We start from the raw sequence: 55,486 nt of genomic DNA, 5'->3' as shown, positions 1-55,486 counted from the left end.
CTGGTTTTGTAAAAATGGTAAATACTTTATACTAATTAAATATGGAAATAAAAAGGTGGCTTCGGCCTTTTGAAACGGTTGACAGGAAGCAGCAATTATTGATTGGTGGACTGTGGTTTTTCTTGTGTTTGGCTATTGGTTCTTGTCTTCGGCGGGGAACAAACATTTGTTCCCCACGCCGGGGCAGGTGGGAGGGATTCAGTTCTTTGTATAAGGAAGGGCTGGTGGTACATGTGGCCAGCTCGCTGAGTCTTTGTTTGCAAGCAACGTTACTCTCCATCGTTGTATCGTTTGTGATGGTTTATTTATCACCACTGCCAGCCTTAAAGCCACTGGCTCAAACGTTCAGTAAGCTGCGCTACCTGCCACTGACGGGTATTACTTTTTACCTGGCTATCCTGGTGAAAGACGCACGTGCGATGCAGGTAAGTGTATTGTTTGTATTTATGAGTTTGTATTTTATTACCTCTTTAATGGCGGTATTGAAAGATATACCCATGGAAGAAATTGATCATGCGCGTTCTTTGAAGTGTAGCCGGTGGGTAGTATTGTGGGAGGTAGTGATCAAGGGGCGATTGGATTATGTGGTGGACGTATTGCGGCAAAACCTGTCAATTACCTGGATGATGTTGGTAACGGTAGAGTCGATCCTGGTAGCAGCGGGTGGGTTGGGTGTGTTGATCAAGAACAGTGATAAGTTCATGAATCATGGCCGTATTGTGGCGCTGCAATTGGTAATTCTATTAGTAGGCTTATTGCTTGATAAAGTGTTGCAGGTAGGGCGGAAATCATTTTTAAGTATTCAACTTTCTAATCAATATGTCTAACTCATACGAACAAAAGATACGATACTGCGTGTAGATAACCTGACGGTGGCTTATGGAGATAAGGTGATCCTGCAAGCGGTGAATATTGTAGAAAAAGACACCGTGCGGGAGGGCAAATCGCAGGGACAGGTGATTGCTGTATTGGGTCGTTCGGGCCGGGGTAAATCGACTCTTTTAGGGCTTTAACGGGCCTGGAGCAACCAACATCGGGTAAGGTGCTTATTCCTGATTATTCCAAACCAGCCAGTAATGGAAAACAAGCTGCCAAGCTGGTACAGGAGGGGATGTGGGTTTTGTGAATCAGAAATATACGTTGTTCCGTCATAAAACAGTTTACCAGGCTTTGTGGTTTGCCTTGCGAAAAAGTGATTTGACAAAAGCAGAAAAAAAGAGGAGGTCATGCATTATCTGCAGGAGTGGGGGTTGGAAAAAGTGAAGGACCAGTATCCAAATTTTCTTTCGGGTGGGCAACGGCAGCGTACGGCGATCCTTGAGCAGTTGCTGAGTTCGGGTTACTATATGGTGTTGGATGAGCCATTTTCGGGCCTGGATATTGGCAATATCGTGAGTGTAAAGAAAGCCTTTGAGTTGATCAGTCAGCGGCATGATTTGAATACCATCATCTTTAGTACGCATGATATTGAATTGGCGGTAGAATTGGCGGATTCAATTTATATCATCGGTTATCCGCAGGATGAGCAAGGAAATGTGGTCAATGTGGGTACGGTATTGAAGCATTTTGACCTGAAGCAGATGGGATTGGCCTGGCATGAAGGGATGTCGCCGGAACATTTTGCTTGTGTTCAGGGTATCAAGGAGATTATGCTGAAGGGCTAATGGGGCGCTTGCTTCGTTGGGACGGCAATCGGCAATTGGCAATGCCCCTGTGGGATGAGGCAAGTTTTACTTAGGGAATTTAACTACGGATGATTAAGTTTCACGCAGAGGCACGGTGTGGGCAGGGTCTTTGATTTACGCCTTTCTATCTGCCAACCTGGAGCTTCTGCGTGAAAGTATTTTACTTTTTTATAACAAGTCCCAGGTTGGGTACCCACTTATCGTATTCCATGTAAGTGGCTACCCTGCGGGCGGTTTCTTCTCCACGTATTTTGGCCACCAGGTGCAATGCGCCATCGATCCCAGCGGATATGCCGGCTGTGGTGATCACCTTACCATTATCTACAAAACGTACATTGGATAATACTTTGGCTGATGGTACTGCGGTTTGCAGATTGTCAATGCTTTCGTGGAAGGTAGTAACGGTGAGACCATTTAAAAGACCTGCCTTGCCCAATATAAAAGCGCCGGTACAAACGGAGAAATAGTAATCGGGATTGGATTGGCGTTTTAACCAGGCAATTACCTGGGGATCGTTGGTTGCTCTACTGGCATTGCCACCAAAAAAGGCAATGATATCGGCCTTTGGGGCATCTTCAATACTGTAATCGGGGATTATAGTAAGGATGCCCTGGGATTTGATAGGGTCTTTGGTTTTGGAAACAACAAATACTTCAAACTGGGCGTAGGAGAAAACTTCCATGGGACCTGCAAAGTCGAGTACTTCCACACCATTTTGGAGGTAGAAGGCGATGGTCATTTTTTTGTGTTCATGGCTTTACGGTGTTCTTCGGGTGTTTGCTGTAGCAGTTCCATACCGCAATGAGGGCATCTGCCTGGGGCATTGAAAACAAGGCTGTCGCAGGAGTTATTGCAGGGCGGGCAGTACCAGGCTTTGGGTTGTTGGGCTGTTGAGGGTAGAACGGCTGTTAGTGATAAAAGAGGATAAGGAAATGGTGCATGTATTTTTTCATGGCTATATCTTTTTACAAAAATAGGTGGGGTGGTTGGGTGGGACCAGGACAGGATAGCGCAGTATTGGGACAAGTTGATGTGAGTACAAGCTTTGAGCTACGAGCTGCGAGCTATGAGCGAAATGTCCCTGCTTTTAAGCGTGTATTTGGGGCATGGGAGGCTGGCTATGTTTTGTTGAGGAGTTGGCGCAGGCGATTGGTGCTTTTGAGGCCACAGGAGGTTGCTATGGATTGCATGGTATGGCCTTCGCGGATTAGTTGGCGGGCGCGTTCGGTGCGAAGCTGATCGAGGTATTGGTTAATGGTGATATGGGTTGTTTTTCTAAACAGGCGAGTAAGGTTACGCCCACTCATGTGTACCTGTTCGGCCAGTTGTTCAATATTCAGTTTTTATCGAGTGATTGGGACAGGATATCCTGTGCTTTATGGATCCGATCGTCTAAATGGTTGCGGTATTGCATAAATACGCTAAGCTGGGGATCGGTGGAAGATCTGCGGAGGTATACAACTACTTCTTTGGCTATTTGGGCGGCAAAGCGGGAGCCAAATAATTGTTCTAAAAGATATAAGGAAAGGTCTATGCCGGCTGCTACTCCGGCGCTGGTATACAGGTTGCCGGACTGTACAAAGAGGCGGTTTTGCTGTACCTGTGCCTGGGGATAACGCTGGGTAAAGCGTTCGAGGTACTTCAATGGGTGGTGCATGGTTTTTGGTTAAGTAAGCCTGCCTGTGCCAGCAGGTAAGAGCCAGTACATACTGAGCAAACGGTTACTTCCTGCTGGTATTGATGGATGAGCCACTGTTGAAAGGGGCGGGAGGAAACGGTGAGAAAATGATGGTCTAATAAAAGATTCGCTTCGAGTCCGGGAACAAATATGAGATCTCCTTTATGCAAGGTGAGGGTATTAAAATCAACCAGGCCTGCTAATGAGAGCTGGCTGCTGCTTTCAATGGAGGGTTGGTTCGTATGGACATTGGTGAAATACAATTGCACAGGTGCACCATAGCTTAATGCTTCGTAGAAGATATGGGCGGGGCCGGTAATATCCAGCAGGTGTACCTGGGGTGGGATTACAAAAACAATTTGTACGGTTTCTTTATTGACCTGTTGGAGCATGTGTCATAAAGGTATACAAGAAATTTATATGATGGTGAGGCCGGCTGCGCGATAGGGGTTCAGCAGTTCATTGCTTTCGTCGAGTTCTGTAATGAGGCCGTGGAGATGGGTGAGGGGACAAAGTTGAACAGGCTTTACCATATTGATCCTTTCTGCTTTACATAAGCCAATGACCTTCTGTGAGCTTTCGATCATGGCTTTTTTATCTGTGCTATTTCCCAATCAATTTCACTGATGCCATTTTGAACGTCAATAGCTTGTATGTCTAACAGGCAAATGTCGGCTTTGATCTGTTTTATTTTAGAAATGGCTTCACTGCCCACGGTAAGTTTTCCATTTTTAGATACTTTATCTCCTATAATGATCACATCAATGGTGGGGTGGCGGGTAAATTCAACGATGGCTTGTATGCTTCCTGAAATAAAGGTGGCTTTGAGGTCTTCGGGCAAGGTCCGCGCCAGTTGGGCGGTAGTACTGCCGCCGCTTGTCATGACGAACATGCCCCGGTGAATGAGGTGGGCTACCTTCTGGGCGATGATCTTTTCGGGAAGGGGTAGGGAATGGTCGGGGACTGTTTTTTTTCCTGTTGGGGAAGTTGGACCTTTTCTTCGGTATAATCCAGGGATAAAGCGCCGCCATGTACTTTGATGAGTTTGCCTTTATTGGCCAGTTCCTGTAGGTCGCGGCGGATGGTATCTTCAGAAACATTCATTTGTTGGGAAATATCGGCAGAGATCACCCGTTGGTGTTCTGTGATCTGTTTTAAGATATAAGCTTGTCTTTCTTTTTTTTTTGAACATGCTGCCTGATTATATGGTATTAAAACTGAAGCTAGGAGGGGTTTATTGTTAAGTCCAGCCAGATTGAGTAATTTACGGGCTGGATTGAGTAATCCGGGTTATGGACCTGCCATTAGTATTTCCTGGGCTGTAGTTTTTTAATAGTTGTTCTTTTTTGCTGCGGGAAACATCCACGGAAGACCCGTCGCTCATGATAAGATTTCCTCCTTCGCCTTTGATGTATTTACGGATCTCATTCAGGTTCACGAGATAAGAGTGATGCACGCGCATGAACATAAAATCTTCCAGCATTTCCTCTATTTCTTTGAGTGTACGAGAAACGGTGATCTTTAGTTTGTCTTTCAGGGAAATAATGGTGTAATTGCTGCTGGATGCACAACTGATGATGGAATCGAGGGGGACCAATTGGAGGCCTTCCATGGTGGGCAGGGCTACCTGGTTTACCTGGTGAGATGGTTGATGTAGTTTTGCAATAGGATCTGTAACTGCTGGGGCAGGGGCCTTGCAAGCGATTGATGGCTTTTCTTACGGCTACCTGTAGCTCACCCCGATCAATAGGCTTCAGTAAATAATCAAGGGCACTGAATTTGATGGCCTTGAGTGCATACTGATCATAGCTGGTGGTAAAAATGAGATCAAAATCAATATTGGGTAATTGCTCCAGGAGTTGAAAGCCGTTCATGTGGGGCATTTCAATATCGAGGAATACCAGTTGTACCGGGTGGTTGGCAATGGCTGTAAGCGCCTCTGCTGCGGAATGGCAAACGGCTTCTATTTTTACCTCAGGCAAATGTCTTTCCAATAAAGTGCTGAGTACTTCACAACAATAGGGTTCATCGTCTACAATGATGGCTTTGATCATGATCTTATTATCAAACTGTTTCCTGCAAAAATTCTTTGTACCTGATCTCTACAGTTACTTTAGTGCCGGTGGTATTGCCCAGTTCGTCGGTAATGTCTTCTATTCTATAAAAATGTTGCACGGATCTGTCTTCATTGAATAAGGCAAGGCGATCTGCTGTTAGTTTGATGCCAAGCGATTTTATTTTTTCTGCCGACTTGGTTTTAATTTCAGCGGCACGTGCCCGGCCTATCCCATTATCTGTGATGATGCAATTTAGAATATTATTGCGCATACTAAATGCTACTGATAGCTGACCATGGCCATCTTTGTGCATTAATCCATGCCAGATCGCATTTTCACAGAAGGGCTGTAGCAATAATGGGGAAGTAATATATTGGATGGTTCAATATCGTTGTTGAAGATAATGCTGTAGTCAAAGGCATTTTTGAAGCGCAGTTGTTCCATTTCGAGGTAGAGGCGCAGCATTTCTATTTCATCTTCAAGTACGATGAGGGGTTTTTGTGAATTGATGAGAACGAGGCGGATAAGGCGGGAAAAGCGGGTGAGGTAATCGGAGGCTTTGTCGGGCTCATTTTTTAGGATAAACCGGTTGATGGAGCTAAGGCAGTTAAAAATAAAGTGGGGGTTCATTTGTGCGCGTAAGGCTTGCATTTCCAGTTCGGTGGTGCGGTGTTCAAGATCTTTTGAATGCGTTCATTGCGGAGTTTTTCATTTTTCCTTTTCAGGGAGATATTGCCCAATACCATGAGGCTAAGGAAGGCGATCAATACCAGGCCTCCCATCAGGATATTTCTTAATAGCTGATTACCGCGTAGTTTTTCCTGGGTGATCATTTTTTCCTGTTCGAGCAATTTTATTTGGGCTTTCTGTTTATCATCTTCTGCAATGCGTCTGAACTCATATAGCTTTCCTTTAAGTTGGTCGTTCAATACGGCATCTTTCATCTGTACATATTGCTTATAATATTGGTAGGCGAGGGCGGGTTGGTGTAATGCTTCATAAATTGAAGCCAGGAGCTCACAGGCATTGCGGATATTGAGCCTGGCGTTTTTTTTCCTCTGCCAGGGCCAATGCTTCGTGGGCATATTTTTGAGCATTGAGGAAATCCTTTTGGCCAGGTATATTTTGGCTAAGCCCAGTATTGAATACAAGAACAGGTGTTTCTCGCCACCTGGTTTTAAGGTGTCGTAAAGGTAGGTGAAGAGGGCTTTAGCAGAATCATACTGCTGTCTGAGAAAATGATATTCGGCCAGTCTTAATTGAGTCGACTTGCTGCCTGGATTGCCATTAAAGCTTTGTTGGTAAAACGCCCTGGCGGAGTCGAATTGTTGGAGATCGCAATATAGATCACCCATAGATTGCATCAGATGGCGATGGCACCAATAGCTTTTTCCGGGATTGCAGTCATTGGCTTTCTTATAGTACTCCAAAGCGCTGGCATAATCACCAATATTCCGGTAGGACTTACCTATTTCTGTGAGGGATAAAACTTTGTTGGCTACATCGTGTAGTTTTTCGCTGAGTACGAGGGCCTGTTGGGCAATTTCAAATGCTTTTTCGTAATTACCCTGGTTGCCATAAATGGTGCTGATGGTCATGGTAGCATCTGATATCTCCCGGTCCAGCTTAAGTTTTTTGAAATAGATAATAGAGAGGCCAATGGTATCAATGGCCTGTTGGAAATTGCCTTCGTACCAGAGGGCTTGTCCGATGCCGCGATAGCCGGATGCTGCCAGGGTATCATTCCCGATTTCCACGGCCAACCGGGTAGACAGGCGGTACCAGGACAATCCTTCACTGGGCTTTGAAAGTTGAAGCAGGGTATTGGCGTATAGGTTGGCAGCGAGACAAAGTCCTTGCTTATAGCCTATTCTCTCTGCCTCCTTAATGGCTAATGGGCCATATACCAGTGCTGAATCGGCTTTAATAGTCACGCTATGCACATACCTGTTGGTAATTTGATTGAGGCAGTCTACCCGGCTGGTACCGGTGGTGAAGGGAAGTTGCGTTTTGAGTTGTATTATCCGGTTACTCTCTATTTGCCGGGCTTGGGCACAGATAGTAAAAAAGATATGAGTAAAACAATAAGTAGCAGTCTTTGCATAAATAAGTCGCCAGGTTTTAAAGCTAAATATTTCCTGCCGAAAATGGGGAGCAGAATGAGCCATTAACAAGGTGAGGTGATGGTTGGTATGGCTGGTTGAGCAGGGTAGGTGGTCGGGGGCTGGGGTGGCGGGGTATAGGGATATGATAATGCAATAATGTTGCAAATAAAGCAAGGTCCTTATTTTTGCTTTATGGAAACAAAGAATACTATCAATAAAGGGGACTATGAGGTAATCATAGTTGGGGGTAGTTATGCCGGGCTATCGGCTGCGATGGCTTTGGGAAGGGCCTTGCGCAAGGTATTAATTGTGGACAGTGGGCTGCCCTGTAATCGACAGACGCCGCACTCGCATAACTTCATTACGCAGGATGGCGAACAGCCTGCTGTTATTGCCAGGAAAGGGGGAGCAGGTGTTGGCCTATCCTACGGTTCAGTTTCAGGAGGGGAAGGTTATTGCTGCACAAAAAAACGGGGATCATTTTACGATACGAACGGAGGCCGGCGAGGAATATACAGGGGCCAGGTTGCTATTTGCTACGGGGGTTACGGATATCATGCCTGATCTGCCGGGGTTGGCCGATTGCTGGGGTATTTCGGTATTACATTGTCCTTATTGTCATGGGTATGAGGTAAAGGGAAAAAGACTGGGGTTGTTGGCCAATGGGGATCTGGGTTTTGAATTTACGCGATTGTTGTATCAGTGGAGCAAGAATCTGATCTTATTTACCAATGGCCCCAGCAGCTTAAATGCGGTTCAACGGGAGAAAATAGCGCAATACAATATCCCGATCATTGAAGCACGGCTTGGCCGTATCATGCATCGGGATGGCTATATAAGCGGGGTTGAATTGACGGGTAGTGAAGTGGTGGGGGTGGATGCATTATTCGCTAAACTGGCATTTCGCCAGCATTGTGAATTGCCGGCGGTGTTGGGGTGTACTTTAACGGAGGCTGGTTATTTGCAGGCTGATGAAATGGGTAAAACAGATGTGCCGGGAGTATTTGTGGCTGGCGATAATACGAGTTTTATGCGCTCTGTAGCTTCTGCGGTAGCAGCGGGAAATAAAGCAGGCGCCTGGATCAATAAGGACCTTGCAGAGGCAAGTTTCTAAGGGTATGGACATGAATAAAAAAAAAAGGGACGGCCTGCCATCCCCTTTTTATAGACAATAGGTTGTATTATCTTCTATCGGACAATTTAGCCAGGAGGCGGAGGATCTCGAGGTACAACCAAACGATGGTTACCAGCAAGCCAAAGGCGCCGAACCACTCCATATATTTGGGGGCGCCGCGTTGAGCACCTTGCTCGATCATATCAAAATCGAGGATGAGGTTAAGTGCGGCGATACCTACCACTACCAGGGAGAATATGATACCAATGGTGCTGCCTTCATGAATGAAAGGGATGGTAACGCCGAACATGCGCAGTATCCATGAAATAAGGTAAAATATAGCAATACCTGCTGTGGCCGTTATTACTACTGATTTGAATCTTTCGGTAGCCTGGATAACGCGGAAATAATATAGTGCAAACATGGCTAGTACGACACCGAAGGTGAGACCCACGGCCTGTATAATAATATTCGGCGCAATTTTAGCGAATGCAAAATTGTAGTAGGAGGAAATGGCTCCTAAAAAGAATCCTTCAAACAAGGCATAGATAGGCGCTGCCCAGCCTGCCCATTGTGGCTTAAAGATGGTGATGAGGGCAAGGATGAGGCCACCAATAAGTGAACCCCACATATAGGGAACTATGTTTACGCCATCCGCTGCCATTTTCCAGGCCAGGCCTGCTGTGGCCATTACGAGGATGAAGAGGATACCAAATTTGTTGAGGGTGCCACGCACAGTCATTACATCTGTGTGCTGTGTTCCGATGGCTTTATCGAAGATCTTTTCGCTTAATGCCGGATTACCGGATTTAAAAAGGGCCATAGTGGTTCTATTTTATTTGATCAAGATACAAATTTAGTTAAAACAAACGAAGATGCAAATGTGGAGGGGCTTTTGGTGGATGGGAAAGGTTGATTGACAGGATTTAACAAATCCTTTTTTACAAGTATGTGGCTGTAAGTCCATGAAATGAGGCCTAAGTATGTATAATTATAACCCTTGTGGCAGATAGTTGTATTACCAGTAAGCTGGGACAAGGGTTAGGAGTTATTTGATCAGCATAATGGTGCCTTTCAATGGAAGGATCTTATTCTCATTGCACACTACTTCAGCAACATATACATAGGCGCCTGCTGCAGGGATCTGCCCTTTGACCTTTCCATCCCAACCGGCATTTTTATCGTTGGGGGAAATGTTTTCTCTGCTGAATACGATCTGACCCCAGCGATTGAAGATGCGGAGGCTTTTTACTTTTGTATACCGTATCCTTTAATATAAAACACATCATTTTGCCCATCTCCGTTAGGCGTGAAGGCATTGGGAATGTACACTGCGCCTTTGCCGCACACGACGGTGTTCCTGATCTCATCGGAGGCAGTACAATTGTATTGTGTACGAACGGTAAGTCTAAACGCTGCATCTTTATCGGCAATCAGGCGGGGATTGCTGCAAGTAGTGCAGTTAAGGCCGGTAGCGGGTTGCCATTGATAGGATACCACATCGCTGCTAATAACAGGTTTGAAGTCGATCGGTTGACCAGCATCTACTGTAAGATCGGGGCCCAGATCAACGGTAGGTATGCTGCCTACTTTTACTTTCACCAAGCCGGTATCATTGGGGCAAGTATTGGTGCTGTATGCCACTACCTGGTAGGTGGTGGTTTGTACAGGTGATGCCCATGGGGAAGCGATAAAACTATCGTTGAGCCTGAGGGCGGGTGTCCAGGCAAATTGTTGGGTATTGCCACTGGCCGATAGGCGGGTGCGTTCGCCCCGGCAAATGATGGCATCATTGCTGTGTTGCAGCTGTACTTTTTGATCTACATGGATCATCACGCTATCCTGTTGTATACAACCAAAACGGTTAGTGACCTGTACGTAATAACGGGTATTTGCCCATGCAGTGGCAATGGGATTGGCAGTGCCGGTATTTTGCAAATTGGTTTGGGGCCACCAACTGTAATCAGTGCCATCATAAGCGTGTAAGGGTACCATACTGCCGATACAAACAGTAGTGTCTAATGGAGAAGTGGCAGGAATAGGCAGTGGGCGTATGGTAATAGCTGTATCGACGGTTTCTTCACAACCATATTTTGTTTTAACAGTAAATGCCAGGTCATAAGTTCCTGCATTCGCAAAATAGTGTCTTACGCTATTATTATGGCCAATGGTATTGTTGTTGAGTTGCCAGGTGTAATAGGAAATGCTGTCTTCGGATTGAATATTGGCGGTATAATCGATGGCTGTTTGTGCGCATTTCTCGATCTCTCCCACAATATTGAAAACGGGTTTAGTATAGATTTTTACTGGTTGCGCCAGTTTGAAAGTATCAGTGCAACCTGTATTGCCATACAGGATGAGGGATGTGTTGTAGGCGCCGGGTGCTGGATATTGGTGTACCGGGGATGGCTCGGTTGAATTGGTATGATCGCCCAAATCCCATTTCCAGTTGGCTACGCCAAAGAAGGCGGTAGACAGGTTATTGAAGGCAATGGTTCTGTCGTCGCCACATCGAATGGGTTTATCAATGGCATAATCGGCTACGAGTGAATCGGCGAGAATACGGTGGTTGGCAGAATCTTTACAACCATTGATGGTGGTGGCAGCCAAGGCAATGGTGTGGGTACCAGCCGTGAGGGGATGGATAAGGTGGGTAGAATTACCAGCAAAAGCACCATCTACATACCAGGACACCCGATCAATGGGGTCGACACTGCGCACCTGGTTGGCAAATGTTTTGATGCCTGGATGGCAATAAATACTATCGGCTTTGAAAAGCGCTGCGGGTTGCTGGCGAATGCTTACGGCCTTGGGTTGTGTAAGGGTATCGATACAGCCAAAACGACTTTGCACGATTAGGGCTACTTCATAGTCGCCATCGGTGGTATAGGTATGTGAAGGATTCTCTGTAAGGGCGGTTTGATTATCGCCAAACAGCCATTTATAGGATACTGCACCAAAGGCTGCTTCGGACAGGTTGGTAAACTGAACGGTTCTATCGGTGAGGCAACGTAAGGGCCTGTCGACAGAAAAGCGAGCGCGGGCAGAATCGACTATGATAGTATCCTTTGCTTTCAAGGTATACGGGCAACCTTCAGGACTGGTTAATATTACATTGGGCAGGAATTTACCTGCGAGGGGATAGACATGGTTTACCACCGCATCGGTGGAAGGCTGTACAGGTGTGCCATCGGCATAATCCCAGGCATAGGAGCTGATATTGGAGCCGGTAACCCGCATGGGCAGGGTATAAGGGGTACATCCTACAGCAGGCCCCACAGACAATTGGCCTATAGGCCCCTTGACGCGAATGATCTTAGTGATGGAGTCAATACAACCGCTTACTCCTGTAATTATGAGTTTTACAGGGTAGTAACCTGGCACGGCATAGATATGTGGCGCCGGATCTTTATCGGTAGAACCGGTACCTCCATCACCAAAATCCCATACATACTGCTTGGCATAGGTTGAGCTATCGTAGAAATTGATGGCTATGGGGGCGCATTTGCTGGTATCGCCGATCTTATAATTGGCTTTGGGTTTTACCAGTTTGATGTAGGCGGGTGTAGTAACGCTATCCATGCAGCCGTTCTCGTCTTTACGACCAACTTCATATCATACTCGCCATTGATGCTGTAGGTATGAGACGCGTGGTAGCTGTTGGTGGTAGTGCCATCACCCAGGTACCAGGTATAGGTGGCGTTGTAGGCTGAAGATTGGTTGTACAGAAACACATTGGTGCTACCGCACTTGAGGGTATCATAACTAAAGAAGGCAGCTTTGGGCCTATAGCTTTTGATGTAGTTGTAGGTGATGACCTGGGCTTCGCAACCTGCTGCATCTTTAATGTTGAGGGTAACATGCCAGAAGCGATAGTAATTGTTGTTGGTATAGGTATGGCTGATGGCGGTATCCTGAGTGGTAGTATAGGACGGGGTGCCATCGCCAAAATTCCAGGTCCATTCAACAATGGGGGTAGCTCCATTTTGTATGGAAGTGTCTTTAAACACGGTAATGAGTTCTTTCTCACAGGTGGTAAGGGGGTGGCTTCAAAGCCTGGTACGGGCCCTTTTACCACAATGGGGATGGCATATTGAAAGGAGTCCAGGCATCCCAATTTGTCTTCAATGATGAGCTTTACAAAATAGGTGCCGGCATCGGTGTAGGTATGGGAGGTATTGCCATTGAGGTATTTGCCGTAATTGAGAAAATAATTCCGGTTGTTGATGGTATAACGTGGTGTACCATCGCCATAATCCCAGGTGTATTTATTGATGTTGGAGGAGTCAATGCCAATGGTAGCAAAGTTGACTGTTTTATTACGACAGATATCGGTGATGGACGGGATAAACTTAGCTTTTTCATCAATAATGACTACGCGCATCTGTGCGGAGGAGATGATATTGGTAATTGTATTGCGCCGTGTAACTGTAACTACATATTTTTGGCAGTAGTGGGAAAGGTATGGGTTACCGGGCTTACCGGTGGAGTAGTATACAGGGGGATCCATCACCAAAGTCCCAGCTTAGTGTTTGGGAGTTGCTGACGGTATTGGTGAATGTAATGATATATTTTTCTTTACAGGTCTTGCCCAGAGTAAAGCCTGCGCCTCCGCCGCCACCTCCACCCCCGCCAGAGCCGTCGTCATCGCAGAGATCCTTAACGGCCACGGGTTTCAGAATAGAGCTGTCGGTACAGCCCTGTTGGGTAATAATTTTCAGCCGGATATTGTAGTTGCCGGCGGTGGTATAGGTATGGGTTGCATTGTCGACGGTGGTGATAACTGGTGGCCCATCGCCGAAATCCCATATATAGCTGACTACCGGATCAACTATGTTGCTAAGGCGTGCGGTGGCTTTTACAGGTAAGGGCCTACAACCATCGGGTGGCGTATAGGTAAAGTCAACGATGGGCTTTACGATGCGGATGGTATCTCTTTTGAACATGGTTGCCACACAGCCGGTGAGTGGATCGGTAGCGGCGAGGGTAATGGAATAGTAGCCGGGCAATTTATAGGTGTGTATTGGATTTGGGTCAGTTGGGTGTGGGGTAGCATCACCAAAGTTCCAATCATAAGTAAGGCCGGTAGCCGGCCGGCTGGTATTGGTAAATCGCACAACGAAAAGGGTATCACAGCCAATTGCTTTGTCGACGGTGAAGTTGGGTTGTGGGCCTGGTCTAACTGTGATGGTATGCAAGGCGGTATCATTGCACCCTGCATAGTTGAATGCTACCATCTTTACCTCATAGGTGCCGGGAGTGGTAAAGGTGTGGGAGATATTTTGGCCATATTGAATTGCGCCATTATCGGGAAAGAGCCATTTGATGGTATATAGAAAAGCAGCGGGTGTAACGCCTGCAGTGAAATTGGTGGCAGTGTTGGCGCATACATTGGCTGGGGCTGTTATGGAGGGAGTTGGCTTGCCAGCCAGTATGCCATTGTTGCCCGATCGGATATAGGTACTCACGCAATTGGTGCCATTTCGGGCAGTGAGGGTAACGGTAAAAGCGCCGGTGGTGGTATAGGTATGGGTGGGATTTGGGTCGGTAGAAGTTTGACCGTCGCCAAAATCCCATTGGTAGGTGATGTTTCCACCGCCTGTGGTACTGTTGACAAAGCTGGCGGTGAAAGGCAGGTCGCAACTACTGTTGTTGGGTATGGTGAAGGAGGCAGTGACCTTTGGGTATACTTTGATGTATTGTGGTTGTATGGCGGCTTCGCTTTCGCACCCCCAACTATTGGTAACAATGAGGGATACATTGTAATTGCCATTTACGTTATAGGTGAAGGAGGGATTGGGTTGATTACTGCCACCTGCTCCAAAATCCCATAACCAGTTGGTAAGGGTGCCGGTTTTGGTAGTAGCCTGTTGAGTGAACTGTACGGCATGTGGTGAACAGCCTTCACGCTCATTGGCTGTGAATTTTGCTACTGGTTTGGGATGTACTGTTACGATATCCTGTTTGGTACGTACATCGCCATTGGCAAAGGTTACGGTGAGTGTAATGGTAAAGGTTCCATCGTTGAGGTAATTGGTACCAACGGTTGGGGCGCCATTGTTTATGATGGTGCCATTACCCAGATTCCAATCGCGCCGGGTAACGGTGCCGCCGGTTGAAGCATCGGTAAAGTTTACACCGCTAAGGGGTATACAGCCTTCTTTTTTATTGATGGAGAAATTGGCGGTTGTTTGGCCAGTGGCGGTTAAACCCAACGATAAAGGGCAAGGCATACGCAGCAGAGGAAGCGTACAAAACGGGTGGTATGGGGTACAGCCTTATTGTTCATGATGGCCGATACGGATAAGTAACCAAGTTCTCATGCCGGGAATTTGGGTGAATGGATAAAGCTCAAGCAATAGTATTCCATGGATCTCCGGGATAGCAGAGAAGGTATACTAATGGGTGGGTTTCATAAGTTGGATGATGAACGGAAATGGGTATTAGGGGTATTATCGGGCGGCGAGCGCCGTTAGACTATATAGTGGGGCGAAGATATATCCAATTTTTGTTAGATGGAAGAGGGAGCGGATAATTTAGTGCAATCCGGGCTGGGTTTTTAATGCAGGTTGTGGGGTTGCAGCATTTACCTGCAGGAGAACATCACGTATTTGGGTAAATTTTGTCCAGGGGATAAAGTGATTGGCGCCGGGGATGATCAATTCATGAATGCTCTTTGCATTTATCAGTAATTTTTAGCATAGTCGACATTGGTGGGTGGCACCCAGGTATCGGCAGCGCCGTGAATAAAAAAACGGGGCAGCTGATGCTGGCAAATGCTGATTGTAATTGTATCAGGTCTTTTTCAGGTACCAAAGCTCTTTATTGGAGGGCCGGAAGGCGCCAGGCACCAACCTGTTCAATGGGGTTTTAAATAGGATGGGTCGCCATTTTTCGGGTTTTTCTTCTGCTGGATCAACAGAACCTGCAATCATTTCGAGGGCTGCAATGAGGGTAGGATTGTCTGCGGCTAATTGAATAATGAGGGGGCCACCCAATGAATGTCCTGCGAGGTAGATGGGCCTGCCGTTGTCTAATTTCTCCAGCACCGGGCTAATGAGTTCTGATTGTCGCAATAGGTGCTCTGGTTTTCCAAAATCGCTGTATCCAAAACCTGGCCGGTCAATGGAAACCATACGGTATTGGAGGAGTAAAAGACTGTCCTGCAAGTAGTCGGCAAATGCATCCCAACTACCTGGGGTGCCGTGGATAAATACGAGTGTTGGGAGGTTGTCATTACCGGTAGTGGCATAATGTATATTCCTTCTCTCTACTTTTTGTGTAGTGAAGTGAAGTTGTACGCCTTTCTCTTGAAAGCGGCTGATCATTTCCTTATCGGTTTTGCGGAAGGTCATGCACCCAGGGGTTAGTACCAACGCAATAACAAGCAGTATAATAAGAGGAATAGCTGATCGCATCATTATGGGTTTCCTATGAAAGTTAGGGAATTGTTGGTCGTGAATCGTGAATGTGCCCCGCAAGCTCAGGGGATGAGCCGGTAGCGCCATTATTTCGATAAGAAACGGGCAAAAGAAGGTGGGCTACCTTTTGAAGGGTAGCCCACCATTTGCATTAGATGATCTGGTCGTTGAAACTTTAGTTGTACAACTGGTTGCTGGTGGCCAGATGGATTATGATGATTTTAGTTTTTCTTTTGAGGAGAATTGGGTGGCCGGCGATCGTCTTTCTTTGGTGGTTGCTGGCGATTATCCCTCCGCTGTTGGTGGTGCTGCCGGTTTTGCCCCTGATGCCCGCCACCTTGTTGACCGCCGCCCTGTTGTTGATTTCCACCCTGTTGATTTTGAGGGCGCTGTTGCTGCTGGTTACTCTGTTGTTGGTTACCCTGCTGCTGGGGACGTTGTTGTGACCGTTGTTGTTGCTGGCGGTTATCTTTTTGGTGATGTTTCTTTTTCTTTTCAGCTCTCTCCAGGCTACGCAAGGTGATCTGGCCGACTACATCTACAAATTCTGGTTCTACTTCTCTTGGTTTGGAGCTGGTGATTTCTACGGCTTCGAGCTGATCGGGGATATTGCCCTGGGCATTGAGTTGTTTGATCTTGCGAACTCTCTCAATGGTAACGGGGTATTGTTTGTTGCTATCGGGCAAAACATACCACATCAGGTTTTTGAAGATATCTTTTTGATGAGGGTTGCATTGCCTTTACCTACCTGCAGCATATCGGCATTGTCGGGAAAATGCTGGAGAGCATCAAGATAGGTATCTAGTTCGTAGTTAAGACAGCATTTCAGACGTCCGCACTGACCACTAAGTTTACTTTGGTTGATGGAGAGGTTCTGGTAACGGGCTGCGGTAGTATTGACGGATTTAAAATCAGTAAGCCAGGTACTGCAGCATAATTCGCGGCCGCAGCTTCCTACACCACCTACTTTAGCTGCTTCCTGGCGAGCGCCTATCTGGCGCATTTCAACCTTCACCTTAAATTCACGGGCGAGGATCTTGATAAGTTCTCTGAAATCCACGCGGTCATCGGCAATATAGAAGAAAGTGGCTTTACGGCCGTCGGCCTGTATTTCCACTTCACTCATTTTCATGTCGAGGTTCAGTTGCTTGGTAATGGCCCGGGTTTGAATGAGGGCTTCTTTTTCGCGGGCTTTATTCTGCTGCCAGATCTCAATATCTTTATCAGAAGCGCGACGAAGGACCTTTTTCAGCTCGGAATCATATTCACCAATACCGCGTTTTTTCATTTGAATGCGGACGATTTCGCCTGTCAGGGAAACTTCTCCTACATCGAAACCGCTGATGCCTTCTACTGCGATCAGGTCGCCTTTTTCAAAACCCTGGATAGTCGCATTCCGGAAGAAGTCTTTCCGGCTGCCCTGGTTAAAGCTCACTTCTATCACTTTACACGCAGTATCCTGGTCAGCAACTGGCAGGTTCATAAGCCAGTCAAACGCATTCATCCTATTACAACTACCTGTGCTGCAGCCTCCATTGCTTTTACAGCCAGCCACTTTTCCTGTGGTTCCACATGAACTACATCCCATTCTATGAGTAATTGAGCATGAAAAAATTGTTGAGGCCGCTGAACAGCACCATGTAGGGAGGTATTTTTGTGGCAGGTGTTATAATGAAATTATACACAGCCCTTTGAACGACAGTATATAATATTTAGAGTCTTCCTGCGAATAGGGGTAATCGGTTAATTACCCGGCAGATGAAAGACAATTACGCAAATGCAACACAAAAAAATATAGCGAAGTAAGATAACCTGGAAAAACGCTCCTGTTACACAAATCCACTTGCTACAGCCTCTCCCTTCAAAATCCTTACAACTCAGGCCGATTTACAAATATAGGTTTTTAAGTGTAAAACATTACATAAGCCGGGTTACCTGCTTGTGGGCGATAATATGGTAGAGTTTGATGGTTAGTGCCAGGAACAGCATCTTGGCGTTGGCGTTGCGTTCTATATAATAAGCGGCTCGGTCCAATTCTTCAATAATGGCCTCCTGTTGCTCGAATCCGGCGATCTTATTTAGTCGTAAAGCGAAATCTCTTTCATTATCAGGTAGATATACGGCTTCTGGACCCAAAGCCTGGAGGCGGATGGCTTGTTCCAGGAGGTGGTTAAAGTAAAGAAGGAATTGTTTTTGCTTTTCCCGACCCAGTTTGCTCACTTCATCGATCCACTTTACCTGGGCTACGGGTCCATTTTTGAGGATGGCGTTGAGCCAGTCGCGGAGGAGGGATTGCCAATCTTCGCCGGCATGGCGAATCAACTGGAGGGCTTCGCGGTAATTACCTGCCGCAATTGCGGCTACGGACCGGGCCTGTTCTGGCGTGCATTGGGCTTTGGAGATCAGGGCTTCTGTAATGGCTTCAGTGGTCAATGCCGGTATTTTTACCAATTGGGTCCTGGATAAGATGGTAGCCAAGATCTGGGATTCGTTTTCAGCTACCAGGATAAACAGGGTATCAGGAGGGGTTCTTCTATGAGTTTCAATAGCTTATTGCCTTCGTTGCCCAAGTATTCGGGCATCCAGAGGACCAATATTTTGAAGCCACTTTCAAAGCTTTTCAGGTTCAACTTGCGGATGATCTCATTGCATTCATAAGCGGTAATATTACCTTGTTTGTTTTCGGCTCCTATGAATTGTAGCCAATCGTAAGCGTTGCTATAGGGAGTGTCGACAATAAACTCACGCCATTCCTGGATATAATCTGTGCTAACGGGTTTATCGCCGGCTTTGCGTGGAATAACCGGGTAGGAGAAATGAATATCGGGATGCACCAATCGGGCGGCTTTTAGGCAGGATGCGCAGGTTCCGCAGGCATCGGCGAGTAATATTTCATCGTGGGTGATGGGTTCCGGAGCATCACCAAAAGGGAGGGCCCGGCAGGAGCTGCCTCCTTTTGCCATTTACTTTTTCACAAACAACGTATTGAGCAAATGCAATGGCCAGGGGTAGGGCACCATTTCCTTCTTTTCCAAGGAAAAGTAAGGCATGGCTCAGGCGGTTTTGCTGTACCATTCCCGCCAGGTGTTCTTTGGCTTTCTGTTGCCCGATGATATCCTTAAAAGACATGGGGCGAAGATAGGCGTAAAAAATAAACCGTTCGCAGTGGTAGCGAACGGTTTAAAAATCTTCCAGAGTGGAAACGATTTCAACAGAGGTCTTAAAACAGGATATCCCGGACTAGTATAGTCATTTGTTTGAGCTAATGTTCTTGAGGGTCTTCGCTCCAGGATAGGCTTCGTTCAACGGATATTTGGATTTAGGGTGGTTTCCCCGCAGGATATTATGCTTTGTTCTTCCCAGGAATTGGATGTGGTTTTTATGGGATCAGGGGACCTTCGCTTTTTCGGAGGTATTGGATCTGTCTGGTTTTTTTAGTTTACTGAATTTTGCGATTTCAATGGTATTGGATTGTTTCAGTGCTATAAAGATGTTTAATAGTCAGGAGAACATTCAATCTATTCGTTGGGTGGTGGTTTTCAAACGATTTCTGATCTGATACTATCGATATTGCATTTGGGTCGGAATTAAATGACAAATGGCGGGAAATACCCGCCATTGTAATATAGGTGCTATTAAAAATGTATAAATAGGATTAATTCAGGTATTTGGTAACTTCCTCACTCATGGGTTTTACTCTGCTGGGAATAACGGTTATCAATTTGCCCTGTTCGTCCAGCAGGAATTTGGTAAAATTCCATTTTATGGGATCTTCAACACCTAATTTTTGGGCTTCTTCGGTGAGGTATTTGAATAAGGGATGGATATCATCGCCTTTAACGGACACTTTTTCGGCCATGGGGAAAGTTACGCCATAGTTTTTGCGGCAAACTTCTTCTATGTCAGTACTGGTTCCGGGCTCCTGGTTAGCGAAGTTATTGGCTGGAAATCCTACGATAACCAGTTTATCCTTGTATTTATCATACAGTTGTTGTAACTCGGTATACTGGGGGTAAGGCCGCATTTGGAAGCGGTATTAACGATCAGTATCTTTTTGCCTTTATACTGGGAGAAACTGATGGGGTCCTTTCCTTCGAGGGAGGGAACCTTAAAATCATAAATAGAGGTAGCTGCAATCAGCAATAAGGAGCCAAGTAACAGGCGTATCATAGATGTAAGTTTTTAATGATAATTAACTAATACAAAGATGGTGCTTAATTGGTTGCTCCTGCGGAAAAGTTTACAGGGGGCGGTCAGGGATAACGATTGTTTAACCAAAGCAGGTGATGGATGATATTATTTTTTTCATAACATCCCAGATCGGGGAGGCCAACGGGGCGGGGATTGCCATCCAGGTCAATAGTTAGGGTAGTAGCTTTCCCTTTATTGAGAGCGGGCGATTCTTCCTTTAACCGGAAGTTGTACAGTCTTTTTTGGGTGTCTATGCTATCAAAAAGGGGGCCTGATTGGCTATTATGTTACTGGTTGTTGTATTGGCGGGGTTGTTCTTTACTTTCCATAGGCAATTTTGAAAACTAAGATTAAAGGGGCCATTGGCTCGCTTGCTGGTTATGACTTCATCTTCGACTACGCTGTTTTCGGCCCAGAAAATGCAATTGGTAAATGTGGCTGTCAGTGGGGCCGTTAATACGTTATTGCCATCCTGGAAGAAATCCGTTACCAATAATACGGGCTCTTTGTGTTGAATGAAGGTATTGGAATAAGCTACTGATGTGCAATGATTAAACTCATAGTTACCACCCATTGCCAGTACCATATTCTTTCCGCAATTGCTGATCAGGCAGTTTTGCGCCCTGATGTCGGACTGCACGGATTGAATGCCTGCATCATAGCAATTGTCGATGATGGTTTCGCTTAAGCGGATCTTGGGATTGGCATTGATAGTAGGGCCAATGGCTATGATACCCTGATAGGCATTTTTGATTACGGCAAATTGGAGGTAATTGTCTTTACTCTCGCCGCGGAAATAGATGCCGGGCCAGGCGCCGGGGTAATTGCGATAGGGCTCGTCAATACGGTCGCCCTGGAAAATGACTCTTGTACTATCATATTTTTCGCCTGTTACGAGGAGGCTGCCATCTACAATAAAAGGGGCATTGGCATGTAGGTAGATGCGGCAGCCTTTCAAGATGGTGAGGGTGATATTGGTATCCACCTGCAAACCGCCCATGATGACATAGGGTTTATCGTTAGTCCAGGTTTCGTTGTTGGCAATCAGTCTTGAACGCAGGAAATGGGCATTTTGGCCCCAGGCTTCTAATTGAACCCAGCGTTCCTGGTTGTTGAACTGAATATGGATGCTGTCTCTTAGTACAAAGGGCAAGTTTTCGGAAGTGGGGTCTATTTTGACGGATACAAATACGTATAGACTGTCATTGGCTTCTATTTCAATGTCGCTAACAGTTGGGCCGGGAGTGCCATCTACGTTAATCCTGAATACAGAACTGGCCCCTCCAGCCAGGGTTACGTTACTGAGTTTTAGCTTTTGATCATTGTCGTTAAAAATCCGGAATAAATGGGTAACAGAGCCTACAGAAGTGAAAACGGTATCAAAGTGTAAGGTGTCGGCGGAGGTACTGAGGTTGGCATGGCCGGTAATAAATGAATCCTTTTTGCAGGAAGTAGCCACGCAGGCAACGATCAATATCAAAACCAGTACTTGCTTCATGGATTGCTAAAGTAAACTATTTCATTTAACGTAAGTGCCGGCTATTAATTGTTATTGGCTACCGGGAGGCGAATCCCATGGTAGCAATGCTGAGTTTTACATTGTTGGCTGTTAATAATGCAAGTCCGCAGGCTTCCAGGGTGGCGCCTGTGGTAATCACATCATCTACCAATAGTACATGCTTGTTCTCAATTTCGGCGGCATGCTGCAGAGAGAACCTGCCTTCCATATTTTGCCATCGTTCCAACCTGTTTTTGCGGGTTTGTGTTTCTGTAAGTATGGAGCGGACGACAATATTGTTCAGCACTGGGATGCCCATTATTTCGGCCATGGCTGCGCAGAGTACCTGTGATTGATTATAACCTCTTTTTCTTTCCCGGGCTGCAAAAAGGGGTATGGGAACAAGGGCGTCGGGTAAGGTAAAGTGGTTAGAGGATCGCAGGGATTCGCCGATACGTTTGCCAAACCACGTACCAATATCTTTCCTGTTGTTGTATTTAAACTGGTGCATGAGGTGCTGCAGGAGGGAGTCCTTGGTAAAGTATAAATAACTGGTTGCATTGACCAGTGGTAACCGACCCCGGAAGATATGTTGAACGGGGTTATCGGCATACAGGTGAAAATTGGTAAGGGGTAGCCGACTGATGCAGGATAAGCAAAGCAGTTGATCATTGCTTATTATATCGCTGCTACATCCGGCGCAGCAGTGGGGAAAGAATAGGTGTAATAGTGATTTGGCAGTTTCGGTAAAATTCATAGATCTAATCTTCGGTTTATGAACCCCGCAGGCCAGGCATTACAGACTTATTGCCACAAGTTCCTGGCCTACAGTGGGTGACCTGAATTATATACCGATTATTGCTCTAAATAGATTTGCTGTTAAAAAGATATTGGTATACTTCGTCTACTCTGCCCATACTGACCACTTCTATATTGAATTTCTGGAAGTTAAGGCCTTTCTGATTGTAACGTGATACCAGAATTTTTTCAAATCCGAGTTTCTCTGCTTCGGCGATACGTTGTTCGATACGATGAACGGCCCTGATCTCTCCGCTTAAGCCAACTTCTCCGGCAAAGCAGGTGAGGGATGGGAGGGGAACATCTTCGTAGGAGCTTAGGAGTGCACATAATACGGCGAGGTCAATGGAGGGGTCTTCAACTTTAAGACCTCCTGCAATATTGAGGAATACATCTTTTACACCAAAGTGGAAGCCTCCTCTTTTTTCTAATACGGCCAATAGTAGCTGCATGCGTCTGAGATCGAATCCGGATACGGTACGTTGGGGTGTTCCATAAACAGATTGGGTTACGAGGGCTTGGACTTCTATGAGTAAAGGGCGCATGCCTTCAATGGAGGCGGCAATGGCAATACCGCTTAGTTGATCTTCTTTTGTGTGATAAGTATTTCGCTGGGATTATTAACGCCACGCATGCCTTCGCCCGACATTTGATAAATACCTAATTCGGCTGTTCCTCCAAAACGGTTCTTAATGGTACGCAGGATGCGGTATGCATGGTGGCGATCGCCTTCAAACTGTAATACGGTATCAACCATGTGTTCCAAAATCTTTGGGCCTGCAATGGCTCCATCCTTGGTAATATGGCCAATAAGAAATACGGGTATATTGGTTTCTTTGGCAAATCGTTGAAACTCGGCGGCTGATTCACGTATTTGTGAAATGCTGCCTGGTGAAGAATCTATATAAGGGGATTGAATGGTTTGAATGGAATCTACAATGACAAGTTGAGGTCTTAGTTTTTTTATTTCCTGGAAGATGGTTTGTGTAGAGGTTTCAGTAAGGAGGTAGAACTGATCGTTCTGTATTTTTAAGCGGTCTGCTCGCATTTTGATCTGCTGATCACTCTCTTCACCACTTATGTATAGGGTGGTAATGTCTTTCAGTAATAATCCAATTTGCAGGAATAGGGTTGATTTACCAATACCCGGTTCACCGGCTATTAAAGTTATGCTACCAGGAACAATACCACCGCCAAGTACTCTATTCAATTCTGCATCGGGTGTGATGATTCGTTTTTGTTCGGGCGTAGTTACTTCATGCAGGGCAATTGTTTTGATCTCTTTCTTGTCTTCATGAAAGTTTTTCCAGGTATTCTCTTTTGGGAACTCTCTTTATGAATGACTTCTTGAACAAAAGTATTCCAGGTACCACAGGAAGGACATTTACCGAGCCATTTAGTGCTTTCATAACCACAGTTGCTGCAAAAGAATGCTGTTTTCACTTTACTCATGTGATAAAGTTAGTAGTATAAAAAGATTTGAGGTTAACAGAAGTGGATAAGGAGCTGAAAAATTTACAACAAAGAAGAAATGGCAAACATGATCTATCAATCTTACTTCCTGATCTATTTTTTAAGTACTGAACTTGTCAAAAAAATGGTTAGAAATAGTGTTGAATAAATGTGTGAAGGAGAATAGTTTTTTTGAAAAAGAAAGGAGGTATAATTAAGAAAAAAAGCGGCAAAAACGTCGGTATTTTTTAAAGTAAAAGGGCCAACATTACTGTTGACCCCTTACTTACTAACCCATTAAATTCTTGCACTAAATTACAAATAAGCGCCACATAACAAAATTATTTTTAGGGTTGTGAATAAATTTTACCCCCTTTTCAGGTATACGCCGGCGGTGTTAAGAGTAGTTGTAATAGATTGATAATTAATGGATAGTAAACATATTAGTATTTATGGGTAAGTCTTTGTGATAAAATGTCAGCTATTGTCTTTTATCAAGTTTTGCGGTGACAAAATGCCCCTTTTTTGAATGGGTAATCTGACAAAAACAACTAAAGAAGGCTGGTAACTGTTTTGATGTATAGATGTTATATAATATAAAATAGTACAAAAAATGACACCATCAATTCTGATCATTTCGTTGATTTTTTTAGGCATCAGTATGCTGGTTTCGGGGTGTTAAAAAGTAAGTTTACGGCCTACAGCCGGGTACCCCTATCTGCGGGTTTAACAGGCAGCCAGGTGGCGCAAAAATGCTGCGTGATAACGGCATATTTGACGTAAAAGTAGTGTCGGTTGAGGGTTTTTAAGTGATCACTACAATCCTGCGACCAAAACGGTAAATCTAAGTCCGGACGTATATAATGGAAGTTCAATAGCTGCTGCAGCGGTAGCCGCTCACGAATGTGGTCACGCTGTACAGCATGCTACTGCGTATCAATGGCTTACAATGCGTAGCCGATTGGTTCCGATAGTCCAATTCAGCTCTGGTATTGTGCAGTGGGTTTTATTAGCTGGAGTATTGTTAATCAATGCGTTCCCTGCCTTATTATTAGGCGGAATCATCCTTTTGGTCTCACAACCCTGTTCTCGGTCATTACGTTGCCTGTAGAGTTTGACGCCAGTAACCGGGCACTTGGGTGGTTGAATCGTACTAATATTATGAATCAACAGGAATACCCCAAGGCCAAGGATGCATTAAAATGGGCTGCTTTGACGTATGTGGTTGCTGCTGTGGCTTCTATCGCTACGTTGGTACAGTACATACTGATTTTCCTGGGAGGGAACCGGGAGCGAAACTAAGTGGAAATTTTTCTGAAACATCTAGCAAAATGAATAAAAGCTGTGCAGCATCCTACACAGCTTTTTGTCTTCTTGTCGTGCTGCGCCTGTCAGCCATGGGCGCCTACCTCCAAAATTTATAAAAAGAAGATTTTCCGGCCTTCGGGTTTTTGTGAGCCCGCTCTGGTCACCATATCTAACTGCGCCGGGTAGAATGATACCTGCTACGAATCCCGGCTATCAATAACCAATGCTAACTGTGACGCAAACTCCGGCCTTTATGCCGGAGTTTTTTATGCCTGATAGGGATGCTGCTTGTATTAATAAGGGGGAAAATGTATTTACAGATGTTGTTATATGGGGAGTGAGGTTATGAAAAAGGGTAAAAGGGGTAAAGTGTTACACACTTATTAGCTAAAACTGCGCAGTTACAGCCCAAAACTGCACACTTATTGGTTTGTTGTAGGAGTATTGACGTGCTACACCTAATTTCATGTTTTACTATCTGATTCCACGAGAGTTTCTGGTTCGCCTTTCTATAGTCTATCGGGTACCCCTACGGTGCCCGATTTTTTTATCGCTGATTACGCAGATTGGAATCGCAGAATGTACAGACTATAATAGATTGGAATGATTGAGATCGCTGATTATACTGATTAAGGTGGTTTCCGAGGAGTAGAGGGAACGAGGAGTGAATTGGCATGTAGGAATATTGATTGAAGTTAATGGGATACGGGGCCTGCAGACAGAAGCCTTGGGTGGGCCTGGTGGCCTTATTTACCAAAAAGGGTTAAAACAGGGAGGAGATCAGAGTTTGATTTCTTCTTCGTGTTTATCGAAGAAATGGAATTCTGTGAGGTGATAATTGGTGTTTTCGGCCATTTTGATCTTCTGACCATATTTCATTCTCCATTTCCACTGTTGTGAGCGGAAGAGCCAGCCACCTTTAGTAAGGTATGCGTACATAATGGGATGAACTACCAGGGTAAGATCCTTATGTTGATGGGTGATGAGGTAACTCAAGTTCTTTTCAATTTCATCTTCCAATAGGAGGGTAGATGAAATTTTGCCGGTACCAGCACAGGTGGGGCAAACTTCCTGTGTATTAATATTCATTTCCGGCTTCATGCGTTGCCGGGTGATTTGCATGATACCAAACTTGGAAATGGGCAGTACGGCGTGCTTGGCCCTGTCGGGTTTCATGAATTCCTCCATAGCTTCCAGTAGTTTCCGTTTATTATCGGGTAGCTTCATATCAATGAAGTCTACTACGATAATACCACCCAGATCGCGGAGGCGAAGCTGACGGGATATTTCAGCAGCGGCTTCGAGGTTGGTTTCCAGGGCATTTAACTCCTGGTTATTACCCACGCTTTTGTATCCGCTGTTGACATCAATTACATGCAGGGCTTCAGTATGTTCTATGATAAGATAGGCGCCACTGGGGAGGTTTACTGTTTTGCCAAAGGCAGCTTTCACCTGTTTGGTAATACCAAACTGATCAAAGATGGGGAGGCCATTGTGATAGAATGCTACAATGTCGGCCTTTTCAGGTGCGATGCGTTGTATATAGCTCCGGGTATCGTTGTAGATATTCCGGTCATTGATCACAATTTTATTAAAATCTTCGTTCAGCAAGTCGCGCAGGATGCTGGTAGTCTTGGTTTGCTCGCTGAGTATTTTAGCGGGAGCAATGGACCCCTTGAGATTATGCTGGATTGCTTTCCAAGTTTCTACGAGCATGGAAAGGTCTTCATGTAGTTCGGCGGTATTCTTTCCTTCGGCTGCTGTACGAACAATTACACCAAAGTTTTTGGGTTTGATAGCTTCTACAATCTTCTGAAGGCGTTTGCGTTCATCGGCAGAGTGGATCTTGCGTGAAACAGCAACAATATCATTGAAGGGAGTGATGACTACAAACCTACCTGGTAGAGATATTTCGCAGCTCAGGCGGGGACCTTTGGCTGCAATTGGTTCTTTAAGAATCTGAACCAGTATATTGGGTTTGCCACTCAATACCTCATTTATCTTACCGGTTTTAATGATCTCGGGTTCTACCTGGAAGGTACCGAAATCAAAATCTTTACCGCTATTATCGTTGATGGCCTGCTGGGTGAATTTCAATAATGAGCGGGCATAGGGGCTAAGATCGGTATAATGAAGGAAAGCATCTTTTTCAAAGCCTACGTCCACAAATGCGGCATTGAGGCCAGGAATTAATTTTTTTACCTTACCGAGATAGAGATCTCCCACGGCAAAACTGGCATCAGCTTTTTCGTGATGCAATTCTACCAGTTTCTTATCCTCTAATAGGGCAATCTCTACGCCCTGAGGTGCAGCATTTATAATTAGTTCCTTATTCAAGCGTAACATCTTTTACCGTCTTACCAATCATCACTACAAGGAAGGTGCTGAAGCGGAATTAGTTGTCAAATATCCTTTCAATCAGGGATTGCAAGCAGCAGTTCTGTGAATAAATGACAAATAATAAATTCAGCCAAAGAAGGAAAGGGGCCCCGTTTTGGCGGGACCCGTTGCAAGAAGGTAAACCTTAGCGGTTTTTCTTCTTATGACGGTTCTTTCTCAATCTCTTTTTACGCTTATGCGTCGCAATCTTATGACGCTTTCTTTTTTTACCACAAGGCATAAATTCCCAATGAATTTAGTTAAATAATAATTTTTAATACACTTTTTCCTTTCAGCGCTTCTTCAGCGATGCCGTTCCGGATCATAAATCCCGAGGGATTTAACTCAGCGCAGCTCAGGAAAGGTTTATTTCTTTAATAAGCTAATACGTTCTTCAATATCTTTCGCAAAGGCCGGATCTTTCAGGAGTTTTTTGCCTTCTGTATACCATTTAATGGCATTGGTTTTGTCTCCTTTACGCTCGCAAGCGTCGGCCAGCATCAGGATTGCTTCCAGGTTGCTGGGTTCGTGCTCTGCTACTTTGATTAATCTTTCAATGGCCTTGTCTAATTGTCCTGAAACGATGCCTCCCAAGCCCAGCATAAATTGTGCATACATATTATGCGGATCACGTTCAGCAACGTCGCGAATCATCTGAATTCCCTGCATCGGATTGTCGCTAATACCTCCCAAGAGGTAGCAACTTCCCAGCCCGATCTTAAGGGAATCATTAGCCGGATCTAATTGTAAAGCCTTCTCAAACAACTCTTTAGCTTCTATCGCCATCCATCTTTTTAGGGCGGGTTCTTCCTGGCGGCGAACCCCATCTAAATAGAATTGGGCAGCAAAGGTGAGGTTTTTTTGAGAATTTTCCAATTTAGCTGCTTTTGCTGTATACCAGGCAAAAGGCAACAGCAAATGGGCAGAGTCTCTCCAGAAGTCTGCCAACTGCCTGAATACTTTAATTTGCTGATCTTTAACATCACCACGGACAACGGCTGTTTCCAGCTTACTGACGTATGCCTGCTGGGATGGGGTAAGCTTCTGGCGGGATGCCGCCAGAATGGTTTCAATGTCTAATTGACCCGCAGCAGGTGCTGCTGCAGGCGTAGTTTTATCTTTCGGGGGATAGTTCGGCCAAAGAAATATAGCAGGCAAAACAGAATGATTCCGCTGCCTACTAAAACCATCTGCTGCTTTTTCACGTATCAGTGTAAATTTAGTGAGCAGCAAATTTACATTTCATCGTCGGGGTTTGGTTGATCTTCTTTGACGGATTGCAATTTTTTAACTTCTGCTACGAATTCTTTAGCAGGTTTGAATGCAGGAATGTAATGTTCAGGGATGTGTACCGCAATGTTTTTCTTAATGTTGCGGCCGATTTTGGCAGCACGCTTTTTGGTAATAAAGCTGCCAAACCCACGAATGTAGATGTTTTCTCCTTGGGATAAGGTATCTTTCACTTCCTTGAACATGGTCTCCAGCGTAACCAAAACATCAACCTTGGGGATACCTGTTTTATCAGATATTCGGTTAACGAGGTCTGCCTTTCTCATGTCGATGAATTTTTAACGGGTTTTCAAATTTTTTTTACTTTAAACGGCAACCGGCACAAAATCAATTCATTACTCAAATTAAATGTTAATTCGCACATTTGCAAGAAAAGGTCTAAATAATTGATATTGAGGGGCATCAATTTTCATGCCGGGTTCTATTTAACCTATCTCATTATCAGAAAGTTATATATTCAATATTTACCATGAAACCAACGTTCACAGAAAAGCTTTTAGGGTGGAATAATGACCAAAATACCCGCTCAATGCCCTGGAAAGGGGAGAAAAATCCTTACAAAATATGGTTGAGTGAAATTATTCTGCAGCAAACAAGGGTAGAGCAGGGATTGGCCTATTATGAAAAATTCATTGCTGCTTTTCCTACGATAGAAGACCTTGCTAAAGCACCTGAAAAAAGTGTATTTAAATTATGGGAAGGATTGGGTTATTATACACGTTGTAAAAATCTAATTGCTACTGCAAAAAGGTGGTAAAAGATCATAAAGGAAAGTTCCCTTCTACTTATGATAGGATAAAAGAACTAAATGGTATTGGGCCTTATACTGCAGCTGCTATTGCTTCCTTTGCCTTTAATGAACCCAGGGCTGTGGTAGATGGTAATGTACAACGTGTTATAGCGCGTTATTTTGGGATTTCGACTCCTATCGACACTACATCAGGAAAAAGATGTACCAGGAGCTGGCAACAGCTTTGCTTGATACAGAACGGCCAGGTATTTACAATCAGGCCATCATGGATTTTGGTGCTGTGATTTGTAAACCACAAAACCCGTTGTGCTCAATTTGTCCGCAACAAGCCGATTGTGAAGCATTTAAACATGATCTTATAAAACAGCTGCCGGTCAAGGAGAAAAGTCTTAAAAAGAAGGAGCGGTGGTTTTATTATTTTATCATTCAGTATCAGAATAAATTCTATATACGGGAGCGTGTGGATAAAGACATCTGGCAAAACTTGCATGAGTTTGTATTGTATGAGGCTATGCAGCCTGTTCAGGAAATATTCCAGGATCTGCCATTTCTGAAAAAGCTGTTTGGGAAGCAATCATATTCGGTCAGTCATATTAGTAAAGTTTATCATCAGCAACTCACGCATCAACTGATCCATGGGCAGTTTATAACTATTACAACGCTTAAGCCTGTAGGGGGCCTGAAAGATTACGTGTTGATTGATAAAAAGCAATTAAAACAGTATGCTTTTCCGCGTATTATTAACACTTTCCTAGAAGAAAAGTCATCGCTGGCACAGTTATTTTAAGCCTTTGAGTATGATGGGGAATGGTCTCTATATTAACACTTAGAAGGGGTAAAAAAAAGGGATAATATCTGTAAAAAAATTAACTTTAAGAGTAAATAAAACCGGTAGACGATTTCTAACAATAAACTCACCATTTATGAGAGGCGTTAACAGGGTTATGCTCATTGGCAATTTAGGAAGAGACCCGGATGTACAGTACCTGGAAGGTAATATAGCGGTTGCAAAATTTCCATTGGCCACCACCGAAACATTCAAAGACAGGGCTGGGAAGTTAATTTCACAAACAGAATGGCATACGGTGGTATTATGGAGGGGATTAGCGGAGCTGGCTCAGAAATACCTGCATAAGGGTAGTTTGGTATATATTGAGGGCCGTTTGCGTACACGAAGCTGGGAAGACAAGGAAGGCAACAAGAAATTTGCTACTGAAGTTGTGGGAGATAACCTCATCATGCTGGATAAAAGAACTGATGGAACAGGCCACCATGGCCCACATAGCAATTCACACGGTGAAAATATAGAAGGATTCAATGCCGATATTCCTCCCATGGGAGAACCTTCGCAAGACCTACCCTTTTAAGCGCAGAATACATGGATTAAGCGCAGATTACTCAGAACAGTAAACATTGATTTTAAAGGCAAATCAAGTAGTTTTCACGGATGTATTTGCAGATTCCCCTAACCGCAGAGTAAATGGAAAAAGTTGATTTTCTGGATTAAACAAGATTTAATTGGCCTCAAAAGCAATAAAGTCGCCCCTAAATCCATTTTTGATCATTCCAGCCAGTGATAATATTTTTGCACCAAATTTGTTTATATGGGGCAGGCCATAAACCTGCCTTTCTGATGGGGCACTAGGAACACCGCCTGTCATTGTTGATCGATCATTGTTAACAAAAACCAATTGCTTTGGATAATTCTTTCGGGTGTTTGTTATTAGGCGACGTATGGCAGCCCATAATGCTGGCGGTCAATGTACAAACCACTACAATACTATCGGCCGTAGTATTATTTCTCTTACTGCTTTCTTTCTTTATATCGGGTGCTAAGGTGGCTTTTTCTCCCTTACTTATCGTGATGTGAATATGCTTAAAACCAAGCAGGATTCGGGTTGGAAGCGTATTGCCAATTTACTGGAAGAGCCCAGGGCGCTTCAGGCTTCACTCACCATTGCCAATACGCTTATTAATATTGCGATCATTATCCTGGCCAATTTTCTCATAGATCCCATTTTTACTTTTAAGCAGGACGGCTGGTTTGTGCAATTCCTGGTCTATGCCATTAAAGTATTGGTGATCTGCTCGGTGATGGTGTTGTTTGGGGAAGTGTTGCCCAAGGTAAGGGCCAATCAGAACAACTTACGTTCGGCCTATGAATCTTCTTTCCTGGTAGAAGTGATCTATTATATTTTCAAAAGAATGGCCGGCTGGTTGGTAAACCTTTCGGACCGGGTTGAGAAGATCTTTGGGGGCAAGGCTTCGCGTGCGTATACGCAAAAACAATTGGAAGAGGCTATCCGTTCCACTATTCATGAGGAGGAGGAGCAGCGTATCCTGGCCGGGATCTATAAGTTTGCCAATATTACGGTGAAACAAGTGATGCGTACAAGGCTAGATGTACATGGTGTTGGGCACAATATTTCATTCAAGGCTTTGAAGAAGGAGGTTGAAGAGTTGCATTATTCACGAATGCCGGTCTATAAAGGGAGCCTGGACGATATTCAGGGTATTATACATTCCAAAGACCTGATACCACACCTAAATGAGGCGGATAGCTATGATTGGCAAAGTTTGTTGAGGCCTCCGTATTTTGTACATGAGCAGAAATTCGTAGAAGATCTGCTTACTGAATTCAAAGTAAGCGGATCCATTTTGCCGTGGTGGTGGATGAATTTGGAGGCACCAGCGGGATTATTACGCTGGAAGATATTTTGGAAGAGATTATTGGTGAAATAAAAGATGAGTTTGATGAAGAGGAATCTGGTAACAAGAAAATAGATGATACCACGTATATTTTTGAAGGCCGTACTATGATATATGATGCATGCAGTATTATGAACCTACCGGCTGATACTTTTGACCAGGTAAAAGGGGAGAGTGATTCACTGGCTGGGTTGATACTGGAACTGGCGGGCGAAATTCCTAAAGCTGGTGATATGGTTCCCATTGGGGATTTTGAGTTTACGATCATTGAGGTAGACCGTAACCGGATCAAAAAAGTGAAGGTGACGATCAAGCCTGGGACGGTGTGATAGTAAGTTGTGGTTGAGGCAAACAGCTATGAGGGAGTACAGTTGGGGATAGGGGCAATTGTGAAGGGGCAATAATGAATGGGTAGTTTTTTTTGAAAAAGCGCTGATTAAAATATAGTATGAAGACTAGATCCTTTTTGTGTTTCCTGATCATATGTATACTTGGTGCCTGTAATAGCGACTATACGCTTAAGCGAAGAGGATATTTTAAGATAGACTTTCCCAAGCATCAATACCAAACATTTAACCAGCCTGGTTATCCCTACACGTTTGAGTACCCGGTATATGCTAAAGTTGTTAAAGACACTACTTTCTTTGAGGGAAAGCCGGAAAATGATTATTGGATCAATATTGATTTTCCCCAATTCAACGGAAAGTTCTACATCAGTTATAAAGAGATTGGAAAGAATAATTTCACCAAACTGGTAAATGATGCTTTTGAAATGACGTATAAGCATACCTCAAGGGCTACAGAGATTACGGATTCGGCTATCAGGACTCCTTTGGGTGTCGGTGGACTGTTCTTTAATGTGGGGGAAATGCGGCTACAGCCAAGCAGTTTTTTGTTACGGATTCTGTGCGGCATTTTTACGTGGGGCCTTGTATTTTGATGCCACGCCCAATGAAGATTCTCTCGGTATTGTCAATGATTTTTGCTGACGGATATGAAGCACCTGATCAATTCGCTTCAATGGAAATAGGATCCCCTTTCCAGGTAGGTCTAAACATTTAGTTGCCGCTAATTTCTTCTTTCTTTTGGCATTCCCGCCAACTTATTTTACTTTTCGTGCTACTAGAACTTACCAAAACTAAGCACATGAGAAGGGCATTCCTGCTTTTGATTTCATTTTTTATAGGCTTTCTGCTTAATGCACAAACTCCTCTTGAAGACAGTCTGAAATTATCGCTTACCAAGGCTGCTAATGATGCGGAAAGGATCAATGTCTTATCTAATCTGTCGGTTTATTCTATGGGCTGGGATAATAGTCAGGCAGTCAAATATGCCAATGAGATGATGGAGATTGCGGAAGTGAGCCGTAACCGGACGTTAATGATCAGGGCCTTCCTCTATAATGCACGACGTTATTATGAATCTTCGGGATCGCAGGAGGCGGTGGGTAAGGCAATAGTGTCTGCTACGAAGGCTGTTGAATTGGCTAAGGGGAGTGGTCTGGACGATTATACGGCCCTGGCCTATACTTATCTGGCGCGGGGGTACCGGGTTTCCGGCGAATTGGATAAAGCCCTGAATCTGAATAACCTTGCCTCCGCATTGGTGGTCAATAGCAAGGATGACTCTATCAGGACGATCGTCTTTTCAGCGTTGGGTTCGACTTACCTGTTAAAGAATGAGAAGCTGCTTGCCTTTCGTAATTTCCTGACGGCACAGGATATTGCAGAGGAGGACAAGCGCTATGAGCTATTGCGAAATGTGTATACCAACCTGGGAATCTTTTATAATGTGATCGGCTAATATGAGAAAGCCAAGGATTTTGAATTTAAGAAAGTACAACTTCAGCGGACGAACAACAAACTGTATGATCTACTGGATACCTATAATAGTCTTGGTACCTTATTCCGCAATGCCAAGCAATTTGACCTATCAGAGAAGTTTTATGAGCATGCGCTGACGCTTGCCGATTCATTGAAGATCGACAAGTTCAAACTGGGCACTTATCTGAACCTGGTGAATCTGTACCTGAATAATAATCAGTTTGAAAGAGGGTTGGCATTTTTCAAATCACACAAAGAGGTAGGAGATTTTATCAGCCGTTCGGGAATGGATTTCTTTGTATACCAGGGGTATGGCTCAATGTATACTTATGTGAATAAGCTGGATTCTGCTGCTTATTACTTCAAGCTGGCTGAGCCTGGTTTTGAAATGTGGGCTACCAAGGCCAATAAGTACTGGTTTTATAGCAATTATGCATACTATTTCCGCAAGCGGGGGATTATGATAATTCGATCAATTATTGGTTGAAAGCCAAACAATTGGGGGACGAAATAGGTAGCCTGGATTTACAACAGCAGTCGACGGTCAACCTGGATTCGCTTTATCAATTGAAAGGGGATTTCAAAAATGCTCATCTCTATAATAGCTTAGCCTATCAATACAAGGACAGTTTACAAAAGCTGGCTAAAGAAAAGGACCTGCTTTCACTTGAAATTGACAATGAAAACCGCCGTAAGGAGCGGGAGGCGAATCAAAGGGAGGTTGAGTTGTCGCGGAGGCATAAGATCCAATATATGGGTATTGTAGTTGCCATAGTAGGGATCTTTATCTTATTGGTAATGGCAGGCATTTTCCGTGTATCGACTGCAACGATTAAAGTGCTTGGTTTTTTTGCTTTTATTTTCCTTTTGAGTTCATTATCCTTCTTGCTGACAATCAAATTCATCACTGGACACATGGAGAGCCGTGGAAGGTAATGTTGATCAAGATCTTACTCATTGCCATGTTATTACCCCTGCATCATTGGCTGGAGGAAAAAGTGATCCATTACCTCACTTCTCAAAAACTGTTGCAGGTAAAGGGTAAAAACCTGCTGGATAAGGTATTTGGGCGGAAAAAGGTGTCTACCCCGGTTGAAAATATATAGGCCAGGGTTACGGGCAAGGTTGTAAATTTGCCATGTAAAAATAATACTCTTGATAGCAGTTGAAAATGTATTAATCAGTAATGAGGTAGTGGAGGCGCAATTTGTGTGCGATCTCGTGAAGTGTAAAGGTGGATGTTGTGAGGAAGGGGATGCGGGTGCGCCATTGGAAGATGGTGAACTGGATCTGGTGGTTGAGTTGTATGACAAGGTGAAGCCTTACCTGACGAAGGAGTCAATAGCTGAAATAGAACGGAAAGGGAAATATGTTTACCACCGTGAGTTTGGCTGGGTAACGCCTACACTGGGTAATGATAATGAGATCTGCGTATATGGCATCAGGGATTCCAAAGGGATCATTAAATGTGCCTTTGAACAGGCTTATAATGATGGAATAATTGGCTGGAAGAAGCCTATTAGTTGTCATTTTTCCCCATTATACAAAAGAATGGCCGCCATGGCGATTTTGACAGGATGAATTATGAGCCACGGGAAGAGTTGTGCAAACCAGCCTGTGGCCTTGGTAAAAAGCTAAAAGTACCTGCATATCAGTTCCTGAAGGAACCCATTATCCGTAAATACGGCGAAGAATTTTACCAGGCGCTGGATAAGGTGGCCAAAGATTATTTTGCAGGCAAGCAGGAAGATTAATCAAGTATTTCATTCTACAACAGGGATCATGAGCGATATTGTTTCAACCTTCATGGCCAAGAGCACGGTTAAAGCGGCTGATCTGGAACACCGGCGTAAGGTGAATTTCAACATCAGCAAATACAACGCTACTGTACCGCTTGGTAAAGAGCAGTTTTCGAATGTGCACCTAGCCCGTGAAAGGGCTAAAAATGTGAAATGGCGGGCCATTGAAATGCTGGATGTATATCTTGAAGAGTTTGAGTCTAACCTCATGAAGCGTGGCGGGAAGGTTATTTGGGCTGAGGATTCCAAGCAGGCGCTGGAAGAAATAGCAAAGATCTGTGCAGAGAAGAACTGCAAAACGATCGTAAAGAGTAAGAGTATGGTAACGGAAGAAATTCACCTGAATGACTTCCTGGAGAAGAAAGGTATTGAAAGTGTAGAAACGGACCTGGGAGAATATATTCAACAATTAGATGGCGAGCCTCCTTATCATATTGTAACGCCGGCCATGCATAAAAGCAAAGAGGATGTGGCCAAGTTATTTTACAATAAACTGGGTACTGCTCCCAATCTAACACCCAGTGAGCTTACGCTGGTGGCACGGGAAAAGCTGCGGACAAAATATGTAGAAGCAGAGATTGGGATCACAGGGGCTAATTTCATTATAGCAGATATTGGAGGGATTGCGGTTACTGAAAATGAAGGTAATGCCCGTTTGAGTTGTGCGTTTCCTAAAACGCATATTGCGATTGTTGGGATTGAAAAGATCATTCCTTCTATTAATGACCTGGGTTTATTCTGGCCTTTGCTGGCTACTTATGGTACGGGGCAGCAGGTTACGGTGTATAATACGATTGTGAGCGGACCCCGGCAGCCGGGTGAAACAGATGGGCCTGAAGAGATGTATGTTATCTTGTTGGATAATGGGCGCACGAAAATACTGGCCAATGAAAAGGCGAGGGAGAGCCTGTATTGTATTCGTTGTGGAGCTTGCCTGAATGCCTGTCCTGTTTATAAGAATATTGGTGGCCACGCTTATGGCACTACCTATAGTGGTCCTATTGGCTCGGTGATCACGCCTCACCTGAAAGAGATGAATGATTGGAAGCATTTGAGTTATGCTTCTTCGCTGTGTGGTAATTGTACGGAGGTTTGTGCGGTAAAGATCAACCTGCATGAGCTTTACTGGAAAACCGGCATGAGGCGGTAGAGGAAGGAGCTTCGGGGTGGACGGAGCGGATGGCCTGGAAGGCCTGGAAAGTAGCCAGTCTTAACCGTAAATGGATGAACAAAGGGAGCCAGAAAACGAAGAACTGGATGGTTAACAAGGTTTTTAAAGGTTGGACAGCTCATCGGGGGAATTGGACTTTGCTGCGAAAACCTTTAATGAGCAATGGCAGGAACGACATGCCTCTCAGATCAAAAAATGATAACATTATTTGCCGGAAAGTCAACTTTGTCAGTTGACTTTTTATTTTGTGTTACGGATGCTGCTTTATTGTAATACCATTACTCCCCGCCTTCAATATATTGTTGATTTTTCAGCAAAGAATTGTTTGAAGAGCCTATTTCCATAACTACGGATAGCCATGCTTTTGAGCAAGCGAATGGCCCTAAATTGAATTATTCTTCGCAGGATCTTACGGGGCATCATTTGAGCATCCACCCGGTGGATCTATTGTTTGAAAGTGGTATCCGGCCTCAAACGATCCATTGTTTTACTACTAACGGACAGGTTGCGTTTTTTTCGACCACGGGAGATCTCCCCTTTGATATTTTTGCTGCTTCCTTTTATTTACTTAGCCGGTATGAGGAATACCTGCCGCATGAAAAGGATGAATATGGCCGGTATGGGCATACGAATTCACTCGCTTTCAGGGAAGGCTTTTTAGATCAGCCCCTGGTGAATTATTGGTTAAAGCATTTTAAAGAAGTGCTTGTTCAAAAGTTTCCTGGTTTGCTGTTCCGGAAGACCAACTTCAAATGCATCCTTTCTTATGATATTGATATTGCCTGGTCGTACCTGCATAAAGGTTTTGTACGAACTGCGGGGGCTTTGGCCGGAGTATTCTGAAGGGTGAATGGTTGCTGGTTAAGGAGCGTTGGGATGTGTTGCGAGGGGCAAAGAAGGATCCTTATGATTGTTTTGAGTGGCTGGATGCGTTGCATTTGTATTGTCGTTCGAGGCCTTATTACTTTTTCCTGGTGGCCCGTAAGCAGGTTGGATATGATAAAAATATACCTACGCATATAAAGGCTTTCCGCAGTTTAATTGAATATTATGCCAATACTTATAAAACGGGCATTCATCCATCCTGGCAAAGTGGTGATGATGTTGATCTGCTGGCTGAAGAGAAAGAGTGGCTGGAGGTGGTAGCTGATACAGAGATCATCCGCAGCCGTCAGCACTATATCCGTTTTGAATTGCCCGATACGTATCGATACCTGATCAAGGCGGGTATACAAAAAGATTTTTCGATGGGGTACGGTAGTATCAATGGTTTCAGGGCTTCTGTTTGTTCTTCTTTTGCCTGGTATGACCTGAGGCAGGAAAAAGCTACTTCGCTGCTGATCTATCCTTTTTGTTTTATGGATGCTAATTCATTTTATGAGCAAAAGGATACACCGCAACAGGCTTATGCAGAATTGATCTTGTATCATGAGCAGGTACGTAAAATAAATGGCATGATGATCTCTATTTGGCATAACTCGATTTTGGGCACTGATAAAACCTTTGCCGGCTGGCGTGAAATGTTTGAGTTGTTTATGAAAGAAACGGTTTACTGGGATGCTTATTCGGATTGATAGAGAAGTCCGGAAGACGGGAAGTCGGAAAGACCGGAAGTTGGAAAGTCTGAGAAAGATGGGGAGTTGGGCGGGAAGTTAATTTTCGGCTTGTTTGATTTTCCTATAGGCTTTGTTGATGAGGTGTACACCCAATAATGTAATAGCTCCTCCGGCGATAATAAACAAGGTCAATTTTTCATCAAATAATAAGGAACCTAATAATACTGCCACTACCGGATTAATATAAGCATAGATGGATGCTTGTTCGGTAGGGAGGTTTTGTAATGCGTATAAATAAGCGATAAAGGAGATAACTGAGCCAAAAGATGCGAGGTAGGCAATGGCAGTCCAAGATTGCCAGGGAATATCCTGAACTGGAATGGTTTGGCCTGTGACCACTGCCAGGAGGCTGGTGATGATACCTGAAATAAGCATTTGGAGTCCGAGGCTGAAGTAGGGATTGAAAGCAGCGGCCTGTTGTTTGGTGTAAAGGGTTCCGAATGCCCAGGTCCAGGAAGCTGTTAGTGAAAGAAGGATACCGAACCGGAATTCGGGATCTAAGAGGTCGGCGAGGTGTTCGTAGAAAATAACGCATACGCCTGCAAAGCCCAATAACAAGCCCAGAATAGCTTTAGCTGGTATTTTGGACCTGGCGGTAAAGAGGTTAATAAGAACGATCCAGAGGGGAAAAGTGGCTGCGATAATGGACCCTAGTCCTGCTGAAATGTATTTGACGCCCCAGGTGGACAGTCCATTGGTGAGGGCGAAATTCAGCAAACTTAGGATAATGATCGGGCCCCATTCCTTTCCCCTTGGCCAAGCTCTTCCTTTGCTAATAAAAAAGACCACATATAAGAGACCACCAATGGATTGGCGTATGCCTGCCAATTGTAACGCCGGCATGTGTCTTACTCCCTGGCGGGAAGCAATCCAAGTGGTGCCCCAAAAGAAGCATACCATGCCCAAGGCAAAAAGGGCTTTGAACCGGGTGCCTCTTTTTTGAAGGAAAGGTGGTTTATATGTTGGTGCGATCATTCTTACTTATCAGTGCTTAAAGTGGCGCATGGCGGTCATTACCATGGCCAGTTTGTTTTGCTGGCAATAGTCGATGGAATCCTTATCTCTTACGGAGCCACCGGGTTGAATGAAAGCCGTGATACCAGCAGTGTGACCCATTTGCACACAGTCGTTGAAAGGGAAGAATGCATCACTGGCCAATACGGCTCCATTCAGGTCGAACTTAAACTGACTGGCTTTTTCAATTGCCTGGCGTAAGGAGTCGATGCGACTGGTTTGGCCGCAACCTTTTCCTATGAGTTGTTTGTTCTTGACCAGGGCAATGGCATTTGATTTAAGGTGTTTGCATACCAGGTTGGCGAAATCAAGATCAGCTCTTTCGGCAGGGGTGGTTTCGCGGCCTCCTACTTCTTTCCATTCTACATAATTACCTTCGTCAGCTCCTTGTTTCAATACTCCATTCAATACAGATTTGTATTCTTCGGTCTTTTTGAAAGGCGCTTTCTGTTGTAAGAGGATCCTGTTCTTCTTAGACTTCAGGATGGTTAGGGCATCTTCATTAAAGGATGGGGCGATCAGTACTTCAAAGAAGATCTCGTTGATGGCTTCGGCAGTAGCTTTATCAATGGTGGCATTGGTAACGAGTACGCCTCCAAAGGCGCTTTCGGGATCTCCTGCCAGTGTTGCATCCCAGGCTGCTTTTATTGAATCACGGGCAGCAATGCCGCAAACGTTGGTGTGCTTGATAATGGCAAATACGGCTGAGGTGGCATTGCTACCAAACTCTCCGATCAATTGTACGGCAGCATCTACATCAACGAGGTTATTGTAGGAAAGTTCTTTACCATTCAATTGATTGAACAAGGCATCGAGGTTGCCATAAAATACGCCTGTTTGGTGTGGATTTTCGCCATAGCGCATTGTTTTAGGCTTGGGGATGGATTCCAGGAAGTATAATGGGTTTGCTGGATTAAAGTATTTGGCGATGGCGACATCGTAATGGGCTACGATTTCAAATGCTTTGGCTGCAAAAGCTTTGCGTTGCTCAAGGGTGGTAGTGCCCTGTTGTTCGCGGAGTAATTGTTCGAGTGGGGCATATTCTGTTTTGGCTGCTACGACTACGAGGTCTCTGAAGTTTTTAGCAGCTCCCCGGATCATGGAGGGGCCGCCAATATCTATTTTTTTCGATAATGAGTTTTTCTTCGCTGGTGCTGGCTACGGTTTCCTCAAAAGGATAGAGGTCAACAATTACGAGGTCTATTTCTGGGATCTTGTATTGTTTCATTTCCTGGAGGTCGGTTTCATTATCCCGGCGGCCCAGGATACCACCAAATACGGATGGGTGGAGTGTTTTTACGCGTCCACCGAGGATGGAAGGGTAGGTGGTGAGGTTTTCAACAGGTATTACTGGAATGCCGAGTTTTTCAATGAAGGCCTGGGTTCCACCGGTAGAGTAGATGGTGATTCCTAATTGGTGGAGTTGTTGTACTACTGGTTCCAGACCATCTTTATAAAAAACAGAAATGAGGGCAGACTGAATCTTTTTTGTCATAAACTTAAATTTTCTAAGAGGGATTCTATAGCAGGAATGGTTTTCCTGGTACAGAACAATCGTGGTAAATGCTTTGAGAGGCGCAAAGGTAACTTAATGGAGGGTTAAAACAAAGGCGCCCTGGTTTGTCACAGCATGGCAGGAGATACCCAATTTATGGCAATCCTGTTGCCAACTCCTTGTTTTCCAATGAGAATTGGTAGGGTCAATCACTATTTTACGACAGTCAAAAAGGGTGGTAAGTTCCTTGGCTGATATGTTGGGGTTGCGGGAAAGGATGATAATATCTATGGGAATCCTGTGATCAGGTTTTAATACAGGGATGGCCTGATCGACCAGCAGGAGTGAAATATTTCCAAACTTAAAGAGGTTGGTTGCCTGCAGGAGGTTGCTTAGGCTATTGGCAGGGGCGATGCGGTGTGCGGTACGGCTGGGTTTTAAGTGAAAATTGGAGAGGGTGGGGTTATTTATGAGGAGGGAGTCGCCTTTAAAAACAAATGCTTGTCCGGTAATAAAATCGATGGCCTGGTGTTGGGGGACGTTGTATACAATGAGTTTTTGTTGCTTGTTTGCCTGGTACCAGGATTGGGCATAAAGTATGAAAAATAGCCAACAGGCTCCCAGTGCTGTGAATATGCCCAATTTCTTTTTTGTAGTAGCCAGGTAGCAAATCCGAAGATGATGGCATAAAGGAGGATCGCCTGAAGTAGGCTGATCTGTATACCGTCGGTAATGGTATAGGGTAGCCGGCTCATGGTTTCGATAAAATAGTTGAGGAGGCGGATCAATTGGTTCAATAGCCAGCCAATGGCGGTTGCGGCCTGGGGGATGAAGGCAAATGCGCAGATGACTAATTCTATTCCCAAGATAAGGCTGGACAGGGGGGACAGCTACGAGGTTGGTTACAAGGAATAGGTTGGGGAATTGGTGAAAGTGGTACATGCTGATGGGCAGGGTGAGTATTTGTGCTGCCAGGGTAACGGAAATAAGTTTCCAGCCATAGTTGAGGTATTTGTTTTTAATGAAAAGGGTTTGGTAAAGTGGTTTCATGAACAGGAGGATGCTGAATACTGCTGCATAGGAAAGCTGGAAACCTATATCCCAGCAGAACCGGGGATCATAACATAATAAGAGAAATGCAGATGCAGCCAGGGAATTGTAGGCGGAATTGGGTTGTGGGAATTGATTGCCTATGACCAGGCAGGTAAACATGATGGCTGCGCGTAGGACAGAGGGGGAGGCTCGGATAAGAAGGCAAAAAGCCAAAGGGAAGTAATAATGATAATGGGACTGAGCCACCGCTTGCATGGTTTGGGTAACCATTTGCATAATAAGATGAGTAGTGCATAAATAAGTCCAAGATGTAACCCTGAAACTGCGATTACGTGTACTACACCGGTATTGATATATGATAGTAAGAGTTGTTTGTCGAGGTCGTCTTTATAACCTAATAAAAGGGCTTCCGCTAAACCGGCTTGCTTTTTGTCGGCGATGTTTTCCCGGAGGATATTCAGCAAGTTTTCACGGGTATAATACAGTACTTTTTTACGGGGTTATACTGCATTTTTCAGCGGTTATGTATTCGTGTTTACGCAGGTATACCTGGTGGAAGATGTTTTTGAATGCGCAATATTGTTCATAATTGAAGGCTGCGGGGTTGGCGGTATTGCTGATGGGCTCGGGAGTTTTGATAAACATGATCTGATTTCCATATTGCAAATGGGGTGGTTGGCTGTTTTTTTGAAAGTAGAGGAGTATCCTGCCTTTTACGGATGGACCTGTTGTCCTTTGATAATGGCTTGCAGGGTGGCGGTGGTAGTGTATGTCTTTGCTTTTTTCCTGAAGGGGTTCTTCAATGGTGGCAAGAAGGGTATCGGCGGGTGTGTAGTGATGGGAAAACCACTGTTGTTGGTGGCGTATGTCTTTGTACCAGGACAGTAAGTAACCGGTAGCCAGGAGGAGGGTATTTAGTAGTAAGCCATTTATGAGGCGGAGCCTAAATTTTGTGGGTAATGAAAAGCGGGAAAACAATACCAGGCCTGCACTACAGGCTAAAACGGTGATCCAGGCCATATAGAGTGGCAGGCGGGTATAACATTGAATTAGAATACCTATTATAAGGGGGATAAAACGCAAAAAAGGGGCTTCCTTCCAAGCAAATAATCTGGTTGAACGCATACTAAAAAGACAAATCTCTGTTAAGAAAAGGGGCTTTAAAGCTGGGAGGTAGTATTGATTCAGGAGAAAAAGAAGCACCACTTCCACCTAACCGGGAAAAGTAGGATAAGGTAATAATGGTAATGGGAAATCAGGTAGTTGCGGTGCTTTTAATCAGGTTGGGAAAGATCAGAATAAAATTTCCTCAAGTATTTGTGTGAACAAAGGCCTTGAGGAAATCTGTCGGCTGGCTTTCACAGGAGTATTGGATTTTGAAAAACGGGATGATAGCAACTCTCCAGTATCTAATTTCAGACAAAAATCTAAGCTACCCATACAAAGGGCTATTTATTAATAACGGGATTTTAAGCAGCTGAATAGCGGGGGCTGTATCCCCGTTTTTTACGGTGTAGGACCTCCGTTTTTTAGCGGTTTTATTGTCAGTTTTTAGCGGTTTTTTTCGATGTTTTTCACGTGACTCCTTGAAATTCTTCACTTTACGAATAATGCTAATTCGTAATTATTTGGCTAACACTCTATTGTAGCCGAAGTTCTCCCCATAGCTGATTAATTTTACATCGTTATCAAAATCATTCATGTTTAAATCCCCAAGCAATGACAACTATTCAAAAAAAATCTTTAAAGGTTGGAAGGTATGTAGACACTAACCACGTAGACACTGTAATCCGCAATTACAAGAGGGAGCGTTGGGTGCACAATTCGGAGCATATTGGCAAGGAAGATTCCTTAAGTGTATGGTACAGTATAGAAGAACTGGAAGATTTCATTCAAAAAATAAAGGCGCATGGCGGCGATGGTATTAAGATGTGTTTCGGTGCTTATTCTGAGAATTACGAGGTAAAGCCAGAATACAGCAGCCGGCAGACGATTGTAATGGTGGCTACCCGCAGCAAAGAAACTGAAACAGGTATTGCCAATAAAGACCTATATATGAATCCAGGTCAGATCCTGGCCTACAATTTAGGTAGTGCCTGTCCTCCTAATTGCAGCTCGGGCGGCACTAATAAACCTGCTGGTCCTGGTGACAGTGGAGATGACTGGGGTGGTATTGGTGTAACGATTGTTGACCGTGGTCCAAAAGGATTAACAGTTGTATAATTAAGTTTTTATATAATGAAGAACCTCTGTTATTCCCCAACAGAGGTTTTTCTTATTTGGCATGGCAGCAGAAAAATATAGATTATATTCGGGGTCATGAACGTTCCAGGATACTTATACTTTGAGTTTATCAGCTTACTGGCTTCTATTACGCTTTTGTTTCGACAGGGAGTACCCTATTATCTAAAGCTATTTTCACCTTACCTATTATTTACATTGACGGTGGAGATCATTAGCTGGAGGATGAATCAAGCAAGGGAAGACAATTCTTCCCTGACTATTTACTTTTCAGCTTTTGAATTTGAGTTTTACCTGTTTGCGCTTTATAATTTTATACGGACAAGCCGGATGAAGAAAATTGTGTTGTCGATGGTGATCTTGTATCCGGTGTTGGCTCTGGTAAATATCCATTTTATACAGGTGAATGATTTTCCCTCTATTTCCTATTCGCTGGGTTGTTTGATGATTGTGGGAGTGTGCATCTATTATTTTTATGAGTTGTTTCATTTGCCCAGTTCTGTAAACCTGATACGGGAGCCGGCTTTCTGGATCTGTACAGGGCTGATGTTCTTTATATTTGTAGTTTCCCTTTATTCGGGTTATATAAACTATTGTATGATGCTTCAAATATTATTTTGGAGAACATCACAACTATTTTAACTGTCATGAATGCGTTGCTGTATACGCTTTTTACGGTTGGTTTTTATGCAGTTTCCGTATCCGGAGATCGCTGTAGAGTCGGCCATTTTAAATAAATGATCATGCGGAAATTAATTTTGTAATTTGCCGTCAGCCATTGTGTTTATCCATACTAGTTAACAGCCATATAATTGCATGAATCAGGGTCAGGAAATTTATATTTTCATTATCATCGCGGGGATATTGTCTATTGCAGTGGTGAGTTTTATTGTGATCACGGTATTACAGTATCAGCGCAGGCAACACCGTCATGAGCGGGAGTTGACGCGCATGAAGGATCAGTATGAGCAGGAGGTATTGCGTTCTCAACTGGAGATCCAGGAGGAGACGTTTAAAATGATTGGTCAGGAGCTACATGATAACATTGGGCAGGTATTGTCGGTAGTTAAATTATCGCTGGCTATTTTGCCTATTGATAAGGCTCATGAAGCGTATGAGCCAATTCTTAATTCCCGTCAAATTCTGAATAAAGCGGCGCTTGATCTATCGGATCTTACGAAGAGCCTGCATAGTGACCGTATAGCGCAGATAGGGTTGGTGGAGGCTATCCGGTTTGAGTTGGAAAGTGTGCGTAAAAGCGGGTTGATGGAAGTGGAATTTGAGACAGATGGGCCAGAGCATCATTTTGATGGTCAGAAGTCTATCTTTCTGTTCCGGATGTTCCAGGAAATGCTGAACAATATCCTGAAGCATTCCCAGGCTACGCGTGTTGGGGTGAGCCTGGTATTTTCGGATGATGATAAATTTGTGCTTATCCTGGCCGATAATGGGGTGGGATTTGATGTGGAGGCCAAGAGAAATTCGGTTTCTTCTTCTTCCGGTGTTGGATTAAAGAGTATCTTCAATAGGGCAAGGTTGATTGGTGCTGATCTGGAAATGAAAAGTGCTCCGGGGAAAGGGACTACTGTTACCATTCAACTATCTTTGCCACAAGAAAGCTAAGTACTCTCCGAATGACAGTTGGAAAACAAATACAAGTAGCGGTTGCTGATGACCATACGCTGATGCGCAAAGCCTTGGCCCGGTTGATCAGTACTTTTGAGAATTATACCATTTTATTTGAAGCCGATAATGGCTCGGATGTAAAGGATAAGATAGGCCGGCATATTATTCCTGATATACTATTGTTGGATGTGAACATGCCGGGTATGGATGGTTATGAAACGGTGAAATGGTTATTTAAGAACCATCCGCATATCAAGGTATTGGCCTTGTCTATGTCGAGTGATGAAAGCACGATCATACGTATGCTTAGGCTGGGTGCTAAGGGTTACATCATGAAGAATACAGAGCCAGAAGAGCTGAAGATGGCGCTGGATTCGGTAATGGAAAAGAATTTTTACCTGTCGGAGTATATTTCCGGGAAGATCATCAGTGGGCTGCATAAGGATATTGATCAGCCTGATGAGCCGATCTCTTTAACGGAAAAGGAAAAAGAATTCCTGCAATGGGTATGTTCAGAACTCACCTATAAGGATATAGCGGCCAAGATGTTTGTAAGTCCGCGTACGGTAGATGACTACCGGAATTCCCTGTTTGATAAGCTGAAAGTGAAAACCCGGGTAGGATTGGTATTGTATGCTATCCGACATGGAATGGTGGAGGCATAGCGGGGCCTGGGGTCACTAAAAATACAATTGTAAAAAATATACCAATAAAAAAGAGGATACCTTTTGGGGATATCCTCTTTTGTCGTTAACTGGCTATGAGCCAGTACATGGTATTATTTGCTCAGGTACATACTCCTGTCTTTGTACAATTGGCGGAAGTAGGGGTCACGGAGATCCTTAATGAAGCGGATGGCTTCGCCGGTAGACTTCATTTCGGGGCCTAATTCCTTGTTTACGCCGGGGAATTTTTCAAAGCTGAATACGGGTTCTTTGATGGCGTATCCTTTCAGGCGTTTTACGACTTTCAGGTCGCGTACCTTTTGCTGACCCAACATTACTTTGGTGGCAATATTGAGGTAGGGGATCTGGTAGGCTTTGGCGATGAAAGGTGTGGTCCTGGAGGCGCGTGGATTGGCTTCGATCACATATACTTTACCATCTTTGATGGCAAACTGGATATTGATGAGGCCCTTAATATTGAGCTTTAAGGCGATTTTCTTTGCATATTCTTCCATGGTCTCCACGATCAGGGGAGAGGTTGAACTGTGGCAGTACGGCATTGCTATCGCCACTGTGGATACCAGCGGGTTCAATGTGCTCCATGAGTCCCATGATGTGTACGGTTTCGCCGTCGCAAATGGCATCGATCTCGGCTTCCTGGCAACGATCGAGGAAGTGATCGATGAGGATCTTATTGCCGGGGATATGTTTCAGGAGGCTTACTACTGCTTTTTCGACCTCTTCATCATTGATCACGATCCGCATTCTTTGGCCACCCAATACATAGCTGGGGCGAACGAGTACGGGATAACCTACTTTATTGGCTACTTCTACTGCTTCATCTACATCGTAGGCGGTACCGTAATCGGGGTAAGGTATTTTGAGTTCCTTCAGGAGATCGCTGAAACGGCCGCGATCTTCGGCAATGTCCATGCTGTCGAAAGAAGTGCCGATGATCTTAATGCCTTTATTGTGGAGGCGTTCTGCGAGTTTGAGGGCTGTTTGACCACCTAGCTGTACGATAACGCCTTCGGGTTTTTCGAGTTCAATGATCTCCCAGAGGTGTTCCCAGAATACAGGCTCGAAGTACAATTTATCGGCCATGTCGAAATCGGTTGACACAGTTTCGGGGTTACAGTTGATCATGATGGCTTCGTAACCACATTCTTTCAGTGCCAATAATCCGTGTACGCAGCAGTAGTCGAATTCGATGCCCTGGCCAATGCGGTTGGGGCCGGAACCCAGTACTATTACTTTCTTTTTATTGCTGGACTTGCTTTCGTTGGCATTGCCGGTCTCGAAAGTGGAATAGAAATAGGGGTTTTAGCTTCAAATTCGGCGCTGCAGGTATCTACCATTTTGAAAACGCGGGTAATACCGGCTGCTTTTCTTTTCTCATAGATGGCTTCATCGCTGCCATCCTGCATGATCAAAGAGATCTGCTGGTCGCTGAAGCCGAGGAATTTGGCTTGTTTCAGCAATTCATCGGGCAGGGTAGCCATTTTGAATTTGGCGATCTCCTTTTCCATGTTCACGATCTTCTGGATCTCGTTTACAAACCAGCGGTCGATGCCGGTAGCTTTGGAAATGGTACCTACGGACACGCCGAGGGTGAGGGCATCTTTTATGCGGAAGATACGGTCCCATTTTGGGACTTTAATATATTCTATGAGTTCTTCGGCGTGCATGCGGCTGTGGCCGTAATAGCCGAGACCGACGGCATTGTTCTCCAGGCTTTGACAAGCTTTCTGAATGGCTTCGGTGAAGCTGCGGCCGATAGCCATTACTTCGCCTACGCTCTTCATTTGGAGGCCGAGGGTATCATTGGCGCCTTTGAATTTGTCGAAATTCCAACGGGGCATTTTTACGATCACATAGTCGAGTGCAGGCTCAAAATAGGCCGAGGTGGTTTGTGTGATCTGGTTTTTGAGTTCGTCGAGGTTGTACCCAATGGCCAGTTTGGCGGCTATTTTGGCGATGGGGTAGCCGGTGGCTTTGGATGCGAGGGCCGAAGAACGGCTTACGCGTGGGTTGATCTCTACGGCGATCAGGTCTTCTGTTGCCGGGTCGAGGGCAAACTGTACGTTACAGCCGCCTGCGAAATTGCCGAGGCTGCGCATCATGAGGATGGCTTTGTCGCGCATTTCCTGGAAAGCGGTATCGCTAAGGGTCATGGCTGGGGCCACGGTAACGGAGTCGCCGGTATGTACACCCATGGGGTCTACATTCTCGACGGTACAAATGATGGTTACGTTGTCGTTCTTATCCCGTAGAAGTTCGAGTTCGTATTCTTTCCATCCAAGAACGGCTTTTTCGACGAGTACTTCGTGGATGGGGAGGCTTTAAGGCCTCTGTCGAGTGCTGCTTCGAGTTCTGATTTGTCGTGTACAAAGCCACCGCCTGTACCACCGAGGGTAAAGGAAGGGCGGATTACGAGGGGAAAACCGATGGCCTGGGCAAACTCTTTTCCTTCGAGGAGGGAGTTGGCAACTCTGGAGGGGCTACGGGCATGCCGATCTTGACCATGAGCTGGCGGAATTTCTCGCGGTCTTCGGCGGTATCGATGGCTTCGATATCGACGCCGATCATGCGGCAATGGTATTTTTCCCAAACGCCCAGTTCGGCGGCTTCCTTGGCCAGGTTGAGGGCCGTTTGTCCACCCATGGTGGGCAATACGGCGTCAATCTGGTTTTCGTCCAGGATCTGCTCAATACTTTCTACTGTTAAGGGCAGCAGGTACACTTTATCGGCCATCATGGGATCGGTCATGATGGTTGCCGGGTTACTGTTAATGAGGATCACTTTGATCCCTTCTTCCCGGAGGCTACGGGCAGCCTGGGAGCCTGAATAATCAAATTCACATGCTTGTCCGATGATAATGGGGCCTGAACCGATGATAAGTACTGACTTGATCGAGGTGTCTTTGGGCATCTTCTTTAACGCTGTTTTTACTTTTTTGAATAAAATCCCGTGGCTTACCGGCGGGATAAATTGCGCAAAAGTAAGGGGATGAGAGGAATAATGCGGATTATTTTTTGGGGCTAAGAGAGGATAAGGGGGAAAAGAGATGAAAGATGGGGGCTAAGAGGGCAGGAGAAGAAAGAGGGGAGAGAGGAGGGGCTAAATGGAGAAAGCGGGAAAAGGGAAAAACAGGGGGATAAAAGGAAAAGGAAATGAAAGGGGAGGGATTGAGGGAAAGGTGGGGGTGCGGGCCTACAGGCTTACAGGAATAAAAGTGGGTGGCAGGGCTGTTTGGTACCTGTCTGATACAGGGGTGGTACCTGTATGGCATGGAAAAGGGTCTCTATAAAGTCTCTATAAGGTCTCGGAAAGGTCTCTATAAGGTCTCGATAAGGGTAGCTGGAGGCGGGTAGGTAGGAATGGGCTGGGAGGGCATAAAAAAGCCTCTACCACCGGCAGAGGCTATTATTTTGCTGGTTGGAAATTAGAATGTGTTCAGTTGTTGTGAAAAGCGGCGATCTCAATATCGTCAAGTGGAACACCACCCTGGCGAATAAACTTCTTTTCTTCGGCCAAATGGCGCTTTTCCTCAAAACGACTTTTGATACGAAATACCCATTTCTGCTTTGCTTCTGTGCCTTTAAACATCCCTACTATGGACCCTACCGTTAATGCCAGTAGTAACACCGTCCTATTACGTATCATACTCATAAAATACTGGTTGTAGATTTATACTTTCATTTCATATATACTTAGACAATTTATATACGCCAAAAGCTGTTCCATAGTTCACAAAAAACATACAACTAAGTGGGTATTTTTTAAACTTAACATACTTATAGCGAATTCAATGCCTACTGTATGTTTATACCCATTGGCGTGCCGGGTAACCCAATTGTTGAAACTTTAATATTAGTTTAATATTGGCTTGTTTTCATCAGGTTTTTCCCTAGCTGAATTTGTTCTGCAATTAGTCGTTTTTTTATGATGCTTCGTAAACAAAACGAGTGAATGGGGTACAATTTCCAGTGAACAGGCTGATTAGTGATCCGGAATGCAGGATGGGGTATGGAGGAAGGGCCAGGTGGCTGGTTAATTTACGGCTGTCAGGAAGCTCTTTCACCTTAGTTTTGCAGGACTACTAACTCAAAAATGAATTGAACGGATGCGTGTATTGGTCTTTGTTCTGTTGTGCTGTACGCAGGTTATGCAGGCACAGGTATTTGCTCCTACCGGCTATCCCAAGGGATATTTCCGCAATCCGCTGGACCTACCGATGGACCTGAGCGGGAATTTTGGTGAACTACGTCCCAACCATTATCATATGGGGCTTGATCTGAAAACAAAAAGGGTGGAAAACCAGTTGGTGTATGCCGCTGCGGATGGGTATATCTCGCGTATCAAGATCGAGCCGGGGGATTTGGCCGGGCTATCTACATCAATCATCCCAATGGGTTTACTACCCTCTATGCACACCTTAATGATTTCAATCCCAAATTGGAAAACTGGGTAAAGCAGCAACAGTATGCACGGGAATCGTGGAATATTTTTCTCGAATTAACTGCTGGTCAGTTTCCGGTTAAGAAGGGGGAGTTCCTGGCGTATAGTGGTAATACGGGTGGATCGCAGGCGCCGCACCTGCATTTCGAGATCAGGCGTACGCTGGATGATGTAAATGTCAATCCGCTGTTGTTTGGATTGCCATTGGTGGACAATGTGGCCCCCGCATAATGCGTTTGGCGATCTATGACCGTACGCAAAGTGTGTACGAGCAATCGCCCCGGCTTGTTGCGGTAAAGGGGGCGGGCAATAGTTATAGTACAACGCCCGGCCTGATTACGGTCAGTTCGCCCAAGGTGAGTTTTGGGATTACGGCCTTTGATACGCATACAGGCTCTACTAACCTGAATGGTATTTTTGAGGGGCTTTTGTATGTGGACAATGGGGCGGTGATCGGTTTCCGGATGGATAATATCGGTTATAATGAAACGCGGTACCTGAATGCGCATATAGACTACCGAACTAAATCATCGGGTGGGGCCTGGTTGCAGCACCTGAGTGATTTACCGGGTTATGTGCCTTCCATTTATAAGCAGGTTAAGGGGATGGCGCCATCGATATCAGTGATGGGGCGGTGCATAGTGTTCGCATTGTGGTTAAGGACGTGTATGAGAATAGTTCGACATTGGAATTTTCGGTACAATACAATGGGGCGGCGGTGGTACCGGTGGTCAATACGGCTAAAATGTTCTATCCGCTCATGCTGGATGGGTTTGAATCGGAGTCTTGTGAATTCTATATTGGGGAACGGTGCTTGTATGATTCGGTGCATATCCGGCATAGCCAGGCCGCCAATACGCATCCACAAGGGGTATCGGATGTACATACCATCGGTTCGTCGGTAATTCCATTACAGGAAGCCATGCTGGTACGCATTAAACCAACGCGCCCGTTGACTGTTGCTGAACAGCAGCGCACGGTAATGCAATGGTATAGTGGGAGCAAGAATGACGTGCAGAAGGTGGAATGGAAAAATGGCTGGGCTTCGGCACGTTTCCGGGATTTTGGAGCCTTTCGATTGGTAACGGATGAGATACCGCCGCAGATCATTGCTCCGGGATTGGTGGATGGGGCTAACCTGAGTAAAGTCAGCCGCATTACTTTTACGGTGACTGATAACCTGGGGCGTGGTAAAAATGTGCGCACGATGCTGGATGGCAAATGGCTACGGTTTACAAATGATAAAGGGCGTACATTCATTTACCGGTTTGATGAAAAATGCCCACCTGGGGATCATGAACTGACGATAACGGCGGAGGATGAGGCGGGGAATGGGACGACGCAGACTTTTAGGTTTGTGAGGTAGGAGGAGGAAGACCGGAAGACCGGAAGACCGAAAGAGGAACAATCTGGGTTGGGGAATGTTCGATGCTCAATATTCAAAGAATATAATAACGATCAATAAGATATATGGTAACACTACGGGAAGGGGATAAAGCGCCTGCGTTTAAAGGAAAGACCAGAATGGGAATGTTGTTTCGCTGGCTGATTATAAAGGAAAGAAGGTGGTCTTGTATTTCTACCCGGAAGATGATACGCCTACTTGTACGGTACAGGCTTGTAACCTGCGCGATAATTACGGACTATTAAAAAGGAAGGTTTTGAGGTATTGGGTGTTAGTCCGGACGAAGAAAAGAAGCACAAAAAGTTTGAGGCGAAGTATGATCTTCCTTTTACATTACTGGCCGATCCAGGTCACAAGATCATCGATAAATATGGTGTATGGGATGAAAAGCAATTGTATGGCCGTAAATACATGGGCATTTTGCGAACTACGTTTGTTTTGGATGAGAAAGGGGTCATCCGTAAAATATTCCTCCGTCCGAAGAATAAGCAACATGCGGAAGAGATCGTTGCGGCTATGAAGTGAGTTGTGGGTGCGTTTGTTTGGAAGGATCGGCAGTCGGCAATGCGTTTGTTTGGATTACGAAATGATCAATGTTCAATACTCAACGTTCAATGGGCGGGCACAAGTACGCCAATACACAGCAACCCTGCTGTATACTTGCGCTAGGCTTTGATAAGTGCCTTGCCAGGCAGGGCAGCTTTTCTGTTCTTTTGCTCCTGCTTATTGCGGGACAAAAGAACCAAAAAAATCAAGCCAGGCCTGATCGCTCCGCGCAGCCTGGCGAGCCAGCTCCTCCCCTGCATAACTTTGATCACTTACTATTAGTAACCTGCTGGCTTGTGTTAGCGGAAATAAATTTGAATGAAAGTTCCCTGCATCAGGGTCGTGGAGAGGGTTGATAGGTTAATGCGTTAACAGGTTGAAAGGAGGATTGGTTAGTTGGTAAGCATATGGCCTATACCAGGATGATATATGGCGGAACTATGGGAGTGCATAGGGAGTACTTAGGGAGAAAGTCGCTATAAGGTCGCTAAATGCTCGCTGTAAGTTCGCTGAAAGGCCGCTATTGGATCGCTGTAGTATCGCTGAAAATACGCTGTAAAGAGGTGCTAAAACAGCTAAAAAGTAATATTTATTAAACCTATCTATCTTGTGTTTTCATATATAAGTGTAGCGATCCCACCGATTTATCGTTCATCATTAAAAACTATATCTTATGGAGAAGCTTAAACCTTCTGTCATTAAGTTGCAAGGGTCCATTTTGGACGTAACGGTGGGTCGCAGCAAACGATACAAAGCCCCTATACGGGCCGGGCGAGGAACTTACACACCTGTTACCTTGAATTAGCAAATGGAATAGAGCAAGGAAATTATAAAGCAGCAATAAACCTGCCAAGTTGATCTTTGATGCTGTATGATATGAGCATCAGGATGGCGGCTTATGGACTGACTTACTGGGCCTGTATAGAAAACAATTGAAGGTGGATAAAAGTTTTATTAGGAGGCGGCAGAGCGACCCACCCTTGTAACTTGCGCCAGGTAGTAAGCAGTTATCCTTATAAGGCTGTTAGGAGTTAGCGGTTATTGGTAGCGAAATAAAATCATCCCCGGATATGGGGATAGCAAATCCCCGATTCGGGGTTTTTAGTTAGGAGGGTTCACTGAAATTTGTGTAAGACCAAACCAATATTATATATAAAGTGTCTTTTCAGGTAGGGGTTTTATCGAACCGACGGTATGTCAACAGCATCCAACGGTATTTTGTTTTTAGCGGCCTCTACTCATGATAATGGCCTATTCACTCGAATGGCCGGCCGGGCCGGTGCTGTATTCTCTACTTTTAATGTTGCCGCGCAGTGTCAATTATGTTGTAGTATGTGTCAAAAGTATTTATTACCGCTCTTTTTATTCTGCTGGATTGGATTGCCTGCCCAGGTACCCTCCCTGGTACCCAAAGTAAGTGGTGGGCGCAAGGTGATTTGTGATAGGTTCCGGATGCCGGAAGTGTTTTTTACGGATTTTAAAATATTCAATGCCTCTCACCATGAGTTATTGTTGAAGGATAGGATCGATCTGGAGTATGATCAAAATTATTTTACGGTAGTGTTTGCTGCGTCGGACTTCTCTCCTGACGGGAATACGCATTATGCTTATATGTTGGAAGGACGGGATAACAATTGGATCGATATAGGTGTGCGTAAGGAGCAGGAATTCTCTAATCTGGAGGCGAAAGATTATGTATTAAAGGTGCGGGTTGGCAATGGAAGGGGTAAGTGGAATGGAAAAGTAGCCAGTATAGGTATAAGGATCCTGCCGCCTTTTGGCAAGGTTGGTGGTTTTATGGGTTATGTGGGCTGAGTATTGGGCTGGGGATCTATGGTATTTATAGTTACCGGATTGCCCAACTACTAAAACAACAGGCCATTCGTAATAAAATAGCTCAGGACCTGCACGACCATGTAGGATCTACGCTGAGCAGTATTTCGGTTTATAGCCAGGTAGCCAAAATATACCATGACCAGGGGCGGCAGGGGGAGTTACAGTTAACATTGGAAAAGATCAGTGCAACTTCGGGGAGATGATCTCGGAAATGAATGATATTGTATGGGCCATTAATCCCCGGCATGATAGCATGGAAACGATCCTGCAAAGGATGGAATCCTTTGCACGGCCTTTAC

71 protein-coding genes and 8 pseudogenes (1 of these 79 running past the window's edge) are annotated in these 55,486 nt (G+C 44.8%); 32 read left to right on the top strand and 47 right to left on the bottom strand.

What is annotated here, in order from left to right; all coding sequences use genetic code 11:
* The first annotated feature begins 224 nt into the window (after positions 1-224).
* From RS881_RS54425 to RS881_RS54415, 3 genes are all read left to right on the top strand, one after another.
* Positions 225-827 (top strand): ABC transporter permease family protein, encoded by a 603-nt coding sequence (locus RS881_RS54425; RefSeq protein WP_315818443.1) that lies wholly within the window; start codon positions 225-227, stop codon positions 825-827.
* 45 nt (positions 828-872) lie between these two features.
* Complete coding sequence (locus RS881_RS54420) at positions 873-1,013, top strand: hypothetical protein (RefSeq protein ID WP_315818442.1); 141 nt, start codon at positions 873-875, stop codon at positions 1,011-1,013.
* A 213-nt stretch (positions 1,014-1,226) separates the two neighbouring features.
* Positions 1,227-1,664, top strand: a complete 438-nt coding sequence (locus RS881_RS54415; protein ID WP_315818441.1) for an ATP-binding cassette domain-containing protein — start codon at positions 1,227-1,229, stop codon at positions 1,662-1,664.
* A 181-nt stretch (positions 1,665-1,845) separates the two neighbouring features.
* On the opposite strand, the gene RS881_RS54410 is transcribed toward RS881_RS54415, so the two are convergent.
* The 13 genes from RS881_RS54410 to RS881_RS54360 form a co-directional block, all read right to left on the bottom strand.
* Positions 1,846-2,424, bottom strand: coding sequence for a DJ-1/PfpI family protein (locus tag RS881_RS54410; protein WP_315818440.1), 579 nt, complete (start codon positions 2,422-2,424; stop codon positions 1,846-1,848).
* Complete coding sequence (locus tag RS881_RS61240) at positions 2,421-2,711, bottom strand: heavy metal-binding domain-containing protein (RefSeq protein ID WP_350340049.1); 291 nt, start codon at positions 2,709-2,711, stop codon at positions 2,421-2,423. Before RS881_RS61240 ends, RS881_RS54410 begins: the two co-directional genes overlap by 4 nt.
* Before the next feature lie 92 nt (positions 2,712-2,803).
* Positions 2,804-2,992 (bottom strand): helix-turn-helix domain-containing protein, encoded by a 189-nt coding sequence (locus RS881_RS54405; RefSeq protein WP_315818439.1) that lies wholly within the window; start codon positions 2,990-2,992, stop codon positions 2,804-2,806.
* A 29-nt stretch (positions 2,993-3,021) separates the two neighbouring features.
* Positions 3,022-3,330 carry a helix-turn-helix domain-containing protein gene (locus tag RS881_RS54400; protein WP_315818438.1) on the bottom strand — a complete coding sequence of 103 codons (309 nt, stop codon included), beginning with the start codon at positions 3,328-3,330 and terminating at the stop codon, positions 3,022-3,024.
* On the bottom strand, positions 3,327-3,755 hold the full coding sequence (locus RS881_RS54395) for a DJ-1/PfpI family protein (RefSeq protein WP_315818437.1): 429 nt from the start codon (positions 3,753-3,755) through the stop codon (positions 3,327-3,329). Before RS881_RS54395 ends, RS881_RS54400 begins: the two co-directional genes overlap by 4 nt.
* Positions 3,756-3,779: 24 nt before the next feature.
* Complete coding sequence (locus tag RS881_RS54390) at positions 3,780-3,950, bottom strand: DeoR/GlpR family DNA-binding transcription regulator (protein ID WP_315818436.1); 171 nt, start codon at positions 3,948-3,950, stop codon at positions 3,780-3,782.
* Positions 3,947-4,246: a DeoR/GlpR family DNA-binding transcription regulator gene (locus RS881_RS54385; RefSeq protein WP_315818435.1), complete on the bottom strand. Its 300-nt coding sequence runs from the start codon at positions 4,244-4,246 to the stop codon at positions 3,947-3,949. Before RS881_RS54385 ends, RS881_RS54390 begins: the two co-directional genes overlap by 4 nt.
* Before the next feature lie 29 nt (positions 4,247-4,275).
* Complete coding sequence (locus RS881_RS54380) at positions 4,276-4,494, bottom strand: DeoR family transcriptional regulator (RefSeq protein WP_315818434.1); 219 nt, start codon at positions 4,492-4,494, stop codon at positions 4,276-4,278.
* Between the two features lie 133 nt (positions 4,495-4,627).
* The gene (locus tag RS881_RS61235; RefSeq protein ID WP_350340356.1) at positions 4,628-4,906 is read right to left on the bottom strand and encodes a LytR/AlgR family response regulator transcription factor; all 279 of its coding nucleotides are present in this window, start codon (positions 4,904-4,906) and stop codon (positions 4,628-4,630) included.
* Positions 4,788-5,417, bottom strand: coding sequence for a LytR/AlgR family response regulator transcription factor (locus RS881_RS54375; RefSeq protein ID WP_315818433.1), 630 nt, complete (start codon positions 5,415-5,417; stop codon positions 4,788-4,790). The genes RS881_RS61235 and RS881_RS54375 overlap by 119 nt, the downstream gene beginning before the upstream one ends.
* Before the next feature lie 10 nt (positions 5,418-5,427).
* On the bottom strand, positions 5,428-5,733 hold the full coding sequence (locus RS881_RS54370; RefSeq protein ID WP_315818432.1) for a hypothetical protein: 306 nt from the start codon (positions 5,731-5,733) through the stop codon (positions 5,428-5,430).
* The gene (locus tag RS881_RS54365) at positions 5,733-6,071 is read right to left on the bottom strand and encodes a histidine kinase (RefSeq protein WP_315818431.1); all 339 of its coding nucleotides are present in this window, start codon (positions 6,069-6,071) and stop codon (positions 5,733-5,735) included. Before RS881_RS54365 ends, RS881_RS54370 begins: the two co-directional genes overlap by 1 nt.
* Complete coding sequence (locus RS881_RS54360; RefSeq protein ID WP_315818430.1) at positions 6,047-7,690, bottom strand: tetratricopeptide repeat protein; 1,644 nt, start codon at positions 7,688-7,690, stop codon at positions 6,047-6,049. Before RS881_RS54360 ends, RS881_RS54365 begins: the two co-directional genes overlap by 25 nt.
* A gap of 205 nt (positions 7,691-7,895) precedes the next feature.
* Between RS881_RS54360 and RS881_RS54355 the strand changes: the two genes are divergently transcribed.
* Positions 7,896-8,639, top strand: a complete 744-nt coding sequence (locus RS881_RS54355) for an NAD(P)/FAD-dependent oxidoreductase (protein WP_315818429.1) — start codon at positions 7,896-7,898, stop codon at positions 8,637-8,639.
* A gap of 67 nt (positions 8,640-8,706) precedes the next feature.
* Here the strand turns inward: RS881_RS54355 and RS881_RS54350 are convergent, their stop codons facing one another.
* The 19 genes and pseudogenes from RS881_RS54350 to RS881_RS54270 form a co-directional block, all read right to left on the bottom strand.
* A complete protein-coding gene (locus tag RS881_RS54350; protein ID WP_315818428.1) occupies positions 8,707-9,462 on the bottom strand; it encodes a Bax inhibitor-1/YccA family protein in 756 nt (251 codons plus the stop codon).
* 225 nt (positions 9,463-9,687) lie between these two features.
* Positions 9,688-9,834: a T9SS type B sorting domain-containing protein gene (locus RS881_RS61230; protein WP_350340355.1), complete on the bottom strand. Its 147-nt coding sequence runs from the start codon at positions 9,832-9,834 to the stop codon at positions 9,688-9,690.
* Positions 9,835-9,887: 53 nt separating this feature from the next.
* Complete coding sequence (locus tag RS881_RS54345; RefSeq protein WP_315818427.1) at positions 9,888-12,221, bottom strand: PKD domain-containing protein; 2,334 nt, start codon at positions 12,219-12,221, stop codon at positions 9,888-9,890.
* Positions 12,182-12,649 (bottom strand): PKD domain-containing protein, encoded by a 468-nt coding sequence (locus RS881_RS54340; RefSeq protein WP_315818426.1) that lies wholly within the window; start codon positions 12,647-12,649, stop codon positions 12,182-12,184. Before RS881_RS54340 ends, RS881_RS54345 begins: the two co-directional genes overlap by 40 nt.
* A gap of 248 nt (positions 12,650-12,897) precedes the next feature.
* Positions 12,898-13,023, bottom strand: a pseudogene (locus RS881_RS61225) (hypothetical protein); the annotation flags it as partial.
* A gap of 94 nt (positions 13,024-13,117) precedes the next feature.
* Positions 13,118-14,872: a PKD domain-containing protein gene (locus RS881_RS54335; protein WP_315818425.1), complete on the bottom strand. Its 1,755-nt coding sequence runs from the start codon at positions 14,870-14,872 to the stop codon at positions 13,118-13,120.
* A 561-nt stretch (positions 14,873-15,433) separates the two neighbouring features.
* Positions 15,434-15,994 (bottom strand): alpha/beta fold hydrolase, encoded by a 561-nt coding sequence (locus tag RS881_RS54330; RefSeq protein WP_315818424.1) that lies wholly within the window; start codon positions 15,992-15,994, stop codon positions 15,434-15,436.
* Between the two features lie 287 nt (positions 15,995-16,281).
* Positions 16,282-16,758, bottom strand: coding sequence for a hypothetical protein (locus tag RS881_RS54325; protein ID WP_315818423.1), 477 nt, complete (start codon positions 16,756-16,758; stop codon positions 16,282-16,284).
* On the bottom strand, positions 16,758-17,564 hold the full coding sequence (locus RS881_RS54320; RefSeq protein WP_315818422.1) for a PSP1 domain-containing protein: 807 nt from the start codon (positions 17,562-17,564) through the stop codon (positions 16,758-16,760). Before RS881_RS54320 ends, RS881_RS54325 begins: the two co-directional genes overlap by 1 nt.
* A 413-nt stretch (positions 17,565-17,977) precedes the next feature.
* The gene (locus RS881_RS54315; protein WP_315818421.1) at positions 17,978-18,538 is read right to left on the bottom strand and encodes a hypothetical protein; all 561 of its coding nucleotides are present in this window, start codon (positions 18,536-18,538) and stop codon (positions 17,978-17,980) included.
* A gap of 20 nt (positions 18,539-18,558) precedes the next feature.
* On the bottom strand, positions 18,559-19,023 hold the full coding sequence (locus RS881_RS54310; RefSeq protein ID WP_315818420.1) for a DNA polymerase III delta subunit-related protein: 465 nt from the start codon (positions 19,021-19,023) through the stop codon (positions 18,559-18,561).
* Positions 18,980-19,189 (bottom strand): DNA polymerase III delta subunit-related protein, encoded by a 210-nt coding sequence (locus RS881_RS54305; protein ID WP_315818419.1) that lies wholly within the window; start codon positions 19,187-19,189, stop codon positions 18,980-18,982. The genes RS881_RS54310 and RS881_RS54305 overlap by 44 nt, the downstream gene beginning before the upstream one ends.
* Positions 19,190-19,715: 526 nt before the next feature.
* Positions 19,716-20,230: pseudogene (locus RS881_RS54300) on the bottom strand (glutathione peroxidase).
* 83 nt (positions 20,231-20,313) lie between these two features.
* On the bottom strand, positions 20,314-20,487 hold the full coding sequence (locus RS881_RS54295) for a choice-of-anchor Q domain-containing protein (RefSeq protein ID WP_315824928.1): 174 nt from the start codon (positions 20,485-20,487) through the stop codon (positions 20,314-20,316).
* Positions 20,488-20,501: 14 nt separating this feature from the next.
* A complete protein-coding gene (locus tag RS881_RS54290) occupies positions 20,502-21,749 on the bottom strand; it encodes a hypothetical protein (protein WP_315818418.1) in 1,248 nt (415 codons plus the stop codon).
* A 58-nt stretch (positions 21,750-21,807) separates the two neighbouring features.
* Positions 21,808-22,506, bottom strand: a complete 699-nt coding sequence (locus RS881_RS54285; protein ID WP_315818417.1) for a ComF family protein — start codon at positions 22,504-22,506, stop codon at positions 21,808-21,810.
* Between the two features lie 106 nt (positions 22,507-22,612).
* On the bottom strand, positions 22,613-23,092 hold the full coding sequence (locus RS881_RS54280) for a magnesium chelatase domain-containing protein (RefSeq protein WP_315818416.1): 480 nt from the start codon (positions 23,090-23,092) through the stop codon (positions 22,613-22,615).
* Positions 23,093-23,124: 32 nt separating this feature from the next.
* Positions 23,125-23,757: an ATPase domain-containing protein gene (locus RS881_RS54275; RefSeq protein ID WP_315818415.1), complete on the bottom strand. Its 633-nt coding sequence runs from the start codon at positions 23,755-23,757 to the stop codon at positions 23,125-23,127.
* Positions 23,758-23,798: 41 nt separating this feature from the next.
* Positions 23,799-23,999 carry a hypothetical protein gene (locus RS881_RS54270; protein ID WP_315818414.1) on the bottom strand — a complete coding sequence of 67 codons (201 nt, stop codon included), beginning with the start codon at positions 23,997-23,999 and terminating at the stop codon, positions 23,799-23,801.
* 859 nt (positions 24,000-24,858) lie between these two features.
* Here RS881_RS54270 and RS881_RS54260 point away from each other — a divergent pair.
* A pseudogene (locus RS881_RS54260) lies at positions 24,859-25,301 on the top strand (zinc metallopeptidase); the annotation flags it as partial.
* A 786-nt stretch (positions 25,302-26,087) separates the two neighbouring features.
* On the opposite strand, the gene RS881_RS54255 reads toward RS881_RS54260, so the two are convergent.
* From RS881_RS54255 to RS881_RS54245, 3 genes are all read right to left on the bottom strand, one after another.
* Entirely contained in the window at positions 26,088-27,653 is a 1,566-nt protein-coding gene (locus RS881_RS54255) for an Rne/Rng family ribonuclease (protein ID WP_315818412.1), read from the bottom strand.
* Between the two features lie 399 nt (positions 27,654-28,052).
* The gene (locus RS881_RS54250; RefSeq protein WP_315818411.1) at positions 28,053-28,919 is read right to left on the bottom strand and encodes a tetratricopeptide repeat protein; all 867 of its coding nucleotides are present in this window, start codon (positions 28,917-28,919) and stop codon (positions 28,053-28,055) included.
* A 2-nt stretch (positions 28,920-28,921) separates the two neighbouring features.
* Positions 28,922-29,242 carry an HU family DNA-binding protein gene (locus RS881_RS54245; protein WP_315818410.1) on the bottom strand — a complete coding sequence of 107 codons (321 nt, stop codon included), beginning with the start codon at positions 29,240-29,242 and terminating at the stop codon, positions 28,922-28,924.
* 203 nt (positions 29,243-29,445) lie between these two features.
* On the opposite strand from RS881_RS54245, the gene RS881_RS54240 reads away from it, so the two are divergent.
* The 16 genes and pseudogenes from RS881_RS54240 to RS881_RS54160 all read left to right on the top strand — a co-directional run bounded on the left by RS881_RS54240 (position 29,446) and on the right by RS881_RS54160 (position 38,803).
* The gene (locus RS881_RS54240) at positions 29,446-29,733 is read left to right on the top strand and encodes an HhH-GPD family protein (protein WP_315818409.1); all 288 of its coding nucleotides are present in this window, start codon (positions 29,446-29,448) and stop codon (positions 29,731-29,733) included.
* Complete coding sequence (locus RS881_RS54235) at positions 29,727-30,011, top strand: hypothetical protein (protein ID WP_315818408.1); 285 nt, start codon at positions 29,727-29,729, stop codon at positions 30,009-30,011. The genes RS881_RS54240 and RS881_RS54235 overlap by 7 nt, the downstream gene beginning before the upstream one ends.
* Positions 29,993-30,514, top strand: a complete 522-nt coding sequence (locus RS881_RS54230; RefSeq protein ID WP_315818407.1) for an NUDIX domain-containing protein — start codon at positions 29,993-29,995, stop codon at positions 30,512-30,514. Before RS881_RS54235 ends, RS881_RS54230 begins: the two co-directional genes overlap by 19 nt.
* Positions 30,515-30,650: 136 nt before the next feature.
* On the top strand, positions 30,651-31,094 hold the full coding sequence (locus tag RS881_RS54225; protein ID WP_119052181.1) for a single-stranded DNA-binding protein: 444 nt from the start codon (positions 30,651-30,653) through the stop codon (positions 31,092-31,094).
* Positions 31,095-31,423: 329 nt separating this feature from the next.
* On the top strand, positions 31,424-31,597 hold the full coding sequence (locus tag RS881_RS54220) for a hypothetical protein (protein WP_315818406.1): 174 nt from the start codon (positions 31,424-31,426) through the stop codon (positions 31,595-31,597).
* Positions 31,598-31,599: 2 nt separating this feature from the next.
* Positions 31,600-32,469 (top strand): CNNM domain-containing protein, encoded by an 870-nt coding sequence (locus tag RS881_RS54215; protein WP_315818405.1) that lies wholly within the window; start codon positions 31,600-31,602, stop codon positions 32,467-32,469.
* Positions 32,445-32,765, top strand: coding sequence for a transporter associated domain-containing protein (locus RS881_RS54210; protein ID WP_315818404.1), 321 nt, complete (start codon positions 32,445-32,447; stop codon positions 32,763-32,765). The genes RS881_RS54215 and RS881_RS54210 overlap by 25 nt, the downstream gene beginning before the upstream one ends.
* A 119-nt stretch (positions 32,766-32,884) precedes the next feature.
* Complete coding sequence (locus tag RS881_RS54205) at positions 32,885-33,376, top strand: hypothetical protein (RefSeq protein WP_315818403.1); 492 nt, start codon at positions 32,885-32,887, stop codon at positions 33,374-33,376.
* A gap of 206 nt (positions 33,377-33,582) precedes the next feature.
* The gene (locus RS881_RS54200) at positions 33,583-34,239 is read left to right on the top strand and encodes a hypothetical protein (protein ID WP_315818402.1); all 657 of its coding nucleotides are present in this window, start codon (positions 33,583-33,585) and stop codon (positions 34,237-34,239) included.
* A 171-nt stretch (positions 34,240-34,410) separates the two neighbouring features.
* Complete coding sequence (locus RS881_RS54195; protein WP_315818401.1) at positions 34,411-34,746, top strand: hypothetical protein; 336 nt, start codon at positions 34,411-34,413, stop codon at positions 34,744-34,746.
* The gene (locus RS881_RS54190; RefSeq protein WP_315818400.1) at positions 34,743-35,195 is read left to right on the top strand and encodes a hypothetical protein; all 453 of its coding nucleotides are present in this window, start codon (positions 34,743-34,745) and stop codon (positions 35,193-35,195) included. The genes RS881_RS54195 and RS881_RS54190 overlap by 4 nt, the downstream gene beginning before the upstream one ends.
* Positions 35,195-35,365: a hypothetical protein gene (locus RS881_RS54185; RefSeq protein WP_315818399.1), complete on the top strand. Its 171-nt coding sequence runs from the start codon at positions 35,195-35,197 to the stop codon at positions 35,363-35,365. Before RS881_RS54190 ends, RS881_RS54185 begins: the two co-directional genes overlap by 1 nt.
* Before the next feature lie 88 nt (positions 35,366-35,453).
* Positions 35,454-36,013: pseudogene (locus RS881_RS61215) on the top strand (DUF3109 family protein).
* 28 nt (positions 36,014-36,041) lie between these two features.
* Positions 36,042-37,208 (top strand): LutB/LldF family L-lactate oxidation iron-sulfur protein, encoded by a 1,167-nt coding sequence (locus RS881_RS54170; protein ID WP_315818396.1) that lies wholly within the window; start codon positions 36,042-36,044, stop codon positions 37,206-37,208.
* Between the two features lie 342 nt (positions 37,209-37,550).
* A complete protein-coding gene (locus RS881_RS54165) occupies positions 37,551-38,072 on the top strand; it encodes a DUF7033 domain-containing protein (RefSeq protein ID WP_315818395.1) in 522 nt (173 codons plus the stop codon).
* Between the two features lie 11 nt (positions 38,073-38,083).
* Positions 38,084-38,803, top strand: a complete 720-nt coding sequence (locus RS881_RS54160) for a polysaccharide deacetylase family protein (RefSeq protein ID WP_315818394.1) — start codon at positions 38,084-38,086, stop codon at positions 38,801-38,803.
* A 78-nt stretch (positions 38,804-38,881) separates the two neighbouring features.
* Here RS881_RS54160 and RS881_RS54155 read toward each other — a convergent pair whose 3' ends face one another.
* The 6 genes and pseudogenes from RS881_RS54155 to RS881_RS54135 form a co-directional block, all read right to left on the bottom strand.
* Complete coding sequence (locus RS881_RS54155) at positions 38,882-39,820, bottom strand: DMT family transporter (RefSeq protein ID WP_315818393.1); 939 nt, start codon at positions 39,818-39,820, stop codon at positions 38,882-38,884.
* Positions 39,821-39,829: 9 nt separating this feature from the next.
* The gene (gene purH, locus RS881_RS54150) at positions 39,830-40,960 is read right to left on the bottom strand and encodes a bifunctional phosphoribosylaminoimidazolecarboxamide formyltransferase/IMP cyclohydrolase (RefSeq protein WP_315818392.1); all 1,131 of its coding nucleotides are present in this window, start codon (positions 40,958-40,960) and stop codon (positions 39,830-39,832) included.
* On the bottom strand, positions 40,941-41,354 hold the full coding sequence (locus RS881_RS54145; RefSeq protein WP_315818391.1) for a hypothetical protein: 414 nt from the start codon (positions 41,352-41,354) through the stop codon (positions 40,941-40,943). The genes purH and RS881_RS54145 overlap by 20 nt, the downstream gene beginning before the upstream one ends.
* A 93-nt stretch (positions 41,355-41,447) precedes the next feature.
* Positions 41,448-42,296: a hypothetical protein gene (locus RS881_RS62715; protein WP_527250451.1), complete on the bottom strand. Its 849-nt coding sequence runs from the start codon at positions 42,294-42,296 to the stop codon at positions 41,448-41,450.
* Positions 42,291-42,871 (bottom strand): annotated as a pseudogene (locus RS881_RS62710) (ComEC/Rec2 family competence protein); the annotation flags it as partial. The gene RS881_RS62715 and the pseudogene RS881_RS62710, both read right to left, overlap by 6 nt.
* Positions 42,872-42,899: 28 nt before the next feature.
* Positions 42,900-43,427, bottom strand: a complete 528-nt coding sequence (locus tag RS881_RS54135; protein ID WP_315818390.1) for a DUF4131 domain-containing protein — start codon at positions 43,425-43,427, stop codon at positions 42,900-42,902.
* 699 nt (positions 43,428-44,126) lie between these two features.
* Between RS881_RS54135 and RS881_RS54130 the strand changes: the two genes are divergently transcribed.
* The 4 genes from RS881_RS54130 (at position 44,127) to RS881_RS54115 (ending at position 46,939) form a co-directional block, all read left to right on the top strand.
* On the top strand, positions 44,127-44,630 hold the full coding sequence (locus RS881_RS54130; protein WP_315818389.1) for a hypothetical protein: 504 nt from the start codon (positions 44,127-44,129) through the stop codon (positions 44,628-44,630).
* 96 nt (positions 44,631-44,726) lie between these two features.
* The gene (locus tag RS881_RS54125; protein WP_315818388.1) at positions 44,727-45,290 is read left to right on the top strand and encodes a hypothetical protein; all 564 of its coding nucleotides are present in this window, start codon (positions 44,727-44,729) and stop codon (positions 45,288-45,290) included.
* A 174-nt stretch (positions 45,291-45,464) separates the two neighbouring features.
* Positions 45,465-46,271, top strand: a complete 807-nt coding sequence (locus RS881_RS54120) for a sensor histidine kinase (RefSeq protein WP_315818387.1) — start codon at positions 45,465-45,467, stop codon at positions 46,269-46,271.
* 11 nt (positions 46,272-46,282) lie between these two features.
* Positions 46,283-46,939 carry a response regulator gene (locus RS881_RS54115; protein WP_315818386.1) on the top strand — a complete coding sequence of 219 codons (657 nt, stop codon included), beginning with the start codon at positions 46,283-46,285 and terminating at the stop codon, positions 46,937-46,939.
* 113 nt (positions 46,940-47,052) lie between these two features.
* Here RS881_RS54115 and RS881_RS54110 read toward each other — a convergent pair whose 3' ends face one another.
* The 6 genes and pseudogenes from RS881_RS54110 to RS881_RS54085 form a co-directional block, all read right to left on the bottom strand.
* Complete coding sequence (locus tag RS881_RS54110) at positions 47,053-47,454, bottom strand: ATP-binding protein (RefSeq protein ID WP_315818385.1); 402 nt, start codon at positions 47,452-47,454, stop codon at positions 47,053-47,055.
* Positions 47,411-48,151, bottom strand: a complete 741-nt coding sequence (locus RS881_RS54105) for a carbamoyl phosphate synthase preATP-grasp domain-containing protein (RefSeq protein WP_484557650.1) — start codon at positions 48,149-48,151, stop codon at positions 47,411-47,413. The genes RS881_RS54110 and RS881_RS54105 overlap by 44 nt, the downstream gene beginning before the upstream one ends.
* Before the next feature lie 38 nt (positions 48,152-48,189).
* The gene (locus tag RS881_RS54100) at positions 48,190-48,723 is read right to left on the bottom strand and encodes a hypothetical protein (protein ID WP_527250450.1); all 534 of its coding nucleotides are present in this window, start codon (positions 48,721-48,723) and stop codon (positions 48,190-48,192) included.
* A 207-nt stretch (positions 48,724-48,930) separates the two neighbouring features.
* A pseudogene (locus RS881_RS54095) lies at positions 48,931-49,388 on the bottom strand (ATP-binding protein); the annotation flags it as partial.
* Entirely contained in the window at positions 49,370-49,870 is a 501-nt protein-coding gene (locus RS881_RS54090; RefSeq protein WP_315818383.1) for a carbamoyl phosphate synthase preATP-grasp domain-containing protein, read from the bottom strand. The pseudogene RS881_RS54095 and the gene RS881_RS54090, both read right to left, overlap by 19 nt.
* A 525-nt stretch (positions 49,871-50,395) precedes the next feature.
* Entirely contained in the window at positions 50,396-50,605 is a 210-nt protein-coding gene (locus RS881_RS54085; protein ID WP_315818382.1) for a hypothetical protein, read from the bottom strand.
* A 460-nt stretch (positions 50,606-51,065) separates the two neighbouring features.
* Here RS881_RS54085 and RS881_RS54080 point away from each other — a divergent pair, with 460 nt between their 5' ends.
* The 7 genes and pseudogenes from RS881_RS54080 to RS881_RS54050 form a co-directional block, all read left to right on the top strand.
* On the top strand, positions 51,066-51,413 hold the full coding sequence (locus RS881_RS54080; RefSeq protein ID WP_315818381.1) for a M23 family metallopeptidase: 348 nt from the start codon (positions 51,066-51,068) through the stop codon (positions 51,411-51,413).
* Positions 51,311-51,631, top strand: a pseudogene (locus RS881_RS54075) (M23 family metallopeptidase); the annotation flags it as partial. The gene RS881_RS54080 and the pseudogene RS881_RS54075, both read left to right, overlap by 103 nt.
* Positions 51,632-52,085: 454 nt before the next feature.
* Positions 52,086-52,766 carry an Ig-like domain-containing protein gene (locus tag RS881_RS54070; RefSeq protein ID WP_315818379.1) on the top strand — a complete coding sequence of 227 codons (681 nt, stop codon included), beginning with the start codon at positions 52,086-52,088 and terminating at the stop codon, positions 52,764-52,766.
* Positions 52,767-52,965: 199 nt separating this feature from the next.
* Positions 52,966-53,330: pseudogene (locus RS881_RS61210) on the top strand (peroxiredoxin).
* 1,353 nt (positions 53,331-54,683) lie between these two features.
* Complete coding sequence (locus RS881_RS54055; protein ID WP_315818377.1) at positions 54,684-55,166, top strand: triple tyrosine motif-containing protein; 483 nt, start codon at positions 54,684-54,686, stop codon at positions 55,164-55,166.
* Entirely contained in the window at positions 55,082-55,390 is a 309-nt protein-coding gene (locus tag RS881_RS61205) for a histidine kinase (RefSeq protein ID WP_350340048.1), read from the top strand. The genes RS881_RS54055 and RS881_RS61205 overlap by 85 nt, the downstream gene beginning before the upstream one ends.
* Positions 55,387-55,486 carry the beginning of a sensor histidine kinase gene (locus RS881_RS54050; protein WP_315818376.1) on the top strand. Its footprint extends 368 nt past the window's final position, so only the first 100 of its 468 coding nucleotides appear in the window; the start codon lies at positions 55,387-55,389; its stop codon lies beyond the right edge, outside the window. The genes RS881_RS61205 and RS881_RS54050 overlap by 4 nt, the downstream gene beginning before the upstream one ends.

This window comes from Paraflavitalea speifideaquila (assembly GCF_032395985.1).
Lineage (GTDB): Bacteria > Bacteroidota > Bacteroidia > Chitinophagales > Chitinophagaceae > Paraflavitalea > Paraflavitalea speifideaquila.
This window is presented reverse-complemented; position numbering and strand designations above follow the sequence as displayed.

Coding starts and splice junctions, on each gene's coding strand:
- RS881_RS54115 (WP_315818386.1), top strand. CDS start 46,283: ATGACAGTTGGAAAACAAATACAAGTAGCGGTTGCTGATGACCATACG.
- RS881_RS54390 (WP_315818436.1), bottom strand. CDS start 3,950: ATGATCGAAAGCTCACAGAAGGTCATTGGCTTATGTAAAGCAGAAAGG.
- RS881_RS54330 (WP_315818424.1), bottom strand. CDS start 15,994: ATGACCTTCCGCAAAACCGATAAGGAAATGATCAGCCGCTTTCAAGAG.
- RS881_RS54395 (WP_315818437.1), bottom strand. CDS start 3,755: ATGCTCCAACAGGTCAATAAAGAAACCGTACAAATTGTTTTTGTAATC.
- RS881_RS54270 (WP_315818414.1), bottom strand. CDS start 23,999: ATGAGTAAAGTGAAAACAGCATTCTTTTGCAGCAACTGTGGTTATGAA.
- RS881_RS54135 (WP_315818390.1), bottom strand. CDS start 43,427: ATGGCCTGGATCACCGTTTTAGCCTGTAGTGCAGGCCTGGTATTGTTT.
- RS881_RS54415 (WP_315818441.1), top strand. CDS start 1,227: ATGCATTATCTGCAGGAGTGGGGGTTGGAAAAAGTGAAGGACCAGTAT.
- RS881_RS54320 (WP_315818422.1), bottom strand. CDS start 17,564: ATGAATGCGTTTGACTGGCTTATGAACCTGCCAGTTGCTGACCAGGAT.
- RS881_RS54350 (WP_315818428.1), bottom strand. CDS start 9,462: ATGGCCCTTTTTAAATCCGGTAATCCGGCATTAAGCGAAAAGATCTTC.
- RS881_RS54055 (WP_315818377.1), top strand. CDS start 54,684: ATGTGTCAAAAGTATTTATTACCGCTCTTTTTATTCTGCTGGATTGGA.
- RS881_RS54405 (WP_315818439.1), bottom strand. CDS start 2,992: ATGAGTGGGCGTAACCTTACTCGCCTGTTTAGAAAAACAACCCATATC.
- RS881_RS54285 (WP_315818417.1), bottom strand. CDS start 22,506: ATGAATTTTACCGAAACTGCCAAATCACTATTACACCTATTCTTTCCC.
- RS881_RS54155 (WP_315818393.1), bottom strand. CDS start 39,820: ATGATCGCACCAACATATAAACCACCTTTCCTTCAAAAAAGAGGCACC.
- RS881_RS54290 (WP_315818418.1), bottom strand. CDS start 21,749: ATGAAGCAAGTACTGGTTTTGATATTGATCGTTGCCTGCGTGGCTACT.
- RS881_RS54335 (WP_315818425.1), bottom strand. CDS start 14,872: ATGCCTTGCCCTTTATCGTTGGGTTTAACCGCCACTGGCCAAACAACC.
- RS881_RS54370 (WP_315818432.1), bottom strand. CDS start 5,733: ATGCACAAAGATGGCCATGGTCAGCTATCAGTAGCATTTAGTATGCGC.
- RS881_RS54200 (WP_315818402.1), top strand. CDS start 33,583: ATGAGAAGGGCATTCCTGCTTTTGATTTCATTTTTTATAGGCTTTCTG.
- RS881_RS54230 (WP_315818407.1), top strand. CDS start 29,993: ATGGATTTTGGTGCTGTGATTTGTAAACCACAAAACCCGTTGTGCTCA.
- RS881_RS54125 (WP_315818388.1), top strand. CDS start 44,727: ATGAACGTTCCAGGATACTTATACTTTGAGTTTATCAGCTTACTGGCT.
- RS881_RS54325 (WP_315818423.1), bottom strand. CDS start 16,758: ATGTGGTATGTTTTGCCCGATAGCAACAAACAATACCCCGTTACCATT.
- RS881_RS54255 (WP_315818412.1), bottom strand. CDS start 27,653: ATGTTACGCTTGAATAAGGAACTAATTATAAATGCTGCACCTCAGGGC.
- RS881_RS54185 (WP_315818399.1), top strand. CDS start 35,195: ATGTTGATCAAGATCTTACTCATTGCCATGTTATTACCCCTGCATCAT.
- RS881_RS54145 (WP_315818391.1), bottom strand. CDS start 41,354: ATGACAAAAAAGATTCAGTCTGCCCTCATTTCTGTTTTTTATAAAGAT.
- RS881_RS54205 (WP_315818403.1), top strand. CDS start 32,885: ATGAAGACTAGATCCTTTTTGTGTTTCCTGATCATATGTATACTTGGT.
- RS881_RS54100 (WP_527250450.1), bottom strand. CDS start 48,723: ATGGCTATCGGCCGCAGCTTCACCGAAGCCATTCAGAAAGCTTGTCAA.
- RS881_RS54240 (WP_315818409.1), top strand. CDS start 29,446: ATGAAACCAACGTTCACAGAAAAGCTTTTAGGGTGGAATAATGACCAA.
- RS881_RS54085 (WP_315818382.1), bottom strand. CDS start 50,605: ATGATACGTAATAGGACGGTGTTACTACTGGCATTAACGGTAGGGTCC.
- RS881_RS54080 (WP_315818381.1), top strand. CDS start 51,066: ATGCGTGTATTGGTCTTTGTTCTGTTGTGCTGTACGCAGGTTATGCAG.
- RS881_RS54310 (WP_315818420.1), bottom strand. CDS start 19,023: ATGGCAAAAGGAGGCAGCTCCTGCCGGGCCCTCCCTTTTGGTGATGCT.
- RS881_RS54245 (WP_315818410.1), bottom strand. CDS start 29,242: ATGAGAAAGGCAGACCTCGTTAACCGAATATCTGATAAAACAGGTATC.
- purH (WP_315818392.1), bottom strand. CDS start 40,960: ATGATCCGGGGAGCTGCTAAAAACTTCAGAGACCTCGTAGTCGTAGCA.
- RS881_RS54280 (WP_315818416.1), bottom strand. CDS start 23,092: ATGCGCCCTTTACTCATAGAAGTCCAAGCCCTCGTAACCCAATCTGTT.
- RS881_RS54355 (WP_315818429.1), top strand. CDS start 7,896: ATGGCGAACAGCCTGCTGTTATTGCCAGGAAAGGGGGAGCAGGTGTTG.
- RS881_RS54215 (WP_315818405.1), top strand. CDS start 31,600: ATGCTTAAAACCAAGCAGGATTCGGGTTGGAAGCGTATTGCCAATTTA.
- RS881_RS54120 (WP_315818387.1), top strand. CDS start 45,465: ATGAATCAGGGTCAGGAAATTTATATTTTCATTATCATCGCGGGGATA.
- RS881_RS54345 (WP_315818427.1), bottom strand. CDS start 12,221: ATGGATAGCGTTACTACACCCGCCTACATCAAACTGGTAAAACCCAAA.
- RS881_RS54225 (WP_119052181.1), top strand. CDS start 30,651: ATGAGAGGCGTTAACAGGGTTATGCTCATTGGCAATTTAGGAAGAGAC.
- RS881_RS54110 (WP_315818385.1), bottom strand. CDS start 47,454: ATGGAAGAATATGCAAAGAAAATCGCCTTAAAGCTCAATATTAAGGGC.
- RS881_RS62715 (WP_527250451.1), bottom strand. CDS start 42,296: ATGTACCACTTTCACCAATTCCCCAACCTATTCCTTGTAACCAACCTC.
- RS881_RS54375 (WP_315818433.1), bottom strand. CDS start 5,417: ATGATCAAAGCCATCATTGTAGACGATGAACCCTATTGTTGTGAAGTA.
- RS881_RS54170 (WP_315818396.1), top strand. CDS start 36,042: ATGAGCGATATTGTTTCAACCTTCATGGCCAAGAGCACGGTTAAAGCG.
- RS881_RS54130 (WP_315818389.1), top strand. CDS start 44,127: ATGACAACTATTCAAAAAAAATCTTTAAAGGTTGGAAGGTATGTAGAC.
- RS881_RS54305 (WP_315818419.1), bottom strand. CDS start 19,189: ATGTCTTTTAAGGATATCATCGGGCAACAGAAAGCCAAAGAACACCTG.
- RS881_RS54410 (WP_315818440.1), bottom strand. CDS start 2,424: ATGACCATCGCCTTCTACCTCCAAAATGGTGTGGAAGTACTCGACTTT.
- RS881_RS54090 (WP_315818383.1), bottom strand. CDS start 49,870: ATGCCCAAAGACACCTCGATCAAGTCAGTACTTATCATCGGTTCAGGC.
- RS881_RS54365 (WP_315818431.1), bottom strand. CDS start 6,071: ATGCAAGCCTTACGCGCACAAATGAACCCCCACTTTATTTTTAACTGC.
- RS881_RS54385 (WP_315818435.1), bottom strand. CDS start 4,246: ATGACAAGCGGCGGCAGTACTACCGCCCAACTGGCGCGGACCTTGCCC.